57 protein-coding genes and 1 pseudogene (2 of these 58 running past the window's edge) are annotated in these 57671 nt (G+C 40.7%); 50 read left to right on the forward strand and 8 right to left on the reverse strand.

Annotation, left to right across the window (positions count from 1 at the left end):
* The 37 genes and pseudogenes from ACFOUV_RS14255 to ACFOUV_RS14435 all read left to right on the forward strand — a co-directional run.
* On the forward strand, positions 1-147 hold the final stretch of the coding sequence (locus ACFOUV_RS14255; RefSeq protein WP_449290039.1) for an IS3 family transposase. 348 nt of this gene lie to the left of the window's left edge; the window shows 147 of its 495 coding nt (coding positions 349-495); its start codon lies beyond the left edge, outside the window; it ends in the stop codon at positions 145-147.
* Between the two features lie 15 nt (positions 148-162).
* Positions 163-303: pseudogene (locus ACFOUV_RS14260) on the forward strand (IS3 family transposase); the annotation flags it as partial.
* Positions 304-517: 214 nt separating this feature from the next.
* Positions 518-1123, forward strand: coding sequence for a stage II sporulation protein R (spoIIR, locus tag ACFOUV_RS14265; RefSeq protein ID WP_379497455.1), 606 nt, complete (start codon positions 518-520; stop codon positions 1121-1123).
* A gap of 77 nt (positions 1124-1200) precedes the next feature.
* Positions 1201-1602, forward strand: coding sequence for a hypothetical protein (locus ACFOUV_RS14270; RefSeq protein ID WP_379497456.1), 402 nt, complete (start codon positions 1201-1203; stop codon positions 1600-1602).
* 207 nt (positions 1603-1809) lie between these two features.
* Positions 1810-2838, forward strand: a complete 1029-nt coding sequence (locus ACFOUV_RS14275) for an L-threonylcarbamoyladenylate synthase (protein WP_379497457.1) — start codon at positions 1810-1812, stop codon at positions 2836-2838.
* Between the two features lie 114 nt (positions 2839-2952).
* Positions 2953-3501: a manganese efflux pump MntP gene (locus tag ACFOUV_RS14280; RefSeq protein ID WP_379497458.1), complete on the forward strand. Its 549-nt coding sequence runs from the start codon at positions 2953-2955 to the stop codon at positions 3499-3501.
* 806 nt (positions 3502-4307) lie between these two features.
* Entirely contained in the window at positions 4308-4913 is a 606-nt protein-coding gene (locus ACFOUV_RS14285; RefSeq protein WP_379497459.1) for a low molecular weight protein arginine phosphatase, read from the forward strand.
* 14 nt (positions 4914-4927) lie between these two features.
* Entirely contained in the window at positions 4928-6220 is a 1293-nt protein-coding gene (locus tag ACFOUV_RS14290) for a methyl-accepting chemotaxis protein (protein ID WP_379497460.1), read from the forward strand.
* Between the two features lie 111 nt (positions 6221-6331).
* A complete protein-coding gene (locus tag ACFOUV_RS14295; protein ID WP_379497461.1) occupies positions 6332-6907 on the forward strand; it encodes a TIGR01440 family protein in 576 nt (191 codons plus the stop codon).
* A gap of 75 nt (positions 6908-6982) precedes the next feature.
* Positions 6983-8218 (forward strand): serine hydroxymethyltransferase, encoded by a 1236-nt coding sequence (locus ACFOUV_RS14300; RefSeq protein WP_379497462.1) that lies wholly within the window; start codon positions 6983-6985, stop codon positions 8216-8218.
* 135 nt (positions 8219-8353) lie between these two features.
* Positions 8354-8983, forward strand: coding sequence for a uracil phosphoribosyltransferase (gene upp, locus ACFOUV_RS14305; protein ID WP_379497463.1), 630 nt, complete (start codon positions 8354-8356; stop codon positions 8981-8983).
* Positions 8984-9153: 170 nt separating this feature from the next.
* A complete protein-coding gene (locus ACFOUV_RS14310; protein ID WP_379497464.1) occupies positions 9154-9498 on the forward strand; it encodes a hypothetical protein in 345 nt (114 codons plus the stop codon).
* Positions 9431-11617, forward strand: a complete 2187-nt coding sequence (locus tag ACFOUV_RS14315) for a S8 family serine peptidase (RefSeq protein ID WP_379497465.1) — start codon at positions 9431-9433, stop codon at positions 11615-11617. The genes ACFOUV_RS14310 and ACFOUV_RS14315 overlap by 68 nt, the downstream gene beginning before the upstream one ends.
* Positions 11618-12187: 570 nt before the next feature.
* Positions 12188-12565 carry an ATP synthase subunit I gene (locus ACFOUV_RS14320; protein WP_379497466.1) on the forward strand — a complete coding sequence of 126 codons (378 nt, stop codon included), beginning with the start codon at positions 12188-12190 and terminating at the stop codon, positions 12563-12565.
* Positions 12566-12685: 120 nt separating this feature from the next.
* The gene (gene atpB / locus ACFOUV_RS14325; protein WP_379497467.1) at positions 12686-13408 is read left to right on the forward strand and encodes a F0F1 ATP synthase subunit A; all 723 of its coding nucleotides are present in this window, start codon (positions 12686-12688) and stop codon (positions 13406-13408) included.
* 44 nt (positions 13409-13452) lie between these two features.
* Entirely contained in the window at positions 13453-13665 is a 213-nt protein-coding gene (gene atpE / locus ACFOUV_RS14330) for a F0F1 ATP synthase subunit C (protein WP_010648360.1), read from the forward strand.
* Between the two features lie 289 nt (positions 13666-13954).
* Positions 13955-14482 (forward strand): F0F1 ATP synthase subunit B, encoded by a 528-nt coding sequence (atpF, locus tag ACFOUV_RS14335; protein ID WP_379497468.1) that lies wholly within the window; start codon positions 13955-13957, stop codon positions 14480-14482.
* Entirely contained in the window at positions 14479-15021 is a 543-nt protein-coding gene (locus ACFOUV_RS14340; RefSeq protein WP_379497469.1) for a F0F1 ATP synthase subunit delta, read from the forward strand. The genes atpF and ACFOUV_RS14340 overlap by 4 nt, the downstream gene beginning before the upstream one ends.
* 228 nt (positions 15022-15249) lie before the next feature.
* Positions 15250-16761 (forward strand): F0F1 ATP synthase subunit alpha, encoded by a 1512-nt coding sequence (gene atpA, locus ACFOUV_RS14345; protein ID WP_379497470.1) that lies wholly within the window; start codon positions 15250-15252, stop codon positions 16759-16761.
* 127 nt (positions 16762-16888) lie between these two features.
* The gene (gene atpG / locus ACFOUV_RS14350) at positions 16889-17746 is read left to right on the forward strand and encodes an ATP synthase F1 subunit gamma (protein WP_379497471.1); all 858 of its coding nucleotides are present in this window, start codon (positions 16889-16891) and stop codon (positions 17744-17746) included.
* Positions 17747-17785: 39 nt separating this feature from the next.
* Positions 17786-19180 carry a F0F1 ATP synthase subunit beta gene (gene atpD / locus ACFOUV_RS14355; RefSeq protein WP_379497472.1) on the forward strand — a complete coding sequence of 465 codons (1395 nt, stop codon included), beginning with the start codon at positions 17786-17788 and terminating at the stop codon, positions 19178-19180.
* 101 nt (positions 19181-19281) lie between these two features.
* Positions 19282-19677, forward strand: coding sequence for a F0F1 ATP synthase subunit epsilon (locus ACFOUV_RS14360; RefSeq protein ID WP_379497473.1), 396 nt, complete (start codon positions 19282-19284; stop codon positions 19675-19677).
* A gap of 214 nt (positions 19678-19891) precedes the next feature.
* Positions 19892-20122, forward strand: a complete 231-nt coding sequence (locus ACFOUV_RS14365; RefSeq protein ID WP_379497474.1) for a DUF1146 family protein — start codon at positions 19892-19894, stop codon at positions 20120-20122.
* Between the two features lie 82 nt (positions 20123-20204).
* Complete coding sequence (locus ACFOUV_RS14370) at positions 20205-20918, forward strand: YwmB family TATA-box binding protein (RefSeq protein ID WP_379497475.1); 714 nt, start codon at positions 20205-20207, stop codon at positions 20916-20918.
* A gap of 35 nt (positions 20919-20953) precedes the next feature.
* Positions 20954-22285, forward strand: a complete 1332-nt coding sequence (gene murA, locus ACFOUV_RS14375; protein WP_379497476.1) for a UDP-N-acetylglucosamine 1-carboxyvinyltransferase — start codon at positions 20954-20956, stop codon at positions 22283-22285.
* Positions 22286-22587: 302 nt separating this feature from the next.
* Positions 22588-23412: a M55 family metallopeptidase gene (locus ACFOUV_RS14380; protein ID WP_379497477.1), complete on the forward strand. Its 825-nt coding sequence runs from the start codon at positions 22588-22590 to the stop codon at positions 23410-23412.
* A gap of 47 nt (positions 23413-23459) precedes the next feature.
* On the forward strand, positions 23460-24392 hold the full coding sequence (locus tag ACFOUV_RS14385) for an ABC transporter permease (protein ID WP_379497478.1): 933 nt from the start codon (positions 23460-23462) through the stop codon (positions 24390-24392).
* A 1-nt stretch (position 24393) separates the two neighbouring features.
* Complete coding sequence (locus tag ACFOUV_RS14390; RefSeq protein WP_379497479.1) at positions 24394-25350, forward strand: ABC transporter permease; 957 nt, start codon at positions 24394-24396, stop codon at positions 25348-25350.
* Between the two features lie 8 nt (positions 25351-25358).
* Entirely contained in the window at positions 25359-26360 is a 1002-nt protein-coding gene (locus ACFOUV_RS14395) for an ABC transporter ATP-binding protein (protein ID WP_379497480.1), read from the forward strand.
* A 17-nt stretch (positions 26361-26377) separates the two neighbouring features.
* Entirely contained in the window at positions 26378-28060 is a 1683-nt protein-coding gene (locus tag ACFOUV_RS14400; protein WP_379497481.1) for a peptide ABC transporter substrate-binding protein, read from the forward strand.
* A gap of 134 nt (positions 28061-28194) precedes the next feature.
* On the forward strand, positions 28195-29112 hold the full coding sequence (locus ACFOUV_RS14405) for a S66 peptidase family protein (protein ID WP_379497482.1): 918 nt from the start codon (positions 28195-28197) through the stop codon (positions 29110-29112).
* 56 nt (positions 29113-29168) lie between these two features.
* The gene (locus ACFOUV_RS14410) at positions 29169-30263 is read left to right on the forward strand and encodes a mandelate racemase/muconate lactonizing enzyme family protein (protein ID WP_379497483.1); all 1095 of its coding nucleotides are present in this window, start codon (positions 29169-29171) and stop codon (positions 30261-30263) included.
* A gap of 371 nt (positions 30264-30634) precedes the next feature.
* Complete coding sequence (locus ACFOUV_RS14415) at positions 30635-31588, forward strand: C40 family peptidase (protein WP_379497484.1); 954 nt, start codon at positions 30635-30637, stop codon at positions 31586-31588.
* Positions 31589-31590: 2 nt separating this feature from the next.
* Positions 31591-32607 carry an ABC transporter ATP-binding protein gene (locus ACFOUV_RS14420; protein ID WP_379497485.1) on the forward strand — a complete coding sequence of 339 codons (1017 nt, stop codon included), beginning with the start codon at positions 31591-31593 and terminating at the stop codon, positions 32605-32607.
* Between the two features lie 122 nt (positions 32608-32729).
* Entirely contained in the window at positions 32730-33911 is a 1182-nt protein-coding gene (spoIID, locus tag ACFOUV_RS14425; protein WP_379497486.1) for a stage II sporulation protein D, read from the forward strand.
* Positions 33912-34677: 766 nt separating this feature from the next.
* Entirely contained in the window at positions 34678-35577 is a 900-nt protein-coding gene (locus tag ACFOUV_RS14430) for a peptidoglycan DD-metalloendopeptidase family protein (RefSeq protein ID WP_379497487.1), read from the forward strand.
* Positions 35578-35773: 196 nt separating this feature from the next.
* A complete protein-coding gene (locus tag ACFOUV_RS14435; protein ID WP_379497488.1) occupies positions 35774-36790 on the forward strand; it encodes an AimR family lysis-lysogeny pheromone receptor in 1017 nt (338 codons plus the stop codon).
* Between the two features lie 301 nt (positions 36791-37091).
* Here the strand turns inward: ACFOUV_RS14435 and ACFOUV_RS14440 are convergent, their stop codons facing one another.
* Positions 37092-37274, reverse strand: coding sequence for a hypothetical protein (locus tag ACFOUV_RS14440; protein WP_379497489.1), 183 nt, complete (start codon positions 37272-37274; stop codon positions 37092-37094).
* A 75-nt stretch (positions 37275-37349) separates the two neighbouring features.
* On the opposite strand from ACFOUV_RS14440, the gene spoIIID reads away from it, so the two are divergent.
* The 5 genes from spoIIID (at position 37350) to ACFOUV_RS14465 (ending at position 41166) form a co-directional block, all read left to right on the forward strand.
* On the forward strand, positions 37350-37631 hold the full coding sequence (spoIIID, locus tag ACFOUV_RS14445; protein ID WP_379497490.1) for a sporulation transcriptional regulator SpoIIID: 282 nt from the start codon (positions 37350-37352) through the stop codon (positions 37629-37631).
* 229 nt (positions 37632-37860) lie between these two features.
* Complete coding sequence (gene mreB, locus ACFOUV_RS14450; protein ID WP_379497491.1) at positions 37861-38862, forward strand: rod shape-determining protein; 1002 nt, start codon at positions 37861-37863, stop codon at positions 38860-38862.
* A gap of 101 nt (positions 38863-38963) precedes the next feature.
* Positions 38964-39773, forward strand: a complete 810-nt coding sequence (locus tag ACFOUV_RS14455) for a flagellar hook-basal body protein (protein ID WP_379497492.1) — start codon at positions 38964-38966, stop codon at positions 39771-39773.
* Between the two features lie 94 nt (positions 39774-39867).
* Entirely contained in the window at positions 39868-40701 is an 834-nt protein-coding gene (locus ACFOUV_RS14460) for a flagellar hook-basal body protein (RefSeq protein ID WP_379497493.1), read from the forward strand.
* Positions 40702-40812: 111 nt separating this feature from the next.
* Positions 40813-41166 carry a DNA-directed RNA polymerase subunit beta gene (locus ACFOUV_RS14465; RefSeq protein ID WP_379497494.1) on the forward strand — a complete coding sequence of 118 codons (354 nt, stop codon included), beginning with the start codon at positions 40813-40815 and terminating at the stop codon, positions 41164-41166.
* Between the two features lie 491 nt (positions 41167-41657).
* On the opposite strand, the gene ACFOUV_RS14470 is transcribed toward ACFOUV_RS14465, so the two are convergent.
* Positions 41658-41804: a lmo0937 family membrane protein gene (locus ACFOUV_RS14470; protein ID WP_379497495.1), complete on the reverse strand. Its 147-nt coding sequence runs from the start codon at positions 41802-41804 to the stop codon at positions 41658-41660.
* A gap of 123 nt (positions 41805-41927) precedes the next feature.
* On the opposite strand from ACFOUV_RS14470, the gene fabZ reads away from it, so the two are divergent.
* Entirely contained in the window at positions 41928-42350 is a 423-nt protein-coding gene (gene fabZ, locus ACFOUV_RS14475) for a 3-hydroxyacyl-ACP dehydratase FabZ (RefSeq protein ID WP_379497496.1), read from the forward strand.
* Positions 42351-42501: 151 nt separating this feature from the next.
* Positions 42502-42744 carry a hypothetical protein gene (locus ACFOUV_RS14480; protein WP_379497497.1) on the forward strand — a complete coding sequence of 81 codons (243 nt, stop codon included), beginning with the start codon at positions 42502-42504 and terminating at the stop codon, positions 42742-42744.
* An 82-nt stretch (positions 42745-42826) separates the two neighbouring features.
* Here the strand turns inward: ACFOUV_RS14480 and ACFOUV_RS14485 are convergent, their stop codons facing one another.
* Both ACFOUV_RS14485 and ACFOUV_RS14490 read right to left on the reverse strand, forming a co-directional pair.
* Positions 42827-43009, reverse strand: coding sequence for a YjfB family protein (locus tag ACFOUV_RS14485; protein ID WP_379497498.1), 183 nt, complete (start codon positions 43007-43009; stop codon positions 42827-42829).
* Between the two features lie 132 nt (positions 43010-43141).
* Positions 43142-43267 (reverse strand): hypothetical protein, encoded by a 126-nt coding sequence (locus ACFOUV_RS14490; RefSeq protein WP_379497499.1) that lies wholly within the window; start codon positions 43265-43267, stop codon positions 43142-43144.
* Between the two features lie 263 nt (positions 43268-43530).
* Between ACFOUV_RS14490 and ACFOUV_RS14495 the strand changes: the two genes are divergently transcribed.
* From ACFOUV_RS14495 to ACFOUV_RS14510, 4 genes are all read left to right on the forward strand, one after another.
* The gene (locus tag ACFOUV_RS14495) at positions 43531-44412 is read left to right on the forward strand and encodes a TetR/AcrR family transcriptional regulator (RefSeq protein WP_379497500.1); all 882 of its coding nucleotides are present in this window, start codon (positions 43531-43533) and stop codon (positions 44410-44412) included.
* 28 nt (positions 44413-44440) lie between these two features.
* Positions 44441-45295: an efflux RND transporter periplasmic adaptor subunit gene (locus tag ACFOUV_RS14500; protein WP_379497501.1), complete on the forward strand. Its 855-nt coding sequence runs from the start codon at positions 44441-44443 to the stop codon at positions 45293-45295.
* 3 nt (positions 45296-45298) lie between these two features.
* On the forward strand, positions 45299-48367 hold the full coding sequence (locus tag ACFOUV_RS14505) for an efflux RND transporter permease subunit (protein ID WP_379497502.1): 3069 nt from the start codon (positions 45299-45301) through the stop codon (positions 48365-48367).
* Positions 48368-49011: 644 nt separating this feature from the next.
* Positions 49012-49314 carry a hypothetical protein gene (locus ACFOUV_RS14510; RefSeq protein WP_379497503.1) on the forward strand — a complete coding sequence of 101 codons (303 nt, stop codon included), beginning with the start codon at positions 49012-49014 and terminating at the stop codon, positions 49312-49314.
* Between the two features lie 421 nt (positions 49315-49735).
* Here the strand turns inward: ACFOUV_RS14510 and zwf are convergent, their stop codons facing one another.
* The 4 genes from zwf to ACFOUV_RS14530 all read right to left on the reverse strand — a co-directional run bounded on the left by zwf (position 49736) and on the right by ACFOUV_RS14530 (position 53257).
* Positions 49736-51211 carry a glucose-6-phosphate dehydrogenase gene (zwf, locus tag ACFOUV_RS14515; protein WP_379497504.1) on the reverse strand — a complete coding sequence of 492 codons (1476 nt, stop codon included), beginning with the start codon at positions 51209-51211 and terminating at the stop codon, positions 49736-49738.
* A 332-nt stretch (positions 51212-51543) separates the two neighbouring features.
* Positions 51544-51984, reverse strand: coding sequence for a threonine/serine exporter family protein (locus ACFOUV_RS14520; RefSeq protein ID WP_379497505.1), 441 nt, complete (start codon positions 51982-51984; stop codon positions 51544-51546).
* 24 nt (positions 51985-52008) lie between these two features.
* Positions 52009-52752, reverse strand: coding sequence for a threonine/serine exporter family protein (locus ACFOUV_RS14525; RefSeq protein WP_379497506.1), 744 nt, complete (start codon positions 52750-52752; stop codon positions 52009-52011).
* A 103-nt stretch (positions 52753-52855) separates the two neighbouring features.
* Positions 52856-53257, reverse strand: a complete 402-nt coding sequence (locus ACFOUV_RS14530; protein WP_379497507.1) for a hypothetical protein — start codon at positions 53255-53257, stop codon at positions 52856-52858.
* Between the two features lie 246 nt (positions 53258-53503).
* Between ACFOUV_RS14530 and ACFOUV_RS14535 the strand changes: the two genes are divergently transcribed.
* Entirely contained in the window at positions 53504-54580 is a 1077-nt protein-coding gene (locus ACFOUV_RS14535) for a glycosyltransferase family 4 protein (protein ID WP_379497508.1), read from the forward strand.
* A gap of 300 nt (positions 54581-54880) precedes the next feature.
* Positions 54881-57671 carry the 5' portion of a S8 family serine peptidase gene (locus ACFOUV_RS14540; protein WP_379497509.1) on the forward strand. It continues 329 nt past the right edge of the window, so the window shows 2791 of its 3120 coding nt (coding positions 1-2791); its start codon is at positions 54881-54883; its stop codon lies off the right edge, out of view.

A 57671-nucleotide genomic window follows, 5' to 3' on the forward strand; every position in this document is an offset into this window, starting at 1 on the left:
ATTCATTCAGACCAAGGTTGGCATTATCAACATGATAAATGGGTGAAAAAACTCAAGAAGCACAAAGTGTTCCAAAGCATGTCACGTAAGGGGAATTGTATAGATAACGCACCTGCAGAAAGCTTTTTCGGTATGCTGAAACAATAAAGGTATCATGGGGAATCTCTCTGTACCTATGAAGAATTAAAACGTAAAATTGAAGACTATATTTATTATTACAATAACAAACGAATTAAAGGAAGATTGACCGGTATGAGCCCAGTTCAATACCGAAATCATACCGATCTAATCGTTGTTAAATAAACTCCAACTATTGGGGGTCACACCAACCGCAAGTATATTTCCCAGAGCGGTCGCCGAAGTTTCTGCATACTGATAGAAAACCAGCAGTTACTTCGTAGTTTATACAAAATCTCCATATCATTCTACGAAAATTAATATATTCATAGAATACGAGTTTAAAAATATTTTCCCCTGTCCATACTAGCAATTATACAGTTGGAGAGGGGAATTTTAAATGAAGAATCTAATTTTTATTGTACTTATCTTTTTTATAATATTTTTATCGATGCCTTTAAATGGAGTTAGTGAAGAAGCAACAAATGAGACCGATTATAAGGTGATCCCGGAAGAAGCTATACGCCTGAGAATTTTAGCCAACAGTGACAATGAGGAAGATCAGGAATTAAAACGACTTGTGCGCGATCGTGTCAATGAACAGGTTACAGAATGGGTTCAGTATATAACGGATATTGAAGAAGCTCGTACATTAATAGATTCTCGTATTCCGGAACTCAATGCGATTGTTGCAGAAACACTGGAAGAAGCGGGAAAAGATAATGAATTTGAAGTGGAGTATGGCAACAATGTAACATTTCCTACTAAACTTTATGGCGATTTTTTGTATCCTGCAGGGGAGTATGAAGCAATTCTAATTACGATTGGTGAAGGAAAAGGAGCAAATTGGTGGTGCGTACTGTTTCCTCCATTATGTTTTCTCGACTTTTTTAACGGTACATCCGTAGCCGAAGAGGAAAGCAGTGAAGATATAGAAGTTGCTGAAAATGTTGAAGAAGAAACGGAAGTAAAGTTTTTCCTTTTTGAATGGTTCGGTTGGTCATAGTTCCTCTACTAAATGCATAGGATGAAAGAAAAGGTACATCATATTTCTATCAAAACGATTAATCGAGGTGAATTCTTTTGAAAATACTACTTGCTAAAGAGGCGTCCTACGTTCAGCTGGAAGAATTTTTCGGAAAAAATCCGAATGTGAATCAAAAAAGTGTTTACGAAAATGGCTATGTGGTCGAAATGAAAGATAAGATTGAAGGATGTTTTGTCTTGGATCAATTGAAAGAAGATATCTTTTGGCTAAAGCAGCTTTATATTACACAGTCAGAAGCTGGGAGACTTCCATTTCTGTTGGAGGCTATTCTAACTTTAGCAAAGCAGCGTAATGCAAAAAGTATTTATGTACACAGTCATCAACCAGTTGTGGATATTTTGTTGGAAGCATTACAGTTTCATCAACAAAAAGAGAAAATTCTTGAGGATAAGTATCCTACGACAAATGGGAGTTGGTGGGCATACAATGTCTCTTAAAGAGAATAATCAAAAAGCCCCTAATAGTTACACACATTATACACAGCCCCCTGTGCATAAGTGATAATGCAATGTTAATAAAATTATATAATTGTGGATAACGCGTATCTTCCTGTTAATAACTATTAAAGGATGATACATGTTATCCACATTTTGCGTAAATCGTTTCTATCCTCTAAAATAAAAGATAGAAATGAGGTAGCAATAATGATAGATACAATGCGCTGGAATATAAAAAATAATGAAACCTATAATAATCAGGCAATCGATGAAGCTGCAGAGCTGATCAAGCAAGGTCAGGCGGTTGCCTTTCCGACAGAGACAGTCTATGGACTAGGTGCTGATGCAACAAATGAAGCAGCAGTTGCAAAAATTTTCAAGGCGAAAGGAAGACCACAGGATAATCCGCTGATCGCACATGTTGCAACCGTTGATCAATTGAGAAGACTTGTGGATAACCTGCCAGTATATACAGAAAAATTAATCAAGGCATTTTCTCCTGGACCGATAACCTATGTTTTACCGAGCAATGGGGCCTGTGCACAGAATGTTACTGCGGGCTTATCCACAATTGGTGTTCGTATCCCTGACCATCCGGTTGCGCAAGCACTATTGAAAAAAGCAGATGTGCCAGTAGCCGCACCGAGTGCCAATTTGTCAGGAAAGCCGAGTCCCACCATGGGAAATCATGTATGGGATGACCTGAATGGGAAAATTTCCGGCTTATTGGATGGTGGACCAACCGGTGTAGGATTGGAATCCACTGTAATTGACTGTACACAGGATATCCCCATTATTCTAAGACCTGGTGGAATTACGAAGGAGCAACTGGAAGCAGTGGTTCATCCTGTAATGATGGATCCTGGACTTGCGAACACAAAAGAAAAACCAAAATCCCCAGGGATGAAATATAAACATTATTCTCCTGAAGTTCCTTTATGGCTTGTGGAGGGAACGCATGCAAGCATCCAGGCGATAGTTGATCAGGAGAAATTTAATGGCAATCGGGTAGGTGTGCTTGCCAGTCAACAAACGGCAAAACAGATTAATGCTGAAGAAATAATCTCACTTGGTGAAAATATAAATGAAATCGCCATCCATTTATATGAGGGCCTTAGAAGATTCAAACAAGGTGATGTGGATATTATTATTTGTGAAGTATTTACAGAGGCTGGAATTGGTCAGGCGGTTATGAACAGATTAAGAAAAGCTGCTTCAGAATATATCGTTAAATAAAGTAAGCAGTACTTGTCTCACGTACATTCAACGCAATTATTTATACCAAAAAGGCATTCATATGTCTCCTTGGACATGCATATAGTTAACAAGCATGTTCAAGGGGGATTATGAATGTCTTTTTCCAGTGAATTTATTTCATTATTGTTTCTAGCAATAGCACTTAGTATGGATGCATTTTCTGTAAGTCTTGGCATGGGAATGCAACGAATTCGACTGAAGCGGATAGCGATCATCGGGCTAGTAATAGGAATCTTTCATATCATTATGCCATTTCTCGGAATTCTGCTTGGTAAAGCAATTTCCAATCAGATTGGTGAATTAACGACCCTCGCAGGTGGTGTTTTACTGTTTGTTATTGGTGCACAAATGTTTTTCTCCGCATTTAATCATGAAGTGAAAAGTAGGGTCCTCCCAGTCGGTGCAGGTTTGATTCTGATTGCATTCAGTGTCAGTATTGACAGCTTTACAGTTGGGCTAGGGCTTGGGATCTCAGGGGTGAAAATTTTCCTGACATTATTTCTGTTTGGAGCTGCCAGCTGTACACTGACATGGCTAGGCATGCTCCTTGGACGGAAAGTGCATGGCTATTTAGGAACATATAGCGAATTACTAGGCGGAAGTATATTATGTGGCTTTGGATTATATATTCTTTTCGGTTAGAATGGGAGAATAAGCTAATTCCGTCTTGTTAGTTGCTTTTCATTTACCGCGGAGTTGAGATAAAATGCGAGCTAGAATAGGGAACTTCGGCGATCGCTCTGGGAAATACACTGCGCTTTTCGCGGGCGGCTGGTGAGCCTCTTCATGCTGACGCATTTCAGAGTCTCACCTATGCCTTTCCTCCCGCAGAAGTCTCCGTGTATTTCCCAGAGCTGGTTAGAAGGTTGCTAATAATTACTGTACTAGCGTAGCTAAAATGGCATTATAAAACTTCACCAGTTCGGGTGAGCGACGGGCGGTGACTCCTGCGGGAACAGCACGTGTCCGAAGACCCCGCAGCGGCGTTCTTCCGCGAGGAGGCTGAGGCCGTGCCCGCGGAAAGCATCCGCCCAGAGCGATCCCGGACGGCGAGATAGCAGTTATTTCATCGTTTATAAATTTTACGAAATAACATTCGTTTCGCTAGGATGAGTAATCGTATCTAAACTGTCACGTCCAGTCCCTAGCAACCAACGGCTATTTTAATTCCCTCACCCCATGACAAGATAAACCAACTTCATTCACTCCCAATTCAAAATAAAAAATTTAAGCAAAGTTCAACGAAGACAATCACATCACGTGGCAAAGTTGAACTCCCTTACGTCATGTCGACATCTGGCTCAGAGAAAGCTGGTTTTCGTCGGCCATTTTTTGGTCCGGTCGCTTCCACTTTTTTGTCGAGGTTTCAGTTTAATTGGAAACTTCCTTCTATTTTCAATCGGAAATATGGTATATTTGTCATAGAGTTAATAAACGGAGGTTTCACGATGAATATTTTGTTTGTATGTACAGGAAATACATGCAGAAGCCCGATGGCAGAAGCATTATTGAAGCATAAAATTCCACAGGCAAGCGTCCAATCGGCCGGAATCTTTGCCAGTAAGAATCTCCGAGCAAATGAAAAAGCGATTCAAGCACTTAACGAGCGTGGAGTACAAGTGAGCCATCAATCCCAGCAGGTGACAAACCAATTGTTGCAATGGTCAGATGTTGTACTTACGATGACCACCCAGCATAAGCAATCTCTTATTATGGATTTTCCGGCACAGCAGGATAAGTATTTTACACTTAAAGAATATGTTTCAGAGTCCGATAAAGAAGTATGGCAGGTATTAAGGAAGGCCTATGCAGAATATGAATTGAAGCGCTCCACATTCATCCGTAATAACCAATCGAAAATGGATGGTGTCGAGTTGCAAAAGCAAGTAGAGATATATTTAAGTGAAGATATCACTAAGATTCAAAGACTAGAATCCAACCTGATTAATTATGATATTTCAGACCCGTTCGGTGGAACTCTGCAAACCTACCAGGAAACTTTGGGTGAACTGGATAACAACATAGACTTGTTAATAAGAAAATTAAAGAAGTAGCCGGAGGAGCAGACATGAATAAGAAATATAGTTTTGGTTTGCGTTTGAAGCTAGTAATCTTTACAACCGTATTGGCGATTATTACATACTCGATCAGTGCATTGTTTATTTATGTTTTTTATGATTACGTACAGGATTTTTGGCAGATTTCATTGGAATGGTATGCGATTGCCATTCTGTTACTTGGTATTTTCTGGTCGGGTGCACTTGCATTTTTTGCTGCTGGATTGATTACAAAGCCAATGGAGAAATTGGAAAAGGTTGCATCCATTGCAGCGAATGGTAATTTAAATCAGGAAGTTCATATTCCGAAGTCGGATGACGAAATCCGTGCACTTTCCATTGCAGTTGATACGATGCTGCAAAACCTCAATCAAATGGTACATAATATTGATGAGCATTTTGAAAGTACAAATGAAACAGTTATGCAAATGAAAGAAGCATCCCATATGGCAGCACAGCACTCGGCAGTAATTGGTGGATCCATCCATGAAATCTCCAAGGGTGCGGAAAATTCCTCAGAAGCAATTCAGAATACCGCCGAAGCTGTGGAAGTTGCAACGGAATTGGCGCGGAAAGTACAGGAAAAAGCAGAACAATCCAAAGAAAAATCAACGGAAATGCTCGATACGTTAAGTGAAAGCAAAAAAGTCGTCAACCAACTTGTACAAGGTATCCAACGATTGGCTGATGACCAGGAACTTTCCCTAAAGGATGTGGATCACCTCAAACAGAATGCAATGCAAGTGGAAACAATTATTACAATGGTAGGTGAGATTGCAGAGCAAACGAATTTGCTCGCGTTAAATGCCTCTATTGAAGCTGCTCGTGCTGGTGAACATGGTAGAGGATTTGCGGTGGTTGCAGAAGAAATCCGTAAACTGGCTGACCAAAGTGCACATGCCGTTCAACGAATTTCAGGTTTAATCGAAGCAATTCAGGATGATGTTAATCTTGTCGTGGAAAAAATCAATGATAATGTAACCTATGCCAAAAAAGAGGCAGCAAACGGGGAAAGCACGAACAGAACAATTGAACAGATGTCCGGTTCTGTGAATGTTGTTGCTACTGAAATTGCAATGATTACAAACCTTGTTGATCAACAACTGGAGTCCATTCAAGATACAGTCAGACAATCACAGGAAGTTGCAGCGATTGCCGAAGAAACGTCGGCGGGAACAGAAGAAGTAAATGCTGCCATACAGGAACAAGTGTCGACCATGGAGCAAGTGGATAAACTTGCACAAAAGATGGAAGAACAGGCACAAAACCTGAATAAGCAGATCAATCAATTTAAAGTAAGGTAAGAGCGACAGCGTAATAAACCTGTTGAAAAGAAACACGTAAAAATAGCTTCGTCTATCTCGTACTGTAGGTCTAAAGAATCTTGACAATATACAAGGACAGGTGAAAAAATAATGGCATATGAAAAGGTACAACAGGACATGTTGACGATAACAGAGCAATGGATTGCAAGCGATTATTTACGAGAAGGAGAGCTCTTTGTACTCGGCTGTTCGACAAGTGAAGTTGCAGGTCTACATATTGGTACATCAGGTAGTGAACAAATTGCTGAAGTGATTTTTAATGAAATGAAAGTGCTGCAAGAAAAAACAGGCGTACAGCTCGCTTTTCAATGCTGTGAACACTTGAATCGCGCCATTGTTGTTGAAAGAGAAACAGCTTCCCGCTATATGCTTGATGAGGTATCGGTAATTCCTGTTCGAAAGGCAGGAGGCTCGATGGCATCCTATGCTTTTAAACAGATGAAAGATCCGGTTGTCGTTGAAACAATTCAAGCTCGGGCACATGCGGGGATGGATATTGGCGAAACAATGATCGGCATGCACCTAAAGCATGTTGCGGTGCCACTTCGTTTTGAACAAAGGAGTATTGGAAATGCAAGATTGCAAGCGGCACGTACCCGCCCGAAATTGATTGGTGGCAGTCGTGCCAATTATGAGGATACGCGCTTGAATGATACGTGTAACTAAATGATTGACGGGACGAATCATTGTCCCTAACATATATATATTTTTTTTGCGAATTTACAAAGGGGGATTTAACGAATGGAACATGTACAACAAGCAGATTTGGAAGTATTTGAAGCAATGCAGGCAGAAAAGAAACGTCAACAGGAAAAGATTGAACTAATCGCATCAGAAAACTTTGTATCAGAAGCTGTGATGCAGGCAATGGGATCCATTTTAACGAATAAATATGCTGAAGGGTATCCGGCAAAAAGATACTATGGCGGTTGTGAACATGTCGACGTAGTAGAAAACCTTGCTCGCGATCGCGCAAAAGAGCTATTTGGTGCAGAACATGCGAACGTACAGCCACATTCAGGCGCACAAGCAAATATGGCTGTTTACTTTTCCGTACTTGAGCCTGGTGACACTGTACTTGGCATGAATTTAAATCATGGTGGACATTTAACACATGGCAGCCCAGTTAACTTCAGTGGTAAACTTTATAATTTCGTTGACTATGGTGTCGACAAAGAAACAGAACAGCTTGACTATGATGTTGTACTGGAAAAGGCAAAAGAAGTAAAACCAAAAATGATTGTTGCTGGTGCAAGCGCATATTCCCGCAAGCTTGATTTTGCCAAATTCCGTGAAATTGCTGATGCAGTCGACGCGTATTTGATGGTTGACATGGCGCATATCGCAGGACTTGTAGCAACAGGCGAGCATGAAAATCCTGTAGCTCATGCAGACTTTGTCACAACAACTACACATAAAACATTGCGTGGACCTCGTGGCGGGATGATACTTTGTAAAGAGAAATATGCGAAACAAATCGATAAATCTATTTTCCCTGGAGTTCAAGGTGGACCATTAATGCATGTTATTGCTGCGAAAGCAGTATCCTTTAAAGAAGCATTATCCCCTGACTTTAAGACATATGCAAAAAATATTGTTCAAAATGCAAAAGTACTCGGTGAGGCTCTGAAAAGTGAAGGTGTCCGTATTGTTTCCGGTGGCACGGACAACCATCTACTATTGTTGGATGTCACTCCACTTAACCTGACAGGAAAAGTTGCAGAAAAAGCGTTGGATGATATCGGAATTACAACCAATAAAAACACAATTCCATTTGACAAAGAAAGTCCATTCGTAACAAGTGGTATCCGTATAGGTACAGCAGCTGTTTCGACACGCGGTTTTGGTGAAAAAGAAATGAAAGAAATTGCAGCAATCATTTCCTTAACTCTTCATAATCATGAGGACGAAGCGAAATTGAAAGAAGCGACAGATCGTGTTCTTGCTCTAACTGAAAAGTTTCCATTATATGCATAAAATAAAGAAGGATTTCCCATTATTTGGGGCATCCTTCTTACGTTTTTCTAACAAGATACCGCCTAAACTTGAAAGCTTGGCTTTTTTTAAGTACACTTTTAAAGATAGAACTAATTTGAAGGAGTGAGTCTCGCAATGGGAAACGTATTCGTACTTGATCATCCGTTAATTCAACATAAACTAACGTACATAAGAGATAAAAATACAGGAACAAAAGAATTTCGTGAACTAGTTGATGAAGTAGCAATGCTAATGGCGTTTGAAATAACAAGAGACCTTCCACTCAGAGATGTAGAAGTAGAAACACCAGTAATGAAAGCAGAATCCAAAAAGTTAGCTGGTAAGAAAATCGGCCTCGTGCCAATACTGCGTGCTGGACTTGGCATGGTGGATGGCGTACGCAAACTGATCCCTGCTGCAAAAGTAGGACATGTTGGATTATACCGCGATCCGAAGACATTAAAGCCTGTTGAATACTATGTTAAATTACCTTCTGACATCGAAGAACGTGAACTGATTGTTATCGATCCAATGCTAGCTACAGGCGGTTCAGCTAATGATGCTATATACGCTTTGAAAAAACGCGGCGCAAAAAACATTCGCCTCATGTGTTTAGTTGCAGCACCAGAAGGCGTAGAAGTTATCAAAAAGGAACACCCCGATGTAGATATATACCTTGCTGCAATGGATGAAAAACTCGACGACCATGGTTACATCGTCCCTGGCCTAGGCGACGCCGGCGACCGCCTCTTCGGCACAAAATAAATTCGGTGCCTGTCACTCCCCGAATTTTGTCGAATTTTAATAAAATGAGCTGTTATCTTCCTTTGGTGTAGGGAGGTAGCAGCTTTTTTGGGTTTAGAAATAATGATTCGCCGATAAAATGTTGGATTCGCTGATATTTGACAAAAATTCGCTGAATAAGGTTTCCGGCCATGATCGCGCAACTTCCGGGCAAAACCGCGCGACCTCCGGCCATGATCGCGCAACTTCCGGCCATAATCGCGCAAATTCCGGGCGAAACCGCGCAAATTCCGGGCGAAACCGCGCAACTTCCCGGCGAAACCGCGCAACTTCCCGGCGAAACCCCGCAACTTCCCGGCGAAACCGCGCGACTTCAAAGGCGTAACCTCACCACGCATCAACCTCAACCCCAATGCATAATCTCCGCATTTCTCCAAATCCTAATCTTTAAGAAGGAGGGCTGCAACGATGCGAAAGTCGACATTATTCCTATTCCTAATTATCTTCATAACCACAATCAATCCAACAACGAATGATGCACAAGAAAAAGTAGAAGATCTTCAGTCCATTATCATCGAAGTGGAGGGAGAACCAAATGTCCATAAGCAATATATCGAAGCGTATCATCCATTTATCGAGGTGGTTGCAGTTTACGAAAAATTGTTTAATGGTTTAGCATTACAGGGAACTCCTAAAAATTTGGAGCGGATGGAATCGTTAGAGTTTATTAAAGGCATTCATTCCGTACAGAAATATGAAGCAATCGAATGGAAAAAGTCTACAGACAGATTGAGCAAAGAAGACTTATTGCAGCAGCCATACGAATTAAATACAACCGAATACACTGGAAAGGATGTAAAAGTTGGGGTTATCGATACGGGTATTGATTACGAACACTCGGACCTTCAAAAAAACTATCAGTCTGGGTATGACCTTGTCGACCTCGATGATGATCCAATGGAGAGCCTCCCAGAACAAGGTATTCCTACTTCGCATGGGTCACATGTTGCAGGCATCATTGCTGCAGATGGCGAGATAAAAGGCGTTGCACCTGATGCGGAAATTTATGCCTATCGAGCGCTCGGCCCAGGTGGTGCCGGGACATCGATGCAAGTGCTGGCCGCAATGGAAAAAGCGATTGAAGATGGCGTCAATGTCATCAACCTTTCACTCGGGAACAATGTAAATGTGCCAGACTATCCAACAAGCATGGCAGTTAACCGTGCATCTGAAATGGGAATCCCCGTCGTTATTGCAAATGGAAATAGTGGACCTGGTGACTGGACAGTTGGCTCACCGGCGACAGCTGATCAAGCATTATCTGTAGGGGCATCCATGTCACCAATGAAAATCCCTTTTTTGTATGAATCATTACAGGAAAAGGCCATCCAGTTAACTGAAATGGCAGGATCTCCTCTGTGGGATATCACGAAGTCCTATCAAATTGTCGAAGCCACTTCCCCAAATGAATCCATGAGCGGAAAGATTGCATTGCTTAAACGAGGAGAGGTTCCTTTTTATGAATTAGCGAAGATGGTAGAGCAGAATGGCGCAATTGCAGCTATTATCTACAATAATGAAGATGGAACGTTTCAAGGGTCACTGGAACATGAACAAAATCCTATCAACATTCCAGTAGCTGCGATTTCCAAAGAAGACGGAGAATGGCTAAAAACGCAATCGGATAGAAAAAACCTCTATATGGGTACCCGTTATTGGAACCAGGAAAGTACAACGGCACCTTTCAGTTCCAGAGGCCCGGTTACGGTAAATTGGAATATCAAGCCAGATGTACTTGCTCCAGGAACAGGGATTTTAAGTACGGTTCCTGGGGGTTATGAACAGATGGATGGAACGAGTATGGCGGCACCACATGTTACAGGGGTCGTGGCTTTAATAAAGGAAGCTCATCCCGGTTGGACAAGAGACCAAATTATTGGAGCAATAAAAACAACATCCGACCTCTTCAAAGATCCAGAGAAACTGGATCCGACCGTGCAGGGAATGGGAGCGATTAGACCGGAAGAGGCCATTGAAACAACAACTATTATTCATAATCCACAACTTAATTTTGGAAAAGTGGACAATTACAGAGAGGAACTCTTTTTTGATCTCAACATAGAGAATATGACGGAAGAAACACAAACATACACGTTCAACTATCCAAAGAAACAAAACGGAATCAATTGGAATCTCCCACAATCGTTTATAGTGGAGGCAAAGGAAAAAAAGACGATCCCAATTGAACTTCATATAACAACCGCTCGCCTTGAGGAAGGTGTACATCAAGGCTGGCTAACTTTAAATAAGGGGGATGACGCGTACCAACTACCGTATATTTTTGTCAATCAACATGCGGATCAGCCGAAAACGGCAGGATTTGAATTTTCTCTGAAAAGTTTCTCGGAAGATGATTATAATTATAAAATCTATCTTACTGAACCGGCAAGACGCATTGAAATAGACCTCTACAATCCGGAAAGCCTACTTTTTGATAGGAAATTATTGGAGGCTGAAGATCTGCAGGCAGGCCTTCATGAAGGAGAAATAAGTAAAAAAGAAGCCGGTCAAGGTGGCTATTACCTCGCGTTAGTGACTGTCTATCTTGAAAACGGGGAATATGAGAGTAATCAATCCATTATCTATTTGGAGTGATTTTAGAAAATTTACCGGGCACTTAAAAATCGTGTATAAGAGCGTTCACAAAAATGTCATATTATAAGACCTGAATTTCATTTATAATGAAGTTTAGGTCGTTTTCTATTACCATAACTTTTCAGTAAGTGTCTAGTTGAAGTTGTTCAAGGTCCTGAATAATTTTTAATGGGAGAAACATGCTATTTTTCTTGATAAATCAGGGTTTTTTAATTAAATGTAAATAATCTCGATTACTGATTGACAACTGTAGTTAGGCTAATGTAAACTTGCTTAATGTGGGGTGGAATGTGTTATATTTTGTCGCAATTATTCTTATAATTTGTTGAATTGTTATAACACAATATCCGACAATGAGTTAGGGTAATAATTCCCCATACAAATGACTTCTGTTACATAAGTGCTTTTTGGTATGTGAATCGTCAAAGCCTGCTTGTCGTTTAGCAGCCGTCGATCTATATGAAAACTATGATCTGGTTCGTTACCCCTTTAAGGATAGTAATCAGGACCGCTATTATGAAAAACAAAAGCTTGCAGTTGTTTTAAAGGTTTAGGAGAGTAGAGTAGATTATGTCAGAATACGATAAGATGGTAACCCGACAACGTAAATGGATGCTCTTTCTTCTAGCAATCATCGTAATAGGATCTGGTTTTTCATCGTACAACCAAGTTTTTAATGGTTTGTTATTGGGCGGCGCAGTAAGTTTCTATAACTTATGGCTATTGCAGCACAAAACAAAAGCACTGGGTAAAGCGATTGCAGAAACAGGAAAAGTGCGCGGTGGACTGGGAACTTTCTCAAGACTTGCCGCAACGATACTTGCTGTACTAATCGCACTTCGTTTTAATGAAACCTTTCATATTATTGCCGTAGTTTTTGGTATCATCTCTTCTTACATCGTGATTGGGTTGGATGTTGGTATGCGACTCATTAAAAACAAGGAATAATCACAACTAAACCACTGACGGGCAGGGTATGAACGGATTCTTATAGGGTATGTTCAAAAGGAGATAAACCTAACTTATTGAACATGCTCTTAAGTAAAGTAGTGTAAAGGGGTGATAAATTTGGATCATACAGCTCCAATAGTTGAAGACGTCTTTGGCATCTCTTGGCTGGATTTTAACTTATCCAACGTTTTCATGGTATTTATGGTATCGCTGATTGTTTTCGTTTTTTGTGTGTGGGCAAGCCGCAAACTTCAAATGAAACCAACCGGGATGCAAAATTTCATGGAATGGGCTGTTGAGTTTGTAAAAGGTATTGTCAACGACACAATGGATTGGAAAACAGGTAAGGTATTTCTCCCACTTGGATTAACATTAATTTTTTATATCCTTGTAAGTAACCTTGCAGGTGTAATGACTGTCGGAGTGTTCGGACATGACTTATGGTGGAAATCACCTACAGCCGATGCTACCTTAACATTAACGTTATCCGCAATGGTTATTATACTAACCCATTTTTATGGAATTAAAGTACGGGGGACTAAAAATTATTTAAAAGGGTATGTCAACCCGGTACCTTTAATGTTGCCGTTTAAAATAATCGAGGAGTTCACCAATACATTAACATTGGGTCTTCGTCTATTTGGTAATATTTATGCAGGGGAAGTATTATTAAGTTTACTGGTAGGTCTAGGAACCGCATCTATCTTCGGATTCTTCGGAGCAGCAATACCGATGCTTGCATGGATGGGCTTCAGTGTGTTTATTGGTGCCATTCAGTCGTACGTATTCGTCATGTTAACGATGGTTTATATGTCTCATAAAGTGAGCAGTGACCATTAAATAAAAAAATAATTTAGGTTTACTATAAAAGGAGGAAATATTCAATGGAAGCTTTAGCAGCAGCAATTGCAATCGGACTAGCAGCATTAGGTGCAGGTCTTGGTAACGGTATGATCGTTAGTAAAACAGTAGAAGGTATCGCTCGTCAACCAGAATTAAGAGGTGCCTTACAAGGTACAATGTTTATTGGGGTAGCACTAGTAGAGGCGATTCCAATCATCGCAGCAGTTATCGCATTTATGGCTATCTTTATGTAAATCGTATTTTTATCAGAAATATAATGGCGAAGTTCATTACTATAGAATCTTCGCCATTCCTTTATTGACTGAGAGTTCAAAAGGAAGATAAAAAGGACCGAGAAGTTCGAGGCAGTGTAGCTTTGAGTAGCGGAACGTATGTAGTTTATACGTGAGCAACGTAAAAGCAAGCTAACGAAGAAATTCGAAGTGTCATTTTTAACTGACTTTTTGAACTTCCTCTTTATGCAACTTTCGATTATAAAAGAAATCACATAGATGTGAAGTCACGATGAAAGGAGTGAAATCGGTGCATTCATATATTAACTTTATGACAATTGGAGCCAGTATCGGTGGTTTGAGAGTCGGAGACATGCTAGTGCAATTATTCTTCTTCCTCGTATTACTGATGTTGTTGAAGAAATTTGCTTGGGGTCCACTCATGGATAAAATGCAAGAACGTGAGGAATATGTGGCTGGAGAAATTGAATCTGCAGAAAAAAGTCGTTTGGAGGCTGAAAAAGCATCCAATGAGGCAGCAACTCAGTTGAACCAAGTTAAACAAGAAGCACAGAAATTGATTGAAGATGCTAAAACTGCCGGTATCAAACAGGAGCAGGATATTGTTGAATCAGCACGTAAAGAAGCTGACCGGATTATCCAGGCTGCACAGGTTGATATCCAAAATGAAAAAGAACAAGCATTGCAGGCGCTTCAAGATAAAGTTGCTTCATTGTCTGTACTTATTGCAAGTAAAGTAATTGAAAAAGAAATTAGTGAAAAGGATCAAGAACAATTGATCAACGATTACATTAAAGAGGTAGGAGAAGAGCGATGAGTGAACAGGTAGTTGCAAAACGTTACGCAGATGCTCTTTTTCAACTGGGGAAAGAAAAGAACACACAGGAACAGTTTGTAAAAGAATTCCGTGTTGTTCGTGAAGTATTCAATAATAATAAACAACTTGTTCCATTCCTAAAGCATCCAAAGGTTAATAATGAGAAAAAGAAACAGTTTATACAAGAAGTGTTTCAAGGTTTGCATACGGATGTTGTGAATACAATCAAATTGCTTGTTGAGCGACATCGTACAGCAGCTATTCCATCCATTATTGATCATTTCATCCAATTGGTGAATGATGCAAAAGGAATTGCAGATGCAACCGTATACTCAGTTCGTGAATTAACGGAAGTTGAAAGAACGCAATTGCAGGTATCCTTCGCAAAACGAATGGGTAAAACTGCAATCAATCTGGAAAACGTTGTAGATCCTTCGATTGTTGGAGGAATTAAAATCCGTGTCGGAAATACCATTTATGATGGAACAGTACGCGGAAAACTAGACCGTATATCTCGAAAAATAGTATCTGCAAACTAAAGCGGAGGCGACCGGTTATCTACGTATTGACTGGACTGAACCGGCGGAGATAAAGGAAACACGGTGAGCGATAGCGAATCGATGTTGACTTATCGTACAGAGGTGAGGGAAGTCTAATAGTCGCTGGTCGCTGGAGCTGGACGTGGCTTCTCTATGGAAGAAAATTAGAAAGCTACATGCCTTAGTACATTTTTAAAATGTAATAAATGATGATAGGGGTGAAATGGTATGAGCATTAATGCTGAAGAAATCAGTACACTAATCAAACAGCAAATTGAAAATTTTGATACAGACATCGAAGTTAATGATGTAGGAACAGTTATTGAAATCGGGGACGGTATTGCACGTGCGCACGGACTTGAAAACGCAATGGCTGGAGAATTGCTTGAATTCTCTAATGGTGTTATGGGATTAGCGCAAAACCTTGAGGAAAGCAACGTAGGTATTGTTATTCTGGGACCTTACACTGAAATTAAAGAAGGCGATGAAGTTCGTCGTACAGGCCGTATCATGCAAGTACCAGTTGGAGAAGAATTATTGGGACGCGTTGTGAACCCACTAGGACAACCGATTGATGGTAAAGGCTCGATTGAATCTTCTAAATCTCGTCCAATTGAAGCGGCGGCACCTGGTGTTATGGATCGTAAATCAGTTGATGAACCATTACAAACAGGTATCAAAGCGATTGATGCATTAGTACCAATCGGTCGTGGACAACGTGAGCTGATTATCGGTGACCGTCAAACAGGTAAAACGACAGTTGCTGTCGATACGATTTTGAATCAAAGTGATCAAGATATGATTTGTATTTACGTAGCAATTGGTCAAAAAGAATCAACGGTTCGAAATACAGTAGAAACGTTCCGTAGATATGGTGCATTGGATTATACCATCGTCGTGTCTGCTGGTGCAGCTGATCCAGCTCCATTATTATACCTTGCACCATATGCAGGTGTAGCAATGGGTGAAGAGTTCATGTATAACGGTAAGCATGTATTGGTTGTTTATGATGATTTATCGAAACAAGCTGTTGCATATCGTGAACTTTCCCTATTACTACGTCGTCCTCCAGGTCGTGAAGCATTCCCAGGGGATGTATTCTACTTACATTCACGCCTATTGGAACGTGCTGCTAAATTAAGTGACGCATTAGGTGGCGGTTCTCTAACTGCACTTCCTTTCGTTGAAACACAAGCTGGCGATATTGCTGCATATATTCCAACAAACGTAATTTCCATTACAGATGGACAAATTTTCTTGCAATCTGATTTGTTCTTCTCGGGTGTACGTCCAGCGATTAATGCCGGATTATCTGTATCCCGTGTAGGTGGTTCTGCGCAAATTAAAGCAATGAAAAAAGTAGCAGGGACATTACGTCTAGACCTGGCTTCATTCCGTGAGCTAGAAGCGTTCTCACAATTTGGTTCAGATCTTGATAAATCGACACAAGCTAAATTGAATCGTGGACAACGTACAGTGGAAGTATTGAAACAAGGATTGCATAAACCAATGGTTGTTGAAAAACAGGTTATGATTCTGTTTGCATTAACGAAAGGTTTCCTTGATGATATTCCAGTGGAAGATGTACTTCGTTTCGAAAGTGAAATGAATGTATGGCTTGAAAGCAATCGTAATGAATTGCTTACTACAATCCGTGAAACAGGTAATCTTCCGGATGATGGTGAGATGAGATCAGCTATTGAAACATTCAAGAAAACATTCTTACCGACAAACAATTAATGAATCGATGATCTGCCCCTGAAAAAGGATAGATCTTCCAAATAGATTTCAGGAAAGAGAAGAATGGACCAGGAATACTTATTTCTTCCTGGACCCAACCTCTGTCAGGAAAGTGTGGTGAAAAAGCTTGGCATCACTAAGAGATTTGAAAGCTCGAATTGATTCGACAAAAAAGACAAAACAAATTACGGGTGCTATGCAAATGGTATCTGCTTCTAAAATGAGTAAAGCAGAATTAAATGCCAAAGGATTCGTACCGTATGCAGATAAAATACAGGAAGTTGTTGCAAGTATTGCAAACAGCACTGATATCGGGCATCCAATGCTTACAAAACGGGAAGTGAAGAAAACCGGTTATATGGTAATCACATCAGACCGTGGTTTGGTTGGAGCATACAATAGTCATGTATTGAAAAACTTAATCAATACGATTCAAAAAAGACATCAAAGTAAGGATGAATACACAATCATTGCCGTTGGACGTAAGGGCTATGATTATTGTAAGAAGCGTGACTTGCCTATTACAAAAAGTATTATTGGTGTAGCAGACCATCCAAAATTTGCTGAAATCAAAGAACTTGCCCAAGAAACAGTTCAAATGTATATTGACGGAGAAATTGATGAGTTAAATATTATCTATAACCACTATGTAAGTGCAATTTCCCAACAGGTAACAGCCAAGAAATTGCTTCCTATTGAGAACTTACATAACGAAGGTGCAGTTAACAGTGACTATGAATATGATCCGAATCAAGAAGAAATATTAGAAGTTCTTTTACCACAGTATGCAGAAAGCTTAATTTTTGGAGCATTATTAGATGGAAAAGCAAGTGAGCATGCGGCGAGTATGACAGCAATGAGAAGTGCAACAGATAATGCGGAAGACCTTATCGGTGACTTATCATTGACCTATAACCGTGCACGTCAAGCATCTATTACTCAGGAAATCACGGAGATTGTTGGTGGGGTAGCAGCGCAAGAATAGCACTCACTCACGCTTTAAAGTTAGTTAGGAGGGAAATCGATGAGCAAAGGACACGTTACTCAAGTAATGGGACCAGTCGTTGACGTGAAATTCGAAGACGGCGAGTTACCAGATATTTATAACGCAATTGTTGTCCATAATGAAAATAATACAGACCTTACATTGGAAGTTGCTCTTCATCTTGGTGATCGCAGTGTTCGTACGATTGCAATGTCTTCAACAGACGGCGTTAAACGTGGAGCAGTAGTTGAAAACCTTGGAAGACCGATTTCTGTACCGGTAGGAGATGTTACATTAGGACGCGTCTTTAATGTACTTGGTGAAAATATTGATTTGGACGAACCATTAGCAGCAGATGTCCGAGTAGATCCAATTCACCGAGCAGCACCTAAATTTGAAAACCTGTCTACTGAAACAGAAATTTTAGAAACAGGGATTAAAGTTGTAGACTTATTAGCACCATATATTAAAGGTGGTAAGATCGGTCTATTTGGTGGTGCGGGTGTAGGTAAAACCGTATTAATCCAGGAGTTAATCAATAACATCGCCCAAGAGCATGGTGGTATTTCCGTGTTCGCAGGTGTTGGGGAACGTACACGTGAAGGGAATGACCTTTACTATGAAATGAAAGATTCCGGTGTTATCGCGAAAACAGCGATGGTATTTGGACAAATGAACGAGCCACCTGGTGCACGTATGCGTGTAGCGCTAACAGGACTTACAATGGCTGAATATTTCCGTGATGATCAAGGACAAGACGTATTGCTCTTCATCGATAACATTTTTCGCTTTACACAAGCAGGTTCTGAAGTATCAGCACTACTAGGTCGGATGCCGTCTGCGGTTGGTTACCAGCCAACACTTGCAACGGAAATGGGACAATTACAGGAACGTATTACATCTACAGATAAAGGTTCCGTAACTTCCATCCAAGCGATCTACGTACCTGCCGATGACTATACAGATCCGGCTCCAGCAACAACATTTGCTCACTTGGATGCGACGACAAACTTGGATCGTAAACTATCTGAGCAAGGTATCTATCCTGCGGTGGATCCATTAGCATCCACTTCACGTGCACTAGATCCAGAAATTGTTGGCGATGAACATTACAGAGTAGCAACAGAAGTGCAGCAAACACTGCAAAAATATAAAGAATTACAAGATATTATCGCAATTCTTGGTATGGATGAACTAGGTGACGAAGATAAAATGATCGTTTCCCGTGCACGTCGTATCCAATTTTTCCTTTCTCAAAACTTCCACGTTGCTGAACAATTCACAGGACAAAAAGGCTCTTATGTACCTGTTCAGGAAACAGTAGCTGGATTCCAAGAGATTCTTGATGGGAAATATGATGACCTACCAGAGGATGCATTCCGTCTTGTAGGCCGTATCGAAGAAGTAGTTGAAAAAGCAAAAGGTATGGAATAATAGACAATTGCTCGAAGGATCAAGGAAACTCCTTGAACATGCTTTGATGTCATAAACGATACATCAAAGCTTTCTTCTTGCCAGTCTTAGGAGGGGTTACATTGAAAACACTGGATGTGAGTGTTGTTACTCCTAGCGGTCCGGTTTTAGAAGGTAGTTTTGACATGGTTGTCTGTAAAGCTGAAACTGGTGAAATCGGTATATTACCGGGTCATATTCCTCTTGTAGCGCCATTACAAATCAGTGCTGTTCGTCTGAAAAATGGTAATGAGACGAAAAAACTGACTGTAAATGGTGGCTTTATGGAGGTACAACCTGATAAAGTGACGATTCTTGCCCAATCTGCTGAAAAAGCGACAGAGATTGATGTTCAACGTGCGAAAGAAGCAAAAGAACGCGCAGAACGTCGTCTTCAAGCAAAACAAGACACTGTTGACAAAACGCGGGCTGAATTAGCACTCAAACGCGCAATGAATCGCCTGAATGTAGGTAACTGATAATGTACAAACAAAATCTCCTATAACAACATGTTATAGGAGATTTTTGCTTTTATATTTTGTCGATATTTCCCGGGAAATGGAGTTACGTGCAATCGGATATGGAACCAAATTGCATGATTCGACTTTCCATGTTGCAAAAACGCAATCAATTGACATTTTTATGAATAGATGTCAGAGTTACAAATAGAATTTAAATTGAGGTGGATTACTTATGATTTCGATCGGACAAATGGCTTTAATTAGTATGATTTCACACATAATCTTTATTTATATAACATGGCGATTGGTCCTAGCTATGAATTTTGAACCAATTATGAAAAAGGGACGAACAACGGAGGGAAGAATATTTCTATTGTTTATCACCATTGTAATTGGAACGGGTGTTAGTGGGTTTTTCCTTGAAATTCTCAGATGGTCTAATGATTTAATATATCTTTTTTAAGGATTGTCGTAATTTGTTTTGTATGTAACTCGGTCCCCTTGTCAAAACTATGAGTAATAGTTTATGTCAGGGGGATTTTTTAATGAGAAAGATTACGATAATACTAGTGTTGCTTCTATTTATAACAGCGAAACCAATGGTGAATGGGATGGAAAGAGATGAAATGATTGATTTGGCAGCATTCACTTTAGAAAATAAGATAGCAATTGAAAACTGGCAGGTAACTTTTAAGGAGAACATAGGAAAGCAAAAAGCAGAACGAATTGTAAATGAATTCAAAGATAGTAGTTTAGTCACTATTACGGAAGATGATAATGTAATAAAATATCTTCTTAGGGACGTTCACAAAGATGTGGGACTAGACGTATCTTATAGTGTAGTAATACCTAAAAATCAGCAATTTAAAGCAGAAATAGTTGTAGTTGTGGAAGGCATTCAATGGAACGAACAAATACAAGAAGATTACGTATTAATCAAACGTTTGATTAAAGATAAATTCTTTACAAACTCTTTAAAAACATTTGCTTGTCTGACAACTGAAGATAGTGGTATAATGAAGACTGATGTTTTTGTAGAGGAAATCACAAATTATTTTAAACTACAACATATCGTGACACAATTCGATACAATTGAAAATTCGATGCATGAAAAGATAATTTACGGGTATACAGACTTATGGAAGCAAAGTTATTTCATAGAGGGTGCCCCAATGAATCTGCAAATAGCTGTAGTAATGGACGATGAAATGAATCTGGAATACACGATAGGAACACCTATCCTAATACATGAATATTAATATAGTGAAATTGGATCTGAAGGAGATTTTAAAACATGGAAAAAATCATCGTAAGAGGCGGACACCAATTGAATGGCACTGTAAGAGTTGAAGGTGCTAAAAATGCAGTACTTCCTGTACTTGCTGCAAGCCTTACCGCAAGCGAAGGAACGAGTGTAATCAAAGAGGTACCGGTTTTAGCTGACGTATATACAATCAATGAAGTCATAAGAAATTTAAATGCCGATGTAGAATTTAATGCAGAGAAAAATACCGTATTTGTGGATGCTTCTAAACAACTGGAAACAGAAGCTCCATTTGAATATGTTCGGAAAATGCGTGCCTCTGTGCTTGTTTTGGGACCATTATTGGCCCGTTATGGACACGCAAAGGTTGCGATGCCGGGTGGATGTGCAATAGGTTCCCGACCAATTGATCTACATTTGAAAGGATTCGAAGCAATGGGTGCTGACATTCATGTTGGCAACGGCTTTGTTGAAGCAAAAGTGGATGGTCGCCTAAAAGGTGCTAAAATTTATTTAGATATGCCAAGCGTTGGTGCAACTGAAAATATTATGATGGCCGCTGCACTTGCAGATGGAAAATCAATCATTGAGAATGCAGCTAAAGAACCTGAAATTGTAGACTTAGCTAATTATCTTAATAAAATGGGCGCTAAAATTATTGGTGCTGGTACAGAAACGATCCGCATCCATGGTGTGGAAAAATTGTACGGTGCAGAGCATACCATTATCCCAGATCGTATTGAAGCAGGTACATTTATGGTAGCTGCAGCTATTACTGGAGGTAATGTACTGATTGAAAATGCAATCAGTGAACATTTACGTTCTGTAATATCCAAGCTTGAGGAAATGAATGTAACAGTTTTAGAAGAAGATAACGGTATTCGCGTAATAGGTCCAAAAGAACTGAAGTCAACGGATATTAAAACATTGCCACATCCTGGGTTTCCAACAGATATGCAATCTCAAATGATGGCATTAATGTTACGTGCAAAAGGAACTGGTGTGATTACAGAAACGGTATTTGAAAACCGTTTTATGCATGTGGAAGAATTCAGACGTATGAATGCTAATATTAAGATAGAAGGCCGTAGTGTCATCATTGAAGGATTATCAGCATTGCAAGGGGCAGAAGTCTCAGCGACCGATCTTCGTGCTGCAGCGGCGTTAATATTAGCTGGATTGGTCGGAGAAGGTCATACACGTGTTACAGAGCTGAAACATCTGGATAGAGGTTATGTTAACATTGATGGTAAATTAGCTGGATTAGGTGCCGATATTGAACGTGTCGATGAAAATGGAGATGTCATCGCACCATTAGAAGAAGTAGACTACAATAAAGCAAGAATAGCTGCTGAATTATAATCGTAATTTTTTATTATATAATAAAGTGGAGAAACAGGTGAAGTCAATGACTCGCCTGTTTTTTTGTGCCTATATTTTCAAACAACAATATACGCTACTACTAATCAAAAAAATATCCACAACTGAATAACTTCTACCACCTCATAAAATATGTTATCCACAATACATCCAATCAGCTAATCTATTAAAAATACAACTAAAATTCAGACTAATAGTAAAAATTAATCTTCTCTTTTCGTAAACTCTATGATAATATTAATAGAAAATTAACAATAATAAAATGACGATGAAGGTGATACAGCATGAAGCTATACTTATCCGTGGATATGGAAGGGATTACTGGAGTTCCTGATGATACATATATTGAATCCAGTAAACATAATTATGAACGCGCCAGAAAAATAATGACAGATGAAACGAATTTTGTTGCAGATGCTGCTTTTCAATTTGGATGTCAAGAGGTACTTGTTAATGATAGTCATTCGAAAATGAATAATATCCTTATTGATGAGCTTCATCCGGACGCCTTATTAATAACTGGAGATGTAAAACCTTTCTCGATGTTGCAGGGATTGGACCATACATATGGAGCTGCGATGTTTATTGGGTATCATGCAAGGGCTGGACAAGCGGGTGTCTTATCCCATTCGATGATTCATGCTGTACGGAACTTTTATATTAATGATCACATTGTCGGGGAGATGGGATTTAATGCCTATGTTGCCGGTTATTTCGGGGTTCCAGTTGTTTTGGTATCGGGAGATGATCAGGCAGCAAAAGAGGCGGAGGAGTTAATTCCGAATGTAACGACCGTAGCAGTAAAGGAAACAATCTCAAGGTCTTCGGTCAAAAGCTTAACTCCTAAGAAGGCAGGAGAGCTTTTAACTGAAAAAGTTACGGAGGCATTTAAAAAACGACATCGGGTAAAACCGCTGATTCCACCAGAAAAGCCGATCCTGAAAATTGAATTTAATAATTACGGGCAGGCGGAATGGGCAAATTTGATGCCGAAAACGGAGATCGAACCAGGAACAACCATTGTCCGCTATGAGGCAGATGATATTCTGGAAGCGTATAAAGCAATGCTCGTGATGACGGAGTTAGCGATGCACACAACATTTTCATAATAACAGTATAAAAAGAGAAAAGCAGTTTACATCGGGGGTGGGAAGTCTTGCTGAAATACATATTAAAACGCTTCGGGATAATGTTGATAACACTTTGGATTATTATTACATTGACATTCATATTAATGGTCAGTGTCCCTGGTTCACCATTTAATAGTGAACAATCTTCAAATGAGACGATTAAAGCTAATTTGGAAGCGCATTATAATTTGGATGCACCGTATCACATTCAATATGTTAATTACTTGAAATCTATTGCTACATTTGATTTTGGCCCTTCTATCAAACAACCGAATCAATCGGTTAATGACCTGCTGGGAAGAGGGTTTCCAATTTCATTAGAACTAGGAATGGTAACGATTATCGTTGCGGTGATATCGGGAATTATTTTGGGTATTGTTGCCGCATTAAAACATAATGGCTTTATAGATTATCTATCCATGGGTTTTGCCGTATTAGGAATCTCAATACCAAATTTTATATTGGCTACATTACTCATTCAACAACTCGCTGTAAATTTTGAAATTCTACCACCTGCAACATGGTCGAGTCCGGCGCATATGGTCATGCCGGTTATTGCGCTTGCTACAGGACCGATGGCAATTATTGCAAGGCTTACTCGTTCGACAATGCTTGAAGTTTTAACACAGGATTACATAAAAATGGCGCGTGCGAAGGGATTATCTCCATGGAAGATTGTATTCAAGCATGCACTCAGAAATGCGCTGATGCCGGTTGTTACCATTATGGGAACATTACTAGCGGGCATTTTAACAGGAACCTTTGTTATTGAACAAATTTTTGCAATTCCTGGAATGGGAAAATATTTTGTTGAAAGTATTAATCAACGAGATTACCCGGTAATTATGGGAACAACGGTATTTTATAGTGCATTTCTTATTCTAATGCTCTTCCTGGTTGATATCGCATATGGAATCTTGGATCCTCGTATCAAGTTCCATAAAAAAGGAGGGGAATAGAATGAAAACTACGAATGACGTAAAGACAACACATTCTCCCTCTCAAATACCAGATGATTGGTTTAATTGGAAGGACAAAGATAAAGGGGAAGCGGAGGCGGTTGCAAGACCCTCCCTTTCCTACTGGCAGGATGCATGGAGAAGATTAATTAAAAACAAAATGGCGATGCTTGGATTGGTCTTTTTGGTTCTCCTTGCGATCATGGCAATTTTTGGACCTATTTTATCTCCTTATGAAGTGAATACACAGGACCTGCCGAACCAATATCAGTCCCCTTCAGCGGAACACTGGTTTGGCACTGATAATGCTGGCAGGGATGTATTTACGAGAACATGGTACGGGGCACGTATTTCTCTCTTTGTCGGATTAATGGCTGCGTTGATTGATGTGACCATCGGAATCATCTGGGGCGGTATTTCCGGCTATAAAGGTGGCCGCACCGATAATATTATGATGCGGATCATTGAAATTTTATATGGTCTACCATATTTACTCGTTGTTATTTTGTTACTTGTCGTATTAGGCCCAAGTCTATCGACGATAATCATTGCATTAACGGTCACCGGATGGGTCGGAATGGCTCGAATTGTAAGGGGGCAAGTTCTGCAAATTAAGAATTATGAATTTGTCCTCGCTTCCAAATCATTTGGAACGAAGTCATCCCGAATTATTAGGAAAAATTTACTCCCAAATTCGATGGGGCCGATTATTGTTCAGATGACACTAACCGTTCCTTCAGCCATTTTTGCAGAAGCATTCTTGAGTTTTATCGGCCTGGGTATCCAGTCCCCCTATGCAAGTTGGGGTGTAATGGCGAATGATTCTTTAGGAGCTATTTTGTCAGGGAATTGGTGGACATTATTTTTCCCGGCATTCTTTATCTCCTTTACGATGTTTGCTTTCAACGTACTCGGCGATGGACTTCAAGATGCACTTGATCCGAAATTAAGGAAGTAGGTGAGGACATGGAAAAAATCCTGAAAGTGGAAAATCTCCACGTTACGTTCAGTACATATGGTGGGACGGTAAAAGCAGTCCGTGGAGTTAATTTTCATTTAAATGAAGGTGAGACGCTGGCAATCGTTGGCGAATCCGGCTGTGGGAAAAGCGTAACATCGAATGCGATCATGCGACTGATCCCTAATCCTCCGGGAAAAATTACAAATGGATCCATTCTTTTTAAAGGACAGGATTTGGCGAAGTATTCAGAGAAGAAAATGCGCTCGATTCGTGGCGTTGATATATCCATGATTTTTCAGGACCCGATGACTGCTTTGAATCCTACATTGACTATTGGCACACAGTTGATGGAAGGCCTGAGGCAACATAAACATGTATCTGGTGAAGAGGCGAAGGATAAAGCGATAGAAATGATGGATCTTGTTGGAATTTCCAATCCAGAAGAACGCTTGAAGCAATACCCCCATCAGTTTAGTGGTGGGATGCGACAACGTATTGTTATTGCCATTGCACTAATATGTGAACCCGATCTTTTGATCGCAGATGAACCAACAACCGCACTGGACGTAACCATTCAGGCGCAAATTCTAGAACTCTTTGAAAAAATCCAGAACACAACGGGAGTTTCCATCATCCTGATTACACATGATCTTGGTGTCGTAGCAAAAATTGCTGACCGGATTGCAGTCATGTATGCCGGTAAAATTATCGAAACGGGAACGAAGCGTGAAATATTTTATGAACCGCAGCACCCGTATACAAAAGGGTTATTGAAATCTGTTCCACGATTGGATTTGAAAGAAGCGAGATTGACTCCAATTGATGGCACGCCACCAGATTTATTCTCACCTCCAGTAGGATGTCCTTTTACAGCAAGATGTCCATTTGCCATGGAGGTGTGTGATAAAGTTTATCCCGCAAATACTGAGCTAACAGGTTCTCATCAAGTGAACTGCTGGCTTCAGGATGAACGGGCTAAACAACTTTTAGAAGCAGCAATCAAATAAAAAAGGGGGAAAAAGAAATGAAGAAGTTACTATTATTTTTACTTGCTTTAACTACAGTAGCTGTACTTGCCGCATGTACTGCAAATGAAGATGCTGGGTCTGAAGAAGAGCCGGATGAGGCAGGTGCAGAGGAAACGGAAACAGAAACAGAAGATAGTGAAACAGAAGCAACGGAAGAAGAAAGTGATGGCGATGAAAAGGTGCTACGTTTAAACAATGGCGTTGAACCTACATCACTCGATCCATCGATTGGCTTTGATGCCGTTTCATGGGATCCACTAAACAACTTAATGGAAGGTTTGACTCGATTAGATCAGGATTCAGTTGCAGGACCAGGAGTAGCTGAGGACTGGGATCTCTCTGAAGATGGTTTAACTTATACATTCCATCTCCGTGAAGATGCGAACTGGTCAAATGGGGACCCGGTAGTAGCAGAGGACTTTGTGTATGCATGGAAATACATGCTTTCACCGGATACAGCTTCTGCAGCAGCATTCCTTGCCTATTTTATTGAAGGTGGAGAAGCCTTTAATAATGGGGAAGGTTCAGCAGATGATGTTGCTGTAACAGCGATAGACGAAAAGACATTGGAAGTGGTATTGGAAGCTCCAACAGGTTTCTTCCTGGATGTATTAACAAACCCAGCATTCTTCCCAATCAACCATAAGGTAGCAGAAGCGAATCCAGACTGGCATGCAGAAGCAGATTCTTTTGTAGCGAACGGACCTTTTATGCTTGAATCATGGGAACATGACAGCGAGATGGTATTCGCTAAGAACCCGGAGTACTGGGATGCTGACACCGTTCAATTGGATAAAGTTCACTGGGCGATGGTAAACGATACAAATACGCAATATCAAATGTTTGAAACAGGAGATCTTGATACAGCAACTGTCCCTCCTGAATTATCGGATGAGCTGCTCGAGGGAGATAATGTATATATTGGAAACTATGGTGGTTTGGAATTTTTCCGTTTTAACATTACGGAAGAACCTTTCCAAAACAAAAAAATCAGACAGGCATTTGCATATGCTGTGAATAGACAGGATATTGCAGACTTTGTTGTTAAAAATGGTGTAGAACCTGCCTATGGATTTGTATCTCCTGGATTTACAACACCATCTGGTGAAGACTTCCGTGATGGAAATGGAGATCTTGTATCATTTGATGCGAATTATGCAAAACAATTACTTGAAGAAGGTATGGCTGAGGAAGGTTATGAAGAATTACCGCCAGTCGTATTATCGTACAATACAAGTGATACGAACAAAGCAGTTGCTGAAACAATGCAAAGCATGCTAAGCGAAAACCTTGGCGTTGAGGTAACACTGGAAAACCAGGAATGGAACGTATTTGCGGAAGCACAGCAAAATCTGGAACTTCAATTTTCCCGTAGTTCATTTATCAATGATTACAGTGATCCAGTTAACTTCTTGGAAAGCTTTATCACAGATTCATATATGAACCGTACTGGCTGGTCCAATGCAGAATATGATGAATTGATTGCGAAAGGTAAATCAGAAACGGATGAAGAAAAACGTTACGAGTATCTCTATGAAGCTGAAAAACTACTTGCTGAAGAAATGGTAGCAATGCCAATCCGCTACTACAATACAGTAGTCCTAGAAGCAGACAGCATTGAAGGCATCCTCCGCCACCCAGTAGGATACTTTGACTTGAAATTTGCGGATAAGAACTAAGAAGCAGGCTGATCAATAACTAAATAGTTAGGGGAATGGCTCATTTACATTTTTTGTATGTGAGCCTCTCCCTTTTCATCTATACATACACACGTTTTTTATTACATACATCATAATGGAAAGTAGGGTTGCGAATGATTCGTCCAACTCGATTGAAAAAAGGCGATAAAATTGGAGTTATAGCGCCAGCAGGTCCACCCGATTTGGAAAAATTAAACAAGGCAATTCCATTTTTTGAAAATATTGGGCTCCATGTTAAATTGGGAAAAAATATTAAGGAAGTTCGTGGTTATTTGGCCGGAACAGACGAACAACGCTTGGAAGATTTTCATGACATGATTGCAGATAGGAAAATAAAAGCAATCATTTTTGCCCGAGGTGGCTACGGAACAGGACGTCTCATTGACCAAATCAATTATAACTTAATCAAACGAAACCCTAAGATTATTTGGGGCTATAGTGATATAACCTATTTACATACAGCAATACGTCAACAAACGGATTTAATTACATTCCACGGGCCAATGCTTGCTTCAGATGTAGCGAAAGATGAATTTGATGCGTTTACTGGAGGTTTGTTTCAACAACTTTTTGAACCAACGGAATTAAGCTATCGTGAAAAAATAAACCCGTTAAAAGCATATGCTGCAGGAAAGGCCCATGGGCAACTGGTTGGCGGGAATCTATCATTACTAATTAGTACACTTGGTACACCCTATGAGATTAATACGAAAGATAAACTAGTCCTTCTGGAAGATATAGGAGAGGAACCCTATCGTATTGATAGCATGCTGAACCAGCTGAGGCTCGCGGGGAAACTCTTGGATGCTGCAGGAATTGTAATTGGAGACTTTGCTGAATCGGCGACAAACTTAAGTTCATCACTCACGATGCACCAGGTTTTTGAAGACTATTTCACTGACTTTAATGGACCTGTACTGAGTGGTTTTAAAATCGGTCATTGTTTTCCGAATTTCTCCGTGCCACTCGGTGCAAATGCTAAACTATCAACGGAAGATAGAACATTTGTGATTGAACCAGGCGTTAAATAAATATGGAACCTGCTTTAAAACGAGGAAGTTATTAAACTATTCAGGAGGTGAGCTGCTTGGAAATCGCATCAATCGAAACCTTTCGGGGAGGAATCCCATTGCATACACCCTTTAAAACAGCGCTAAGAACAGTAACAGTTGCAGAAACAATCATCGTAAAAATTGCTTGTGAAGATGGTACTGTTGGCTGGGGAGAGGCACCACCAACACATGTCATCACTGGAGATAGTCTTGCGAGTATTCAGTACGCGATCGAATCGATTTTTAAACCGATCCTAATCGGTGAATCACTAAACGCGAGAGAACAATTGTTTGAAAAAGTTGAAGAGAGTATGGTTCGCAATACGAGTGCAAAAGCTGCAATTGATATGGCGCTTTATGACTGTATCGCACAACAGGCGAATATGCCACTCCATCAATTTCTTGGCGGATATCGTGAACGTATCGAGACGGACTATACCGTCAGTGTGAATCGTCCGGAAGAGATGGCCCAGGACGCCAGGAAGTATATCAATAACGGGTTTTCGGTCTTAAAAGTTAAAGTGGGCAAGGATGAGATTGCAACAGACATTAAGCGAATCCAGGCAATCAGAGCGGAAATTGGTCCGGATGTACTGATTCGCCTTGATGCAAATCAAGGCTGGCAGGCAAAAGAAGCAGTCCGTGCCATTGGAAAGATGGAAGACCTCGGCCTTACGATTGAATTAATTGAACAACCAGTTAATGCACATGACTTTGAAGGATTAAAATACGTAACGCAACATACAGAAACACCAATCATGGCAGATGAAAGTGTATTTTCACCACAGGATGCAAAGCGAATCCTGTCCATGGGCGCGGCGGATTTAATTAATATAAAATTAATGAAAGCTGGCGGTATCCACCAGGCAATGAAAATTGCAAAGCTCGCAGAAAGTTACGGTGTGGATTGCATGGTCGGAAGTATGATTGAGACTAAAATAGGGATTACAGCTGCGGCGCATTTCGCTGCCAGTCAGCCGAACATAACAAGATATGATTTCGATGCGCCCTTAATGCTCACAGGAGACATGGTAAATGGCGGGATTACGTATAAAGATAGCAGGATTGAATTAGGAAAAGAGCCAGGATTGGGAATTAGATCAATGAATCAATCATTTATCGTGGAGTAGTGTGAAGGGAAGTTGAGCGATCCCGTCCCGGAGTCGCGCAAAGAAGCCGCAAAGTTGAGCGATTCCTTCCCGAAGTCGCGCGAAGAAGCCGCAAAGTTGAGCGATCCCGGTTCGAAGTCGCGCAAAGAAGTACCAAAGTTGAGCGATCCCGGTCCGAAGTCGCGCAAAGAAGACAAAGTTGAGCGATCCCGGTCCGAAATCGCGCAAAGAAGCCACAAAGTTGAGCAATCCCGTCTCGAAGTCGCGCAAAGAAGCCCAAAAGTTGAGCAACCCCGTCCCGAAGTTGTGCAATAAAATGCTGAACACCAAGCATGAGCACGAATAATCAAAGCAACACACAACCATTCCCTTTCAAGAAAGGAGCACCAACAATGTTTAATCAAACGTTTGATCAATTTCCAAAAGAGCTATGGGTAGCCACTACGCAGGTGGCTACCGTCTGGACAAAGCCAGAATCAGCGCGGGATATCGATCAATATGGAACTGCAAATCCTACAAACATAGATAAGTGGATTGATAGTCTTTCCTATGAAGCGAGTCTGGCTTTGTGTAATGAAAATCGGGTACAGACTCAAATTTTATATGGTGAGCCTGTTCTAGTTACGGAAACTACTGCCAACTGGGCCAGTGTGATTATTCCTTCTCAGCCATCGAACAAAGATGAACGTGGCTATCCTGGTTGGGTCCCAATCACCCAATTAACGAAGGTGAACAAAGGTGAATGGCAAACTGCAGAAACTGCCGCAGTTATTCACGACAAGGTATGGCTGGAAGCGGAGGACGGGGAACCATTTATGAAGCTCAGCTATATGACCTTTTTGCCAGTCATAGAAACTGGAACAACGCGCATAAAGGTCTTCACTCCACATGGTGACAAGTTTTTTCCGATTGATGCGGTACAAATTTTTAAAACGGATAAAGGCCTTAACAAAGGAAGTGGCCAGGATATTGTAAAAGCGGCAGAACCTTATATTCGTCTGGATTATTTCTGGGGTGGGATGAGTTCGTTTGGCTATGATTGCTCTGGCCTTGCCTATGCGGCTCATAAGGCGAACGGCTATCAAATTGCACGGGATGCTGGAGACCAGGCGGCTGCAGGAGTGGAAGTCGATTTTGATCAGCTGGAACCTGGTGATTTGCTCTTTTTCGCATATGAAGAAGGAAAAGGAAGCCTTCATCACGTAGGAATTTATTATGGAGACGGTCAGATGCTCCATTCTCCTCAAACCGGGAAAGGAATCGAAATTACCCCTATTAAAGGAACAAAATATGAAAAAGAGCTTTGTGCAGCAAGGCGATACTGGCAAGCAGCAGAGGAGAGTTAAAGATGGAAAACAAAATACTGGAAGTCAAAAGTCTAAAAAAATATTTTGATATGGGTAAAGGCGAGCTTTTACAGGCGGTAAATGATGTGAGCTTTCATGTGAACAGAGGGGAAACGTTCGGGCTTGTTGGTGAATCCGGTTGTGGAAAATCTACAATTGGACGGACGATTCTTGGACTGTATAAGAAAACAGATGGCGATGTTATTTTTGATAATGAAAATGTCCATGACTTGAATGAAAAGGAACGATTCAAATTCTATCGTAAAATGCAGATGATTTTCCAGGATCCCTATGCATCCTTGAATCCAAGGTCAACCGTCCGGGAAGTCATTTCTGAGCCGATGGAAGTTCATAAATTATATAAAACAAAAGAAGAAGTCACAGAGCGGGTATACGAACTGCTGGAAGAAGTAGGGCTTAATCGTGAACATGCCAATCGCTATCCCCACGAATTCAGTGGTGGGCAGCGTCAGCGAATCGGGATCGCCAGGGCATTGGCATTGAACCCAGATTTTATTATTGCAGATGAGCCTATATCTGCATTGGATGTTTCTGTGCAAGCCCAAGTGGTTAATCTGATGAAACAATTGCAGGAAGATAAGGGATTGACGTTTTTGTTTATTGCCCATGATTTATCGATGGTCAAACAATTCTCGGATCGCATTGGTGTGATGTATTTAGGGAATATGGTTGAGCTGACAGATAGTGCTGAGCTCTATGAAAAACCACTACACCCATACACGCAAGCCTTGCTCTCTGCCATTCCGATACCGGATCCCGATATCGAGGAGAAAAGAGAAAGAATTATTTTGGAGGGGGAATTACCAAGCCCAATTAACCCGCCAAGCGGATGTGTATTTCGCACACGTTGTCCAATGGCAATGGAAGTTTGTTCGCAAATCAAACCTGTCTGGCAGGAAGTAGAGCAAGCCCATTTCGTAGCCTGCCATTTATATGATGAAACAATTGAAAATAAAAATCAGCTCAAAAAGCAGCCGGAAACAGTAGCAACGAAATAATTCACTTTCTCCCGATTATTACGTTAAAAAAATGAGGTCTATTTTCGCTCTTCAATGTATAAATTGTTTAGTAGGGATGCTAGAATAAATGACCCAATTTAATCGCTGCAAGGGGGAAAGCTGTGAAAAAACATCGACCAGTTCCAAAAGCATGGAGAAAAAAGAAATCTTCATTTAAGAAACAAATAATGAAGAGCCAGCAAAGGAAAACGAATCTTATAAATGACCAAACATCGCAAATCAAGAAGATCATTCCCTTAAAAAATCGAAAAACACTTTATTTCAATAATCGAAAAACCCGAACTTGGAAATTGCCGGCAGCATTCTTTTTATCTGTTCTCCTCGTGTTAATCCTGGCGATCCCCGCATCCATTGTTGCTTTCTTTGGAGACAGTAAACAGGAGGATATCGCAGCGCCTGAGACGAGTGCGGATCCGGCTGTGGAAATCGATTCATCGCCATTTTCTGTTGCGGTCATGCGGTCCAATGTAGAGACGGTAGAGGATGTTCCCTTGGAAACGTATGTTGCTGGGGTTGTCGCCTCAGAGATGCCGACTAAATTTGAATTGGAAGCATTAAAGGCCCAGGCGCTAGCTGCCAGAACATTTACCGTGAGTCATTTATTGCACGGTGATGAAGCAGACGATTATGATTTAACAGATACAGTTCAGCATCAGGTTTATAAAAGCGAAACGGAACTGCAAAAAGAATGGGGCGGCGAATACACAGAAAAGATGAACAAAATAAAAGAAGCCGTCAATGCGACAAAAGGGCAAATATTAACCTTTAATGATGCACCAATTACAGCAGCATTCTTTTCTACAAGTAATGGACATACGGAAAACTCCGAAGATTATTGGGAAAATGAGATTTCCTATTTAAGAAGTGTGGAAAGCCCGTGGGATAAGGACTCACCCCAATTCCTTGGCCAGCAGACTTATACGATTGCTCAGGTTGAAGCTGCGCTTGAATTAGATTTACCGGAGGACTCCCCGCTATTCATTGAATTGGAACGAACCGAAAGCGGCCGTGTCAGTGAAATTGGCATTGAAGGATATACGTTCACTGGTAGGGATATCCGGGAAAAGCTCGATTTGAAATCCAGCGACTTTGAAATAAAACAAAACAATGGACATTTGATTTTCACTACAGAAGGCTTTGGGCATGGTATTGGAATGAGTCAATATGGCGCTAATGGAATGGCAAAAGAAGGAAAGACGTATGAGGAAATTGTTCAATACTATTATAAGGATGTAGCAATCAGTACGATAACGGACGCAGTACCAGCCCTCGTCTCCAAGTAGACGAGGGATTTTTGATTTTGGCTCTTTCATGTGTTTGTTGCTTCTTAGGCATCGCAGAGTTGAGATAAACTGTGATGTAACTATAGAATTATTTTCAGGATATGTGTTATTGCTGCCGTCCGGGAGCGCTCTGGGCGGATGCTTTCCGCGGGCACGGCCTCAGCCTCCTCGAGAAGACCACTCTGCGGGGTCTTCGGACACGTGCTGTTCCCGCAGGAGTCACCGCCCTCCGCTCACCCGGACTGGTGAAGCTTGGTGATCTGATTTTTAAAATCTCTAATGCAGTTATCAGTTTGTAACTTTAAAACCAGCTCTGGGGAAATATACGAAGACTCCAGCGGGAGGAAAGGCATAGGTGAGACATTGAAATGCGTCAGCATGAAGGGGCTCACCAGCCGCCCGCGGAAAGCGCAGTATATTTCCCCAGTGCGGTCGCCGAAGTTTCTACATACGGATAGAAATCAACCAGCAGTCACATCGTAGTTTATACATTTTTTAAAATAGCAAAAACTCTGTACGTAACAAAAACTTATAAAACTGAAGAAATACAATAAACGCACAGGAGCGTTAAAAACTCTCTGCAACATAACGACCAAACCCAGGCTATACCATACTCCGTCCAACTTCCAACCAACCCAGAATCGATCCCTCAAAACTCTTAACTTCCCCCAAAACATAAAAAAAATCCATAAAATCAATAATTTTTTTTAATCGGATGTATATATTCTAACATTTCTGCTCACAATGGTTGCAGAGGTGATTAATTATGAATGAAGAGTTCAACGGCGGTCCAAAAAATAAATGGAGTCGCATTTACCGGAAGAAATGGTTTTTCCCGGCTGTGTATTTGACGATTGCAGCACTTTTACTATCGGTTGTGGTGTGGTATCAAAATATGGATAATCAAATCCCAGATGCTACAGACGATCAGGAACTGACTGACAACTATTCTCCAGTTTTGGATGAACAGGAAGCAGAACCAGTAATTGACCAGCAAGAGTTAATACAAATGCCAGTAGCTAACATGGATCAAGCAGAAATCGTAACTAAATTTTTCGATTACAACGCAGAACAAGCAGATCGCGAGAATGCATTGATAGAATACAATAATAGATTCTATCAAAGTACAGGGGTTGATATTGCATCAGCCAACGCTGAAACGTTCGACGTTATCGCTGCAATTAGTGGTACAGTCGAAGAAGTGAAAGAAGATCCGTTATTAGGCAATGTTGTTGTTCTAACGCATGAAGATGGTGTGAAAACCTACTATGCTAGTCTTGATGAAGTCACTGTTACTGCAGGATCCAAATTGACTCAGGGTGATACAGTCGGAACAGCAGGTAAAAACCTGTTTGGGAAAGACAACGGTACCCACGTCCATTTTGAAATTAGAAAAGATGGGAAAGAAATAAACCCGGAAAGCTATTTCAATCAGCCTGTAAGCAGCTTAGGAAGCGTATCTGAAGAAGATGACTCTGCTGTAAACGAGGAAACAGATGCTACAGAAGAAGCAGAAGATGACTCTGCTGTCAATGAGGAAACAGACGCTACAGATGAATCCGAAGATGTGATTGAGGATGAAGATTCACCAGAAGATGATTCTGATGACACAGAAGAAGAAACGGATGAAGAGTCCGATGACGCTGTAGAAGATGAAAATGCGTAAATGAGATATCCCTGGTACTTTTAAACGTACCAGGGGTATTTTTCTTTTTCCTGGAAAATGATACTAGTGAATGAATCACCATTCATGCGGAAAATGTCGAACGATAACACATATTTTCCCTTGTAATATATGATACTATATTATTGTTGCAGAAAATAGAGATAATTTTCCACTATTGGGAAAAGGAGGCATAAAATTGTTACTGGAAAAGTTAATGACATCGCAATCGGAGCTAACCATAACGGAAATGATGAATTTATTAAGTGAAGAAAACAATTCAGAGTCGGTCAAAGAAATGATGAAAAAAACCTGCCTCCAATCATCCTCAAAGAATATACAGAAAAAAGGTATGGAATATTTATATATGCATGGTTTTATGAATGAACTTGAAATCCTGATTGAAAAGAATATGGAGTCGGACAATCCTTCCAACCGGCTATGGGGTCTCCTTTACCGAATCATGCTGGATCAGACACTGTGGAGGGATAACCCACATGAAACACTACAGAGATTGCGAAATTATATCAATCAATATTCGACCAATGAACCAGAATTATTATTTTTGATGGAAGTAATTAAGGAAGATGCCTATCAACGTTTAGCTCAATATAATCAAGTAGGAAACCTCATGGTGACGTACAAGCAGTATTTTTCAAATATAGAAGAGCGAATTATTGTAAGCTATTTCAAAGTCCGAGTGTATCGAATTAATATCATCTATCATTTGATGCGGAATGAATTAATTATGGCAAGAAAATATGCCTATCGTTCATTGAATATGATTGACAGTAAATCTGTCCACGCCTGCATTCACACCCATCTCGGATTGTCCTATACTTTTGATACCTATGAAAAAGGAATGTATCATCTGAACAAAGCACTGGAGATCTCCAAAGAACTGAATAACACGCACTTGATCCATATCCTTGAGAATAAAAATATTCCATTTTTATCTTCCCATTTTAATGAGGTTGACAACGTCACCACAACGGATATTGCTGAACAAGCCCATGTTGAACTTGCAAAAGGAAATAAATCGAAAGCTATCGAATTACTCGAAGACTTGCCGCAAAAAACCCCTTTCCAACTCTATTATTTAGGGAAAGCGAAAGAGGATAAGAGCCTATTGACTCAATCTTATACATACTTTATTGAAAAGCGGAGTGATTATTTCTTCAGCAGACTACCAATTGATGCCATAAAGGAATTGTAATTCATCTTTTCCTTCAAGAAAGCCACTGCATTGTCATTCTATATGACGATGCAGTGGCTCTTTTGGCAGTAAAGAAAGTATATCCATATTTCTTTCTGCATAAGTGCAACTAAGGCATCGCCCAAAGGCTTGGCGAATGCCAAGTTTTCTAATCGATGAAGGATTTGTCCAAAAGATCGCCGCATAACAGTTTTCTAACCAAAATTTGTATTTTATTTTTATTCCATTTTCCCAAATAGATAAAAATACATCTTGTCCAACGCATGAATTGTACAAATTTAATCATAAAGCAGGCACTATTCTAATAAGATGTTACAAACCATGCAATCGAATTGTCTGAGGTGAGAGCTTGTGTGCCATCGTCGTAATGATCTTCCTTATGCTTTCCACATGGAATATTCACCCCACAGCCGTTTTGAATCAATTGTTCAAATTGTTGAATCGGTGATACATACCCAATATTCTTCACTACAGCGCTGTTCATTGAATTCTCATATCCCAAGCAACACCATGTCTCGACCCACACCTCGGAATTAAACAACTTAGGGAGGCGAACGGTGTGCATGATTACATCAAAGAGAGAACAATCAGGATAGGAAGACATGTCGTAGAGACAAGAAAAACGGTCCGAACGATAGCGAAAGAATTTGGTGTCTCCAAAAGCACAGTCCATAAAGATTTGACAGAACGTTTACCGGAAATAAATCCTGAACTTTCTAACCAGGTAAAGGAAATTCTCGAATACCATAAAGCAATCCGACATTTAAGGGGAGGAGAAGCAACAAGGCAAAAATATAAATTAGACAGTAAAAATGAGCCACAGGAAAAACCTGCAGGCTGAGGTAATATAAGACGAAGATAATGCAACACATCGCAAACACATCGCTATAACAAACACCCGGATACTTCATCCGGGCTTTTGTGTGCCCCTTCAACAACTTCCTCTTTTTTATACATAATAAATTTAATCAAACTACAGTTAAATGATGTAATTTGTGGTAAAATATCATATTAGTAGCATTATGTCTAAATGACGATGCAAGTTAGTAACGCTAGGAGGATCTAGATACATGTTTTCTAGAGATATTGGAATCGACCTTGGAACTGCCAATGTTCTGATTCACGTAAAAGGCAAAGGTATTGTATTAAATGAACCATCCGTTGTCGCAATGGATAAGAACACTGGAAAAGTGCTTGAGGTTGGAGAAGAAGCACGTCGTATGGTTGGACGCACACCAGGAAATATTGAAGCCATCCGTCCATTAAAAGATGGAGTAATTGCTGACTTTGATGTAACAGAAGCGATGTTAAAGCATTTTATAAATAAAATTAATGTAAAAGGAATTCTTTCTAAACCGAGGATGCTTATTTGCTGCCCGACGAATATTACAAAAGTCGAGCAGAAAGCAATCAAGGAAGCTGCTGAGAAATCCGGAGGCAAAAAGGTTTATCTGGAAGAGGAACCAAAAGTAGCCGCAATTGGAGCTGGAATGGAAATTTATCAGCCAAGCGGAAATATGGTCGTTGATATTGGTGGAGGAACAACGGATGTTGCTGTTCTTTCCATGGGTGGCATTGTTACATCCGAATCAATTAAAATGGCTGGTGATAAGTTTGATGTCGACATTCTCCAGTACATTAAGAAGAAATATAAGTTACTAATTGGAGAAAGAACGGCAGAAGATATTAAAATTAATGTAGCAACGGTATTCAATGATTCCCGCAACGAGACAATGGATATCCGCGGTCGTGACATGGTAACAGGATTACCAAGGACGATTACTATCGGGTCGAAAGAAATACATGCTGCATTAAATGAATCTGTCGCATTAATTGTACAAGCAGCTAAATCCGTACTTGAACAAACTCCACCGGAATTGTCTGCAGACATTATTGACCGTGGTGTTATTCTTACTGGCGGTGGAGCATTGCTTCATGGCATTGATCAACTATTGGCAGAAGAGTTAAAAGTACCTGTATTTATTGCCGAGGATCCCATGGATTGTGTGGCAAAAGGAACCGGAATGATGCTTGAAAACATTGATAAAATAGAACGAAGAAAAATCGGCTAGTGGGACGTGGGGACAGGAACCTCGTCCCGGGTTGAGAAGAGCGAGACCCTTGTTGGGACAGTGAACCTGTCCCTCTGTCCCGTTTTAAAGGAGGAGCAGATATGTTAAGAGGTTTTTATACAGCAGCGAGTGGAATGATTACGCAGCAACGTCAGCAGGAAGCACTGTCAAACAATATTGCTAATGCGAATACCCCAGGCTATAAAGCTGACCAAACGTCCATACGTGCCTTTCCTGAAATGCTGCTAAGTGAAATGGGTTCTTCTAAAAATATTCCAACTTCGCAAGGTGGATTAAACCTTCCTGTTCAAAATACGATTGGTTCCATCAATACTGGTGTATACGTGCAGGAAACCGTTCCGAACTTTAAACAGGGTGATACAAGAGAAACAGGAATCTCAACGGACTTAGCTATTGTAAATGGTATGCTGCCCGATGAAACAGGGTCTCTGTTTTTCACAGTCCAAAATGATGCCGGAGAAACGAGATTTACACGGAATGGTAATTTCACAGTAGATGGCCAAGGTTTTCTGGTAACAAATCATGGCTATTATGTGCTTGATGAAGCAGGCAATCCAATTCAGACAAATGGAATGGAGTTTAGGCTCACTCCGGAAGGAATCTTGCAAACAGAGGAACAGGCTACACCTTTAGGAATTACATATACAACAGATGCGAATACACTGACAAAAGAAGGGAATGACCTATTTGCAGGTGAAACAGAACCTATCCCGGCTGGTACGACCTATGCAATTCAGCAAGGTTTCCTCGAGCAATCCAATGTGAATACGTTACAGACAATGACAGACATGATGACCGCTTATCGCATGTTTGAAACAAACCAGCGTGTATTGCGCGCCTATGACGAAAGTTTAGGTAAGACGGTCTCTGAAATAGGAAGAATCGGTTAAGACCTAAAGAGCTTCCCCGTTTAGGGCGTATGGGCTAGCGTTTGGTAGCTCATGTTTGAAACAATAGGCAATACCTTTTTAAGGAGGGACAATCATGTCTCAGATGATGATACAGGCGGCTGTAACCATGAATCAGCTGCAACAAAAGCTCGATTTGATTGGGAATAATATGGCGAACAGCCAGACAACCGGATATAAAGGCCGTCAAGCCGATTTTAGCTCCCTGCTTATTCAACAAGTAAATAATTTGTCTGACCCAGCAAATGCTGAAGGTCGAGTGACTCCTGATGGCATTCGGGTCGGTTCCGGAGCCAAATTAGGTTCAACAAATATTGACCTCTCATTAGGTTCCATCTTGGAGACAGATCGCGTACTTGACACTGCCTTAAAACAGGACAACCATCTATTCCAAATCCAGGTAAACGAAAATGGTCAGGAAAATACGCTCTTTACGAGAGATGGCTCATTTTTTCTTAACCCTATGAACAATAATCAGGATCTCATGCTGACTACAGGTGACGGTAATGCTGTACTTGGTCAAGATGGCCCGATTGTTATTGCAGAAGGATTCGATTCCATCGATATCCGTGAAAACGGGCAGATCATTGTTTCACGCGGAGGACAGACTGCTGTAGAGGCGCAGCTTGCTGTGGTCGAAGCAGTTCGGCCCCGATTGCTTGAAGCAGCCGGTCAAAATCTATTCCGACTGCCTGATATGGAAGAATTAGAATTTGATGCTGCAGAAATCATCCAGGCAACTGCCCCGAATGCAGATGTTTTGCAAAGCGGTGCACTGGAACAGTCCAATGTTGATATCGCTCAGCAAATGGCAGATTTAATGGTAACACAGCGTTCCTATCAATTTAATTCAAGAACCATCTCCATGGGCGACCAAATGATGGGGCTCGTAAACCAACTTAGGTCGTAAAAATGTTACGTTCGCAAAATATTTCAAAATACTATGTAATCACACATTGTTATGGTAAACTGCAACTATATAAAAGTACGTGATTTGTAAGGGAATAAGGAGCAACATACTATGTCTACAAACCAATCAGAAAAACAGTCAAGAAAGACGTTGAAGGAAGAAAAGAGCGCTGGAAAAAAGCGTAAAAAACCTGTAGCGTCCAAAAAAACTGTTTCAGAAACTGACAAGCAGACCCGAAAACAGCAAAAAGTAAAACAAAAAGAAGAAAAAAGGAAAAATAAAAAGCCGAGACGCCGTATTTTTCCAATTTGGCTTCGTATTATTGTTGTGCTAATTATTGCTGCTGCTACGTTAGTCGTTGGATTAATGATTGGCTATGGAATCATCGGCGACGGCGTACCAACCGACGCCCTCAAAAAAGAAACCTGGCAGCACATCATCGACATTGTAACAAAAGTTGAGTAAACAAAAGCATTTCATCTTTTATAACCAAGATGAAATGCTTTTTCACTTTAGGTTGTATTCTAAAAGACTGGGACTGTGGTTACTCATCCTACCAAAAAGAATTGTTGTTACAAAGTATATAAACCGCGACATAAAATACCGCTTCGGAAATACACTTCGCTTTCCGCGGGCTCGCGATGAGCCTCCTCGCGAGCAAATAACGCTCACTGTGGGGTCTCATCGTCTTCGCTTTCCCGCAGGAGTCTTCGTGTATTTCCTCCGCTAGTGCAATGTCCCAAAAAGGGAATGGTTGTAATCATTTTATGGCAGTTGATTGGAGCTACGGACAGTTGACTCCTGCGGGAACAGCACGTGTCTGAAGACCCCACAGCGGCGGTTTTCCGCGAGGAGGCTGAAGCCGTGCCCGCGGAAAGCAACTGTCCGTAGCGGAAATCAACCTGCAGTTACATCGTAGCTTATCTCAACTCTGAGATGACCACAAACATTACCTGTTAAGGAACTTTTCTTCCAGTAACCAGACGGAAAATCAATACGACAAGTGCAATAACAAGTAGTAAGTGAATCAAACCGCCACCGATTTCAAACGCGAAACCAAGTGCCCATAAAATTAACAAAACAATCAGGATTGTCCAAAGCATATAAATCCTCCTTTACATTTAAAATATTAGTGCTATAACTACGTAATTCCACATTTTACTTTTTTTGAAACACTTCTTTCGATATAATGACAGAAAGTACGAATCACAAAGGAGAACAAACCTATGTTGGATATTGAACAAATAAAAGAAATAATACCGCATCGCTACCCATTTTTATTAGTAGACAAAGTAACAGAAATGGAAGAAGGAAAGCGCGTAGTAGGATTAAAAAATGTAAGCATCAATGAACCATACTTCCAAGGACATTTCCCCGATTATCCGGTAATGCCAGGTGTGCTGATTGTTGAAGCGCTTGCCCAAGTTGGAGCAATCGCTGTCTTAAACATCGAAGGCAATAAAGGGAAAATCGGTTTTCTGGCAGGCGTCGATAAATGCCGCTTCAAACGTCAGGTAAAACCAGGTGACCAATTAAAATTGGAAGTGGAGATCACTCGCATGAAGGGACCGATCGGAAAAGGAAAAGGCATCGCAACCGTGGATGGTGAACTGGCTTGTGAAGCTGAAATTACATTTGCAATTAAATAAAATGCATGAAAGAAGAATTTACGCTTCATCTGAAGATAATCTCCAAATAGCCACCATTTTTTGTTAAATTCATGTAAAAAATAAGTATTTCTTCTTTAAATATGGTTAAGCTAATTGCGATAGCGAACATCAATAAAGGAGGAAACTTGTTATGAAAAGCAAATGGCTTATAAAATTAGGTGCGCCTGTTTTGGCATTATCCTTAGTCGCTGCATGTGGAACCGGCAATGAAGAAGACCCGGTTCAAGAAGAAGAAGCACCGTTAAATCAAGAAGAGGAAAACGGCGGCATGAATGAAGACGAGGGCTTAATGGAAGAAAACAACGAATTCGATGAAAACAAGGATAATAACGGTATGAACAATGGTGAAACGAACGAAACACCTGCAGAATAATCTGAAAGGCTAGATGAATCTAAACGCTAAAAGCAGAACAGCCCTGATTAAAAGGGGTTCTGCTTTTTAGTTTTAATCAGAACTATAATTGAATATCAATCTGATTTCCTAAGTTAGGGTGTGCTGGTACTGTTTCCTGCATCATTTCCATTAATTGAAGGCTCTGTTGTTGGGCAACGTCTTTGATGTTATCCATAACAGCAAGGCTTGCACTTGAACGAACCTGGTTATTTGACATAACTACGGATAAAGCAGCAATATCCATGAATATAATCCCCTCCCGTAATGCTCCTATTATGGAAAAGTATACCATAATGCAAACAGCGTATGAATCATTAATTCAATAAAAGAAGTATAAATATCGACTTTTTCGAATACCTATACTTCATGCAATTCTCTATTTATCGTCATCATCTTTTTTCTCTTCATTTCCCTGTGCCTTTTCCATTTCATTGGATTGAAGCTGTGATCCCTTTTCCGTATCTTTATCATCCTGCTGTACTTTTTTATTTTTATCAGCCATTCTTTTGCCTCCTTGAATTTAAATGTGTCTATACGTATGTCTACCCGTAAGAAGTAAATAAAAAACACCTTCTAAATCGGAGTTCACAAAAAGTTAATATTTATCTATCTTGTATTTTCGGGTATGTAACCTATATAATAAATTAGGCAACCTATATCTATTTTTCACCTCATATGACTTACTGGTCAGTCATTTTATTTATTTTAAGAATGAATGAAACAATAATGCTGCTAATATCGTACAAAAGGAACAGGTGATTATTTTTGAATGAGAAGAAAAGAAGATTGATTGAGTCAGGAATGAAATTATTTTCGGCAAAAGGATATCATAATACTTCGATACAGGAAATAGCTTCTTCAGCAGGCGTTTCCAAAGGGGCATTTTATCTTTATTTTGAGTCGAAGGAACAATTTATTACGACCGCGATTCATCATTTTTATAATCAAATGACAGATAAAATGAAACGGATCAGTGAGACAAAACACGATGCCAGGGAAATTCTCGAGCAACAGATCACTACAATCATTGACTACATCTATACATACAAAGACTTCATTATCATGCATTTACGGGAAAATATTTCAGTAGGTGAACAAACGGATAAAATGATGGAACACATGCAAATATCCAGTTTTCAGAGCCTGCGAGAAAATATACGCCGTATTTACGGGGAAAAAGTAAATGAAATTATCGTTGATGTTGTCATCCAAATGGAAGGACTGATTAATTCCTATTCCAAGTGGATTGTGATCGATGATATACACGTGGAGCGGGAAAAGATTGGACCCTTTCTCGTTAGAAGGCTGGACAATATTGTTACTGGGATGCTCCAGAATAAGGAAGTGCCATTAACGTTCATTCCTGAAAAATATAATCGTCATCTAACAGGTGCAGGTGGGGAGGAGCTTGACCCAGCAGTAACAATCCTCAAAACAATGAAAGAGAAAATTTTATCGATGGAACCAGGTACAGAAAAAGTAAAAAAACTGCTGGCTGCGTTTCAGTTGCTTGAAACAGAGCTGGCCAAAAAGGAAAGACAACCGATTATGATTCAAGGTTTGCTTGCACATTTTAGAGAAATACCGGAAGTACATCAGGAATGTGAACAACTGGCCAAAGAAATGAAAATGGAATTACTAAAATAAGTGAACGGTTATGGAAGGAGCACAAATAATGAAGAAAATGCTATTCGGATTAGCTGCAATCCTATTCATTGGATTACTGGCAGCATGTACAGAGGAAGAGAATGCCGAAGAGGAACAAGAGCGAATTGTTCCAGTAGAGACAGCGGAGGTAGAAACAGGAGACCTGGTCCTTGAAAAAACACTTTATGGCCGCACGGCGCCAAAGACCACTACACCGGTTATGCTGCAGACTCCTGGTGAAGTAGATACATTGGAAGCCCGAAATGGTGCACAGGTCGAAGAGGATGACTTGATTGCAAGCATTTCAACGGCAGCGGGCAATCAAAATATCCGTGCACCGAAAGATGGTCAAATTTTAAACATACAGGCAGCAGAAGATGAAATGGCCACCAATGAAGAGCCATTTGCAATCATTGCTGATATGGATCAAATGAAAGTGCAATTAACGGTGACAGCGAATGTACGCTCACTTTTAGCTGTGGATGATACCTTTACCGTCCTCATCGATGATAACGAATATCAAGCTACAATAACAGAAGTCGGTGCAATGCCAGATGATACCGGATTATATCCAGTAGAGGCAACGGTCGAGAATGAAGAATCTGCTATTTTGTCAGGAACGATTGCTGAAATGAACGTTCCCGAAACAACGATTGAAGAAGCCATAATTGTTCCAACATCTGCCATTATTCAGGAGGATGATCTTTCATTTGTTTATCTTGTAAATGAAGGTAAAGCGCAAAAGGTAGAAGTTACGATTGAGGAAACACAATCCGAGAAATCTGCAATTGAAGGCGAAGTTAAGGCCGGAGATCAAATCGTGATTACTGGTCAGCTTACACTATCCGATGGTGATCAAGTGGATACAGCGAGAGGGGAATAAGTTTTGAAGCTAGTAAATACGTCCGTGAAGCGACCTGTAGGGGTCATTATGATCGTCCTTGCCATCATCGCTCTTGGAGTTGTCTCCGTCCGAAGCTTGGCAGTGGACCTTTTTCCAAAAATAGATTTACCGATTGCAGTCGTCGCAACAAGCTATCAGGATGCTGCGCCGGAGGATGTTGAAAATTTAATTAGCCGACAAATTGAGTCCTCGGTCAGTTCCGTTGAGGGCATCGATACCGTTCAATCCCAATCTCAAGCGGGCTCATCACTTGTTATGATGATGTTTAAAAATGGAACAGATCTTGATCAGGCATTACTGGATGTCCGGGAAAAGGTGGATCAAGTAAAAGGTTATCTGCCTGAACAAGCCGGCGAACCAAATATTTTGCGTTTCAGCCCGGATGCACTACCGGTCGTTTACCTTGGTTTAACGGGCGGGGATGCAGCAAAATTAACCACTATTGCTGACGAAGAGATTGTACCATTCTTAGAACGTCAGGGTGGGGTCGCCTCTGTCACTGTTGAAGGTGGGAAAACCCGTGAGATTCAGGTCGAAATGGATCAGGCTAAAATGCAGCAATATGGTGTTACAACGCAAGGATTGATGCAACACTTAAGCAGTACGAACAGTTCCGCCTCGGTTGGGACAGTTGAGAAAGGAAATCAAGATCTCCAACTGCGTGTAACCGGTGAATTTGAATCATTGGATGATATATCAGAAACAATTATTCAAACGGAAACAGGGGCAACGGTGCTTGTGGAAGATGTTGTAGAGGTAACAGATACATTTAAGGAATCCTCCTCAACTACATTGGTGAACGGTGAACCCTCACTTGTTCTATCCATTATGAAGCAAACAGATGCAAACACCGTAGAGGTCGCTACCAATATTGGGGATAGCATCTCTGAAATGAATGGCGATTTACCGGGAGAAGTAAAGTTGGAAACAATCATTGATACATCTGAATTCATTCAAATGTCCGTGGACTCGGTAATTTCCAATATTTTAATTGGAGGATTTATTGCAGTATTCATTCTGCTTCTATTCTTAAAAAGCATTCGTGCAACGATTGTTATTGGTCTATCCATCCCAATTGCACTCATATCCACATTCGCTTTAATGTATTTCACTGGCCAGACATTAAACGTACTGACACTTGGTGGATTGGCATTAGGAATCGGGATGATGGTGGACAGTTCCATTGTTATTTTGGAAAACATCTACTCCTATCGCAAAAGAGGCTACAGTCTATTTGATTCGGCAACAAAAGGTGCCTCTGAACTCGCACCTGCCGTTATCGCATCAACAACAACGACATTGGTCGTATTTTTGCCAATTATCTATGTAGAAGGTCTGGCATCGGATCTCTTTACACCACTGGCACTGGCAGTATCCTTCTCACTGATTGCCTCCCTGGTGGTAGCAATCACCTTAGTCCCAATGCTTTCATCCAAACTGCTTTCCAAAGCAATGGAGGACAACGGGCGAAGATACTGGTTTGACCGTTTTCTTGATTGGTTACGAGGCAAATATGCCAGCGGACTGAAGCGTGTATTAAAATTCCGTAAAACGACCGTGTTGGCGACGATTCTTGCTATTATCGGTAGTCTGGCATTGATTCCGATGATTGGCGCCGAATTAATACCGGCATCTGATCAAGGGCAGGCGCAAATTACCGTCGAAACTGCTCCAGGAAGCAGTCTGGAATATACAGAGGGAATTGCCGGGCAAGTGAATGAAACCATTAATGAATATAGTGATGTAATCGAAATAAGCTATGTCACCATCGGCGGAACAGGATTTACTGCCGGTAATCAAGCAACGTATACGATGCAGCTGACACCTGCAGCAGAAAGGGAACCATCCACCCAAGACATCGTTACGGAAATGGATGAGAAACTCCAACACATTGCAGGAGCGGAAATAACCGCAAGTGCGATGGATGGTGGAATGAATATGGGAGATCCCATTTCCATTCAAATTAACGGACCAGAACATGAAGTTTTACGAGAGATTTCCGATCAAATTGTAACGGAAATTTCAAGTATAGAAGGGGTATTCAACCCATCATCAGCAGCTGCAGATGGTGTTCCGCAAATGACAATTTCCAGTGATGAAGGAAAAGCGGCAACCCAAGGACTGACACAAGAACAAATTACCAGCCAAATCCAAATGCAGTTTAACGGACAAGTGGTAACACAATACCGTGAAGAAGGCCAGGAAATGGACGTCACATTGCTTTATCCGGAAGACGAACGCAGCACAATCAGTGACTTGAAAGATTTAAAAGTTCAGTCACCGACCGGAGCAAGCCTTCCATTGGAAGAAGTAGCAGATCTAGTTGAAGTTCAAGGCCCTGTTTCGTTATTGAGGGAAAATCAACAGCCACAAATGAATGTTACCAGCGCTGTTGTTGATCGAGATCTTGGAAGTGTTGTAGAAGATGTTGAAACAACATTGGATGGGATGAGCCTGCCGGAAGGATACAGTATTACGATCGGCGGACAGGCGCAGGATATGGCCGATTCATTTACAGACCTAGCCATCGCTTTAGTATTCTCTATCTTCCTCGTATACGCTGTAATGGCAATACAATTTGAGAACTTCCTGCAACCATTCATTATTATGTTTGCATTACCGACTACAATCATTGGGGTGATTGGAGGATTATACATCACAGGCATATCTCTAAGTGTCCCTGGGTTTATCGGTATTATCATGCTCGCCGGGATCGTCGTAAATAACTCGATCGTACTCGTGGACTATATTAATATACTGAGAGGAAGAGGAATGGATAGATTCGAAGCCATCATTGAGGCAGGAAGAAACAGAATCCGCCCAATCATGATGACAACATTGACAACCGTTCTCGCAATGGTTCCACTGGGAATGGGACTTGGTGAAGGTGCTGAAATGCAGCAACCACTAGCTGTCACTATTATCTTTGGACTTTCCGTATCAAGTATATTTACACTATTCTTCGTACCAGTTATTTACACATTCTTCGATGACCTAAGCGCAAAATTTACAAACAGGAAAGAGAAGAAGAAAAAGAAAAAAGAAGCTTAGAATGAAAGAGGCCCTCCGCCTGAGGAGAGCCTCTTTTTTTAGGGATTTTTAAAAGTTTGGTTGTTCGTTTAATATATAAAATGCGAAGTAAATGCTGGTTGGTTTCTATCGGTATGCAGAAACTTCGGCGATCGCTCTGGGAAATACACTGCGCTTTTCGCGGGCGGCTGGTGAGCCTCTTCATGCTGACGCATTTCAAAGTCTCACCTATGCCTTTCCTCCCGCAGAAGTCTCCGTGTATTTCCCAGAGCTGGTTAGAAGGTTGCTAATAATTACTATACTTGCGTAGCTAAAATAACATTATAAAACTTCACCAGTCCGGGTGAGCGGCGGGCGGTGACTCCTGCGGGAAAAGCACGTGTCCGAAGACCCCGCAGAGTGGGTTTCTCGAGGAGGCTGAGGCCGTGCCCGCGGAAAGCATCCGCCCAGAGCGATCCCGGACGGAGATAGAAGCACACGATTTTGGATATCAGCTAGTAGTTAGTTCGCATTTTATCTCAACTCCGCGGTGATTATAGCAACAAAGCAACTAACATTACGAAGATAACCTTTTACATGTGTCATTTAAAATGAAAAGGGGAATACTAAACTGAACTTATCTTTGAAAATTAAGGTATGAATCACTGATGAAGGAGGCAACAACATTGTCGATATCACGAATTTTAAAATGGGTTACAGGAATATTAGAAGCACTGCTCGGATTCCCAATCCTCGGAGGTGCATATATTATAGCCAACGCATGGACACCACTACTTTTTATGCTAGTTCTACACATCGTTGCACTGATATTCACAAAAAGAGTCAATGGATCTATTATCGGTAATGTTTCCGGAATCATCACATCACTTGTTGGATGGATTCCGGTTGTAGGAATGATTATGCATCTTATCACCGCAATTATCCTGATATTCTCTGCAATGCGACCAGAGCCCAAACAGGTTATGTGACCGGACAGGCAGGCCGTAGAAAGATAAGCGGATGAATGACCGAACGAGGCGAAAAACCAAGAGAAAGGGAACTCATCGAATGGATGAGTGCCCGAATCAGGCAAAACTACAAGAGAAAGGGAACTCATCGAATGGATGAGTGACCAAACTAGGCAAAACTACAAGAGAAAGGGAACTCATCGAGCTGATGAGTGACCGAACAATCCAAAACTTCAAGAGAAAGGGCACTCATCAAGCGGAGAAAAACCGACAAGAGGAAGCTTTTTCATAAAGGATTGTCCTATCTGATGCTTTAATTAAAAAGCATCTATTAGATAATATAAAAACGCTTGGATAGATTTCTAATTCTATCAAGCGTTTTTGTGTACCAATTCTAGTGCGAAAGCGATACAAGCACTGGCTTATCACAAACTATATAAAATTAAATAGACCACCAATGGAAACCATCTTTTGCAAGCAATTCATCGGCTGCATCGGGTCCCATTGATCCTGATTTATAGTTAGGGAAATCAGCTGTGTTTTTTGACCAAACATCCAAAATGGTGTCAACGAATTCCCATGAGAGTGCAACTTCATCCCAATGGGTAAAGTTAGTCGCATCCCCAACCATGCAATCATACAAAAGTTTTTCATAGGCTTCAGGGGTATTGATGCCTGAAACAGCATTGTGATTGTATGCTAACTGGATAGGTTCAGAGAGTGCACCGTTTCCGGATTTTTTCGCATTCAGACAAAGAGTGATTCCTTCGTTCGGCTGAATGTTAATGATCAATAGATTCGGATGTCTGTCATTATCCTTTTTAAAGTACAAGTTCATTGGAATATCTTTAAATTCAATCACAATTTTGGTCGATTTTTCAGCCATTCGTTTACCGGTCCGAATATAAATTGGAACTCCGGCAAAGCGGTAGTTATCGATCAATAGCTTTCCAGCGACAAATGTTTCCGTATTGGAAGTTGCCAGCTCTTCTGCCTCATCGCGATAACCTTGAACGGCTTCCCCTTTCATATCTCCACTATCGTACTGTCCACGTACAAAAAAGTCGCCAACCTGTTCGGGATCCATATTACGGAGTGCGCGCAACACCTTGATTTTCTCGGAACGAATCTCCTCGGTTGTCAAACTGATTGGAGGTTCCATGGCAAGCAGGGCAACCATCTGTAAAATATGGTTTTGTACCATGTCTCTTGCTGCACCGGAATGATCATAATAGCGTGCCCGTTCCTCAACCCCAAGTGTTTCACTCGATGTAATTTGGATGTTAGAAATAAAACGGTTATTCCATAAATGCTCAAAGATTCCATTCGCAAAACGGATAACCTCAATATTCTGCACCATTTCTTTTCCTAAATAGTGATCAATCCTGTAAATCTGCTGTTCATCAAAAGCAGCACGCAATTCTTTATTTAATACTTTAGCAGATTCCAAATCGCGTCCAAATGGCTTTTCAATCACAAGACGTGACCAGCCAGCCGATTCCTTCAAACCATATTCCTTCAATTTATTGGCAATCGTTCCAAAGAAGTCTGGCGCCATTGCAAGGTAGAAGACACGGTTCCCTTCTGTTTGGTATGTACCTTCTAAATCATTTATTAACATATGAAGTCCATTATAGGAAGATTCATCGGTTACATCAAAAGGCTGGTAATAAAAATGAGATGTGAACTCCTCGAGATCCTCTTCCGGTGAAATAGCTTCATTAATTGATTTTGTCACATTTTCACGCAAAACCTCATCTGTCCAAGGCCGACGTGCTAAACCGACAACAGCAAAGTTCTTGCTGATCTTACCACTTTGATAAAGACGATAGATGGAAGGAAACAATTTTCGTTTAGCCAAATCTCCTGTTGCTCCAAATATTACAATAACTACTTTAGGTTGCAGCTCATTACTCATTATTAGTTTCCTCACTTCTTTTGAAAATATAGTTTCTATTTTAAAGTAAAAATTTAATTAATCAAATTATTGGGATCGGAAATAAGTGTATTTTGATGAATGTTTTCAAATTGCGCGGCAATCCTCAAAAGTTGAGCGATTCATACGGAAAGTCGTGCGGTAAACCACGAAAGTTGCGCAATCCATCCCGGAAGTTGCGCGATACCTCACGAAAGTCGCGCAATCCGTCCCAGAAGTTGCGCGATCCCCCACGAAAGTCGAGCAATGAGTCCCCGAAGTCGCGCAATCCCCCAAAAAGCAACGCGTACACGAATCGAACTCCAGCAACCCAACTACCTCCCCAATGCCTCGGCCTTCCTCCAAATCTGATTCACTACTTCCGAGAACATCAGTCCAATTGCTATTCCTCCAGCAAGGAGCACGACTTGAGCGGAGAGCTGGACGGCGGTGTTATAATCATTTTCCACAAAATGACGCATTGCATTATAGGCGATGCCACCGGGAACAAGTGGGATAATCCCGGATACATTGAAAATAATAATTGGCATTTTATAATATCTCGCACAAAATTGGCTTAGTACGGCAACAACCATCGCAGCGAACACTGTCGCGGGAACAATGTCCATCATACCTCTTTCGAAAAGCATATAGTAGATGATCCAGCCTATCATCCCAATTAGGCCACATTGAATAAGTGCGTTTCGAGGAGCATTAAATATAATCCCAAAGCCAGCGGATGCAAAGAAGCTCATGATAAGTTGTGTGATGATCATATTTATTCCTCCTATACCCAGTCCTTATACGAATGTAAATAGCAGAGCCACTCCTCCACCAATCGCAAAGGCAGTTAATACGGATTCCACACCTTTGGATACGCCAGATACTAAATGCCCCGACATTAAATCACGAATGGCGTTGGTAATATGTAAGCCTGGTACAAGCGGCATGACTGCCCCAATAATGACCATATCAAGCGAATGGCCGAATCCATTGCTGACAAATAGATATGCCGATAGACCGACAACGAATGAACCGAAAAATTCAGCAAGGAAGCGGATTTCCACGAGTCGATCAAAGCCAAGCATCCCAGTGAAACCGAGGGCACCCGCAATAAAGGTAGGGAGAAAATCATACCATGTTCCCCCAAACATCATGGTAAAACAGCCACTCGCAAATGCTGCGGCAATAATTTGAACCCAGGGGGGATAAGCTAATTTTTCACGTTCAATTTCTTTAAGTAGCGCGTAGGCTTCATTAATCGTTAAACCCCCGGCTGTTATTTTGCGGGAAACAATATTTACTTCCGCAATTTTATGCAAATCTGTCGAACGTTTAATAATCCGAAGAGAGTTTGTAGTAGTAGCCATATCCAATGAAAAATTTATCCCTGTTGGTGTTGCATAGCTTTGTGGATTCTGAATGCCAAAAGCAGAAGCGATGCGGTTCATCGTATCCTCCACACGATGCGTCTCAGCCCCACTTACAAGCATGACCTTACCAGCAATCATGCACACTTTTTCGATTGTAATCTGTTCTTTCAAGAAACCACCAACTCTCAGGAAATCAATTACCCCTTATTATAAGGCGTTGCATACGGGAATGGAAGAAAAGAAGCTTCCTATGACTGGAAGCACCTTCTCTTCATCAAGCAACATTTATAAACATCATCACTAAAGCAATGATTGGAATGGCATTAGCAAGCATCAGCGCAATCAGTGAGAAACTATTTACTTGCTGTTTCTGGTCTTCCGCTACATCTACATTTCGTTGCAGGAAAATAAAGAAAGCGGCAAAAACCATCATCATAATAACAATCGCTGCAGGAATATAAAGCTCTTCCATCGGTACGGGTTCCGCATTAATCAACCCAAAGACAATCAATATAATAGGAATGCTTTCACTTAACGCTACTCCAATGAAAAAATTATTCTGCGCTTTTCCAAACTGCTCCGGATTTTCTTTCATCTTATCGATATTTATTTTAAAAACAACCATAATACCAATAACCGCAATAACTGCCGCCACAGTGAAAAGGTATGGACTCATATTTTCCCTCCCCCATAATTTATCAGATAATTTAAAAATGCTGTATATATGGTAGCATAGATTTAATCGGATGTCAGTGGCACTTGAAAAAAATATAAAACTTCTTTACAAACGCGTTGTGCTTATTCGGTAACATTTGCTAAACGTAACCAAATTTGGGTATAATTTAAGACAATTACTACCGAAAGCATATACTTAAATTCCAGCACATCAATGACTGTCATTAAAGAACAGTAGGAGAATTCTATGTTTAACTATGTCGATTTATTAATTGCTTTTCTCATTGCATTAACTTCATCGTGGCTGATCACGTATCCAGTGAAAAAGTTTGCGATTAAAATCGGTGCGATGGATACACCCGATAGTCGTAAAATCCATATAAATGAAACCCCAAGGCTCGGAGGACTGGCAATATTTATAGGTGCTCTCTTGGGGATGCTATATTTACAACCGCATCATGAGCATTTGCCTGAAATTCTAATAGGGTCTATCGTAATTATCATTACTGGTGCCATCGATGATCGTTTTACCATTAAACCTTACCTGAAACTGACAGGGCAGCTAATTGCAGCCACCTTGCTTGTTTCTTCAGGACTGATTATTGAACGAATCACAATTCCTGTATTCGGTGTCGTCGAACTTGGCTTTTTCAGCGTATTTATTACCGTATTATGGACAGTTGGTATTACAAATGCCATTAATTTGATTGATGGGCTGGACGGTCTGGCAACTGGAGTTACGACAATTGCCATGACAAGCCTCTTACTTATGTCAATTATAGATACACAAGTTTTAGTAGCGTTCTTATGTATCACATTGATTGGGGCTAACCTGGGTTTTCTGTATCATAACTTTTACCCGGCAAAAATTTACATGGGAGATACCGGATCCAATTTTCTCGGCTATATGATTGCAGTCATCTCCATGCTTGGACTGTTTAAAAATATAACATTCTTCAGTTTTATCATTCCGGTTATTATATTGGCCGTTCCGATTTTTGACACGTTTGTGGCAATGATTCGCAGAGCTTATAATAAGGAAAGTATTATGACCGCTGACAATAGGCACCTCCATTATCAATTGATCGAGGCAGGGTATAGTCACCGGAAAACAGTGATCATTATCTATATTTTCAGTGCATTGTTCGGATTACTGGGAATATTATTCTCCAATGCCAACCCGACCGTATCCTTCATTATAACGATGTTTGTCATATTGCTCCTGCATATTTTTGCCGAACTAGCAGGACTGGTAATGGGCGGCAAACGACCGGTAGTTAACTTCTTAAGAAAACTAAAAAAGAAAATGCAACGCTCACAATAAGGCTTCCATGAATAAGAAGCCTTATTTTTGTTGGATAAAATCTCGAAAATGACCGTATTGTTCATTCGACAAAATTCGGGGAGTGACAGGCACTGTTCGGTTTTTTGGGACTATTTGCAGTGTTTGTTGGTGAATATAGTTGGATTGGTGTATCTTTTTTACCGGGTCCTATTACACTGTTTGATTTAATAGATTTTCTATATGATTGATATATCTGAATATTAAGTCTCATGCTTTTCCAAAAGTTAGAGCGCTTTGTAATCAGAAACTAGCAATCTATTAAAAACTAGGGGGAATTGGATGCTGAAAAGAGTCGGAGCGTCATTATTAGTCGTTTTATTGGTTTTTAGTAACTTCTCTTTTGCGAGTGCAATGGTAAAGACTGCACCACTGCAAAAGAAAGAAAATCTCACCACCGAGGAAATAAAGGAAACAGTTGACCCAAATGAGCAATTAAGGATTATCGTGGAGATGAAAGACGAAGCTCCAATCATTAATGCAACAAAAAAAGGTGTCAAATATGACAAACTAGCAAAATCGGAAAAGAAGAAACTGGAAAAAGCTGCAAAAGCACAACAAAAGGCAGTAAAAGATAAAATGAAAGGCAAAAACGTAAATGCGACATACTTAGAAGAGTTTACAGCAGTTGTGAATGCATTTAGTGCCGAAGTAAAACGTAATGAAATTGAGCAAATTGAATCCATACCAGAGGTAAAGGCAGTCTATATCTCTAATAAATATGAACGTCCAATTGCAGAACCGAATATGACCTACAGTAAGGAATTGGTAGAGGCGCAAGAAGCTTGGCGCGACTATGGTTACAAAGGGGAAGGGATGGTTGTAGGTATTATTGATACAGGAATCGATCCCAGCCACCGTGATATGGTTCTAACAGATAATGAAACAGCTGAACTGACAGAAGAAGAAGTAGGCCAAATCGTCAGTGAAGAAGAATTGCCAGGACAATTTTATACTGAAAAAGTACCATATGGCTACAACTATATGGATGACAATGATGAAATTCGTGAAATCCATTCAGCTGCAAGTTACCATGGCATGCACGTTGGTGGCACAGTTGGAGCAAATGGGGATGAAGAAAATGGCGGCATTTCAGGTATTGCCCCAGAAGCACAGCTTTTGGCATTAAAAGTTTTCGGTAATGATCCAGACATGCAATCCACCTATGGAGATATTTATATCAAAGCGATTGATGATGCGATTAAACTTGGGGCGGATGTATTGAACATGAGTCTTGGTTCAACTGCAGGATTCGTTGACTCAGAATCTCCAGAACAACTAGCAGTATCCAATGCTGTGGACAATGGCGTTCTTATGTCAATATCTGCCGGTAACTCCGCATTGTTTGGAGATGGCTATTTCTATCCATATGCATCCAATCCGGATTATGGAGTAAGTGGATCACCAGGTGTATCCTATGATTCCCTGCAAGTAGCTTCCTTTGAAAATACAACGATGCAAGTAGATGCAGTAGATTATACAATTGACGAGGAACCGGGAAGTGCAGCTTTCCTATCAGCTAGTAGCACACATCCAAATGACATCCAACAGAAATCATTTGAAGTGGTAGAAGCAGGTCTAGGATATCCGGAAGACTTTGAAGGAAAAGATATAGAAGGCAAATATGCCCTCATCGTGCGTGGGGAAATTGCATTTACTGAAAAAGCACTTAACGCCCAAGATGCTGGCGCAGCAGGTGTAGTCATCTATAACAATACAGATGGTATCATTAATATGGCTACAGATCCTTCAATCACGATTCCGCAGCTGTTTATGCTGAAGAGTGATGGGGACTCACTTGCAGAAGCCATCCAAAATGGACAAGCAGTTACACTTGAATTTGCAGGTGAACAAACAACCATTGACAATCCGGATGCAGGAAAGATGAGTACATTCAGCTCATGGGGATTAACCCCGAATCTTGATTTCAAACCAGAAATCACGGCACCAGGTGGACAAATTCTTTCTACACTGAATGATGACCAATATGGTCTCATGAGTGGTACGTCCATGGCAGCACCACATGTGTCCGGTGGTGGCGCACTCGTACTGCAACGGGTCGATGAAGAATTTGCCTATGAAGGTGCCGACCGTGTCAATCTCACAAAAAATCTATTAATGAATACAGCTAATCAAGTAGAATTCGATGGTGCACTTGTATCACCACGTCGCCAAGGTTCTGGTATGATGCAGATCCATGCAGCATTATCTTCGCCAGTAGTTGTTACAGAATCAGAAACAAATGAAGCAAAAGTTGCATTAAAAGAAGTAACAGAAAATGAAGTGACATTTGAATTAACTGCAGAAAACTTCTCAGATGAAGCAGTAAGTTATGATGTGCAGGCGAATGCGCAAACTGATACTCCAGTTAATGCAGGAGTTATGGTATCAGCACCTAACTTATTCGGTGCATTGGATCTTGGCGATGTAGTAACTATTGACGGAGGATCTACTAGCACAGTAGAAGTACCAGCAAATGGCTCTACCTCATTCGAAGTAACAATCGATGTAAGTGAATGGGATACTGATTTGAACAGTATTTTCACGAACGGATACTGGCTGGAAGGTTTTGTAACGCTCACAGACCCAACAGACACAAATCCCAAACTGACCGTTCCTTATGTTGGCTTTAAAGGCGAATGGGACGCAGCGCCAATCTTTGATACGCCAATGTGGGATGATATGACATACTATGGTATGACTGGCGTAGGGACGGATTTAGGTGGAGGTAGCTATGGATTCTTAGGTTATGACGCAGCAACAGAAGCCTATGATCCTGAAAAAATCGCAATCTCACCAAATGGAGATGGTGTACAGGATGATTCATTTCTAATTCTATCTTTCTTAAGAAATGCGAAGGAAGCTAACTTCAACGTTCTTGATGAAAACGAAAACGTCGTTGAAACGATAGCGAATGAAGAATTTTTAAGAAAAGACTACTATGACAGTGGTGCAGGATCTCATTACAAATTAAATTCTGACTGGGCATGGGACGGAACCATCGATGGCCAACCAGCACCTGAAGGTCAGTACTACTTGGAAGTAGAAGCAGTAATTGATTTTGAAGGGGCCC

It is taken from the genome of Oceanobacillus longus, from assembly GCF_042650085.1.
GTDB lineage: Bacteria > Bacillota > Bacilli > Bacillales > Amphibacillaceae > Oceanobacillus > Oceanobacillus longus.

Excerpts from the sequence above, each read along its gene's own strand:
- spoIIR (WP_379497455.1), top strand. The coding sequence starts at position 518 with ATGAAGAATCTAATTTTTATTGTACTTATCTTTTTTATAATATTTTTA.
- ACFOUV_RS14275 (WP_379497457.1), top strand. The coding sequence starts at position 1,810 with ATGATAGATACAATGCGCTGGAATATAAAAAATAATGAAACCTATAAT.
- ACFOUV_RS14280 (WP_379497458.1), top strand. The coding sequence starts at position 2,953 with ATGTCTTTTTCCAGTGAATTTATTTCATTATTGTTTCTAGCAATAGCA.
- ACFOUV_RS14285 (WP_379497459.1), top strand. The coding sequence starts at position 4,308 with ATGAATATTTTGTTTGTATGTACAGGAAATACATGCAGAAGCCCGATG.
- ACFOUV_RS14290 (WP_379497460.1), top strand. The coding sequence starts at position 4,928 with ATGAATAAGAAATATAGTTTTGGTTTGCGTTTGAAGCTAGTAATCTTT.
- ACFOUV_RS14295 (WP_379497461.1), top strand. The coding sequence starts at position 6,332 with ATGGCATATGAAAAGGTACAACAGGACATGTTGACGATAACAGAGCAA.
- ACFOUV_RS14300 (WP_379497462.1), top strand. The coding sequence starts at position 6,983 with ATGGAACATGTACAACAAGCAGATTTGGAAGTATTTGAAGCAATGCAG.
- upp (WP_379497463.1), top strand. The coding sequence starts at position 8,354 with ATGGGAAACGTATTCGTACTTGATCATCCGTTAATTCAACATAAACTA.
- ACFOUV_RS14310 (WP_379497464.1), top strand. The coding sequence starts at position 9,154 with ATGATCGCGCAACTTCCGGGCAAAACCGCGCGACCTCCGGCCATGATC.
- ACFOUV_RS14315 (WP_379497465.1), top strand. The coding sequence starts at position 9,431 with ATGCGAAAGTCGACATTATTCCTATTCCTAATTATCTTCATAACCACA.
- ACFOUV_RS14320 (WP_379497466.1), top strand. The coding sequence starts at position 12,188 with ATGTCAGAATACGATAAGATGGTAACCCGACAACGTAAATGGATGCTC.
- atpE (WP_010648360.1), top strand. The coding sequence starts at position 13,453 with ATGGAAGCTTTAGCAGCAGCAATTGCAATCGGACTAGCAGCATTAGGT.
- ACFOUV_RS14340 (WP_379497469.1), top strand. The coding sequence starts at position 14,479 with ATGAGTGAACAGGTAGTTGCAAAACGTTACGCAGATGCTCTTTTTCAA.
- atpA (WP_379497470.1), top strand. The coding sequence starts at position 15,250 with ATGAGCATTAATGCTGAAGAAATCAGTACACTAATCAAACAGCAAATT.
- atpD (WP_379497472.1), top strand. The coding sequence starts at position 17,786 with ATGAGCAAAGGACACGTTACTCAAGTAATGGGACCAGTCGTTGACGTG.
- ACFOUV_RS14365 (WP_379497474.1), top strand. The coding sequence starts at position 19,892 with ATGATTTCGATCGGACAAATGGCTTTAATTAGTATGATTTCACACATA.
- ACFOUV_RS14370 (WP_379497475.1), top strand. The coding sequence starts at position 20,205 with ATGAGAAAGATTACGATAATACTAGTGTTGCTTCTATTTATAACAGCG.
- murA (WP_379497476.1), top strand. The coding sequence starts at position 20,954 with ATGGAAAAAATCATCGTAAGAGGCGGACACCAATTGAATGGCACTGTA.
- ACFOUV_RS14380 (WP_379497477.1), top strand. The coding sequence starts at position 22,588 with ATGAAGCTATACTTATCCGTGGATATGGAAGGGATTACTGGAGTTCCT.
- ACFOUV_RS14390 (WP_379497479.1), top strand. The coding sequence starts at position 24,394 with ATGAAAACTACGAATGACGTAAAGACAACACATTCTCCCTCTCAAATA.
- ACFOUV_RS14395 (WP_379497480.1), top strand. The coding sequence starts at position 25,359 with ATGGAAAAAATCCTGAAAGTGGAAAATCTCCACGTTACGTTCAGTACA.
- ACFOUV_RS14400 (WP_379497481.1), top strand. The coding sequence starts at position 26,378 with ATGAAGAAGTTACTATTATTTTTACTTGCTTTAACTACAGTAGCTGTA.
- ACFOUV_RS14405 (WP_379497482.1), top strand. The coding sequence starts at position 28,195 with ATGATTCGTCCAACTCGATTGAAAAAAGGCGATAAAATTGGAGTTATA.
- ACFOUV_RS14415 (WP_379497484.1), top strand. The coding sequence starts at position 30,635 with ATGTTTAATCAAACGTTTGATCAATTTCCAAAAGAGCTATGGGTAGCC.
- ACFOUV_RS14420 (WP_379497485.1), top strand. The coding sequence starts at position 31,591 with ATGGAAAACAAAATACTGGAAGTCAAAAGTCTAAAAAAATATTTTGAT.
- ACFOUV_RS14430 (WP_379497487.1), top strand. The coding sequence starts at position 34,678 with ATGAATGAAGAGTTCAACGGCGGTCCAAAAAATAAATGGAGTCGCATT.
- ACFOUV_RS14440 (WP_379497489.1), bottom strand. The coding sequence starts at position 37,274 with ATGAACAGCGCTGTAGTGAAGAATATTGGGTATGTATCACCGATTCAA.
- mreB (WP_379497491.1), top strand. The coding sequence starts at position 37,861 with ATGTTTTCTAGAGATATTGGAATCGACCTTGGAACTGCCAATGTTCTG.
- ACFOUV_RS14455 (WP_379497492.1), top strand. The coding sequence starts at position 38,964 with ATGTTAAGAGGTTTTTATACAGCAGCGAGTGGAATGATTACGCAGCAA.
- ACFOUV_RS14460 (WP_379497493.1), top strand. The coding sequence starts at position 39,868 with ATGTCTCAGATGATGATACAGGCGGCTGTAACCATGAATCAGCTGCAA.
- ACFOUV_RS14465 (WP_379497494.1), top strand. The coding sequence starts at position 40,813 with ATGTCTACAAACCAATCAGAAAAACAGTCAAGAAAGACGTTGAAGGAA.
- ACFOUV_RS14470 (WP_379497495.1), bottom strand. The coding sequence starts at position 41,804 with ATGCTTTGGACAATCCTGATTGTTTTGTTAATTTTATGGGCACTTGGT.
- fabZ (WP_379497496.1), top strand. The coding sequence starts at position 41,928 with ATGTTGGATATTGAACAAATAAAAGAAATAATACCGCATCGCTACCCA.
- ACFOUV_RS14480 (WP_379497497.1), top strand. The coding sequence starts at position 42,502 with ATGAAAAGCAAATGGCTTATAAAATTAGGTGCGCCTGTTTTGGCATTA.
- ACFOUV_RS14485 (WP_379497498.1), bottom strand. The coding sequence starts at position 43,009 with ATGGATATTGCTGCTTTATCCGTAGTTATGTCAAATAACCAGGTTCGT.
- ACFOUV_RS14490 (WP_379497499.1), bottom strand. The coding sequence starts at position 43,267 with ATGGCTGATAAAAATAAAAAAGTACAGCAGGATGATAAAGATACGGAA.
- ACFOUV_RS14500 (WP_379497501.1), top strand. The coding sequence starts at position 44,441 with ATGAAGAAAATGCTATTCGGATTAGCTGCAATCCTATTCATTGGATTA.
- zwf (WP_379497504.1), bottom strand. The coding sequence starts at position 51,211 with ATGAGTAATGAGCTGCAACCTAAAGTAGTTATTGTAATATTTGGAGCA.
- ACFOUV_RS14520 (WP_379497505.1), bottom strand. The coding sequence starts at position 51,984 with ATGATCATCACACAACTTATCATGAGCTTCTTTGCATCCGCTGGCTTT.
- ACFOUV_RS14530 (WP_379497507.1), bottom strand. The coding sequence starts at position 53,257 with ATGAGTCCATACCTTTTCACTGTGGCGGCAGTTATTGCGGTTATTGGT.
- ACFOUV_RS14535 (WP_379497508.1), top strand. The coding sequence starts at position 53,504 with ATGTTTAACTATGTCGATTTATTAATTGCTTTTCTCATTGCATTAACT.